Below are 55,664 nucleotides of genomic sequence, written 5' to 3'. Positions count from 1 at the left end.
GTTACCGCCTGCTGCAGCGCCTCGCCGAGGACGTCCAGGAGCTTGGCTTCATCGAGTCGAACCCGAAGCAGGACGGCCGGAACATGATCATGGTTCTGGGCCCGCACAAGAAGAAGACCGAGGCCATGGCCGAGGCGCGCGAGGCTCAGGCCGCGCGCAAGGCGGAGCGCCAGGGCATCGCGCCCGAGGCCGCTCCGGCGGCCGAGGAGGCTTCGGCCGACACGTCGGCCGAGAACGCCGAGGCGTGATCCGACGGGGCTGCCCCTGGGGCGGCCCCCCGGTCCCGTCCGGTACCACCCAACGAAGGATTGACGCTCCCGGTTCGCCGGTGCCCGCACCGGGGGAGCGCCACTGACGAGGAGATAACGGCGCTATGCCGAAGAACAAGACGCACTCCGGTGCCAAGAAGCGCTTCAAGGTCACCGGCTCCGGCAAGATCCTGCGCGAGCGCGCCGGCAAGCGCCACCTGCTCGAGCACAAGTCGTCCAAGCTGACGCGTCGCCTCACCGGCAACGCCGAGATGGCCCCGGGTGACGCCGCCAAGATCAAGAAGATGCTGGGCATCTGAGCTTGATCTCCCGCCCTCGGACGCCGAGGGCATCCGGCCGAGACCGGTACCCATCCGTTTTCCGGGTCGTGTGAAGACACCACGGCCCCGCTACAAGGAGTAAGAAGTGGCACGCGTCAAGCGGGCAGTCAACGCCCACAAGAAGCGCCGGGCGATCCTCGAGGCGGCCTCCGGCTACCGCGGTCAGCGTTCGCGCCTGTACCGCAAGGCCAAGGAGCAGGTCACCCACTCGCTGGTCTACAACTACAACGACCGCAAGAAGCGCAAGGGCGACTTCCGTCAGCTGTGGATCCAGCGCATCAACGCCGCTGCCCGCCAGAACGGCATGACGTACAACCGCCTCATCCAGGGTCTGAAGGCCGCCAACATCGAGGTGGACCGCAAGATCCTCGCCGAGCTGGCCGTCAACGACATCAACGCGTTCGCCGCGCTGGTCGAGGTCGCGCAGAAGGCCCTCCCGGCCGACGTCAACGCCCCGAAGGCCGCCGCCTGATCTTCCAGGCCGCAGTGCTTCCGACCGGACCCGCAGGCCCCGCGCCTGCGGGTCCGGCGCGTTGACCGCCCGCCGCGGAAACCCCCGACGAGACCGAGACAGAGAGCCCCAGGCACATGTCCACCCCCGAGCTGATCTCCCCGCGTTCCCCGCGCGTCGTCGCCGCCCGGCGGCTCGCCAAGCGCAACTTCCGGGGCAAGGACCGCCTCTTCCTCGCCGAGGGCCCGCAGGCCGTCCGCGAGGCCGTCGCGCACCGGGGCCCCGACGGCGCCCCCACCCTCGTCGAGCTCTTCACCACCGTCGAGGCCGCCGAGCGGTACGCGCCCATCGTCGAGGCCGCCCGCGCCGCCGGCGCCCGTGTCCACCACGCCTCCGACGCCGTCCTCGCCGAGGTCTCCCAGACCGTCACCCCGCAGGGCCTCGTCGGCGTCTGCCGCTTCCTCGACTCGCCGTTCGACGCGGTCCTCGCCGCCCGGCCCAAGCTGGTCGCCGTCCTCGCGCACGTCCGCGACCCCGGGAACGCCGGCACCGTGCTCCGCTGCGCCGACGCCGCCGGCGCCGACGCGGTGATCCTCACCGACGCCTCCGTCGACCTGTACAACCCGAAGTCGGTCCGCGCCTCCGTCGGCTCCCTCTTCCACCTCCCCGTCGCCGTCGGTGTCCCCGTCGAACAGGCCGTCGCCGGCCTCAAGGGCGCCGGGGTCCGGATCCTCGCCGCCGACGGCGCAGGGCAGGACGACCTCGACGACGAGCTCGACGCCGGCACCATGGGCGGCCCCACCGCCTGGATCTTCGGCAACGAGGCGTGGGGGCTGCCCGAGGAGACCAGGGCCCTCGCCGACGCCGTCGTCCGCGTCCCCATCCACGGCAAGGCCGAGAGCCTCAATCTGGCCACCGCCGCCGCCGTCTGCCTCTACGCCTCGGCCCGCGCCCAGCGCCCCCGCGGCACCGCCTGACGGCACCCCGCCGCCGTACCGCACCGTCGTCTTTCGGACACCCGGTGTGGTCTTCCGGCTGCCGCCGGTCACCCTCGCCCAGTAGAGTGACGCACTCGGGGAGCCCACTGCGGTACACGGAGGGGTGGGAGACGGGGATGACGGCCGGCACGGACAGTCCCGCGCGGACCGCGCAGCGACGCGGCGACGGGGCGCGCCCGCCCGAGCCGTGGCCCGGGATCGACCCCGACGACCTGCCCGACGGGCTCGTCGTCGCCGACGAGAGCGGCCGCGTCGTCTGCTTCAACGCCGCCGCCAGCCGCATCACCGCCGTCCCCGCCCCGGAGGCGCTCGGCCGCCCGCTCGACCAGGCCCTCCCCCTGGAGGACCTCAAAGGCCACCGCTGGTGGAGCCTCACCGACCCGTACGGCGGCCTCGCCACCCGGCGCGGCCAGCCCGAGCGGAACCTGCTGCTTCCCGGCGGCCGCGAGATCCTCGTCTCCGCCCGCTACGTCCGCGAGCACCCCAAGGGGCCAGTCCGCCGGGTCGTCGTCTCGCTGCGCGGCACCGAGGCCCGCCGCCGCTCCGAGCGCAGCCACGCCGAACTCATCGCCACCGTCGCCCACGAACTGCGCTCCCCGCTCACCTCCGTGAAGGGCTTCACCGCCACCCTCCTCAGCAAGTGGGAGCGGTTCACCGACGAGCAGAAGCGGCTCATGCTGGAGACCGTCGACGCCGACGCCGGCCGCATCAAGCGGCTCATCGCCGAACTCCTCGACATCTCCCGGATCGACTCCGGTCGCCTGGAGGTGCGCCGCCAGCCCGTCGACCTCGCCGCCGCCATCGGCCGGCACGTCCAGGTGCACACCACCGGCGGCCAGGCCCCCGACCGCTTCTTCGTCCGCATCAGGCCCGGACTGCCCGCCCTCTGGGCCGATCCCGACAAGATCGACCAGATCCTCGGCAACCTTCTGGAAAACGCGGTGCGCCACGGCGCCGGAACCGTCACCATCGAGGTGGCGCCCCGCACCGCGGGCGGCGACGGAACCGGCGAGGAGGGGACGGAGGTCACCGTGAGCGACGAAGGCCCCGGCATCCCCGAGGAGTCCATGAACCGCGTCTTCACCCGCTTCTGGCGCGGCAGCAAGCGCGGCGGCACCGGACTCGGCCTCTATATCGTCAAGGGTCTCGTCGAGGCCCACGGCGGCACCATCACCGTCGGACGCGGTCCGCGCGGCGGCGCCGAGTTCCGATTTATCCTGCCCGTCGGCGCCCCGGCCCATCTCGTCTGACGTCTCACCCACCGAGACCCGACGGGATCGAGAGCCACCGGGGCCCCCACGGGCTCATCAGCGTGTCCCCACCCCGTTAGACTCGACCTTTGGCACGTTTGCGCCCTTGTCGTCTGTCGTCGAACCGGGGTCGCCCCAGCCAAGCCCAACGGAAGCACGGGAAGAGATGTCGGCACCCAATAAGTCGTACGACCCGGTCGAGGTCGAAGCCTTGAAACCGGAAGAGATCGAGCGCATGCGGGACGAGGCGGTGGTCGCCTTCGCCGCCGCCGGCGACCTCGACGCGCTCGCGCACGCCAAGACGGCGCACACCGGCGGCACCTCGCCGCTCGCCCTCGCCAACCGCGAGATCGGCGCCCTGCCCCCGCAGGCCAAGGCCGCGGCCGGCAAGCTCGTGGGCCAGGCCCGCGGTGTCGTCTCCAAGGCGCTCGCCGCCCGCCAGGCCGAGCTGGAGGCCGAGCGCGACGCGCGCGTCCTCGTCGAGGAGGCCGTCGACGTCACCCTGCCGTACGACCGGATCCCGGCCGGCGCCCGCCACCCGCTGACCACCCTCATGGAGCGCGTCGCCGACGTCTTCGTGTCGATGGGGTACGAGGTCGCCGAAGGCCCCGAGGTCGAGGCCGAGTGGTTCAACTTCGACGCCCTGAACTTCGTGCCGGACCACCCGGCGCGGCAGATGCAGGACACCTTCTTCGTCCAGGGCCCGGAGGGCACGACCGGCGACGAGTCGGGCGTCGTGCTCCGCACCCACACCTCGCCGGTCCAGGCCCGCACCCTCATCGACCGGGAGCCCCCGGTCTACGTGGTGTGCCCCGGCCGCGTCTACCGCACCGACGAGCTCGACGCCACGCACACCCCGGTCTTCCACCAGATCGAGCTGCTCGCCGTCGACGAGGGCCTCACCATGGCCGACCTCAAGGGCACCCTCGACCACATGGTCCAGGCGCTCTTCGGCGCGGACATGAAGACCCGGCTCCGCCCGAACTTCTTCCCCTTCACCGAGCCGTCCGCCGAGATGGACATGCTCTGCTACGTCTGCCGCGGCGAGTCCGTCGGCGACCCCGACCGTCCCTGCCGCACCTGCGGCAGCGAGGGCTGGATCGAGCTCGGCGGCTGCGGCATGGTCAACCCGAAGGTGCTCATCGCCTGCGGCGTGGACCCGGAGAAGTACAGCGGCTTCGCCTTCGGCTTCGGCATCGAGCGGATGCTGATGTTCCGGCACAACGTGGAAGACATGCGAGACATGGTCGAGGGTGACGTCCGGTTCACCCGGCCGTTCGGGATGGAGATCTGATGCGGGTCCCGCTTTCTTGGCTGCGGGAGTACGTCGACCTGCCGGCGACGGAGACCGGCCGCGACGTCCAGGCCAAGCTCATCACCGCCGGCCTCGAGGTCGAGACCGTCGAGCGGCTCGGCGCCGGCCTCACCGGCCCGCTGGTGGTCGGCAAGGTCCTCACCATCGAGGAACTGACGGAGTTCAAGAAGCCCATCCGCTTCTGCACCGTCGACGTCGGCCAGGCCAACGGCACCGGCGAGCCCCAGGAGATCATCTGCGGCGCCCGGAACTTCGCCGTCGGCGACAAGGTCGTCGTGGCCCTGCCCGGCGCCGTCCTCCCCGGTGACTTCCGCATCGCCGAGCGCAAGACCTACGGCAAGGTCTCGCGCGGCATGATCTGCTCCAGCGAGGAGCTGGGCATGGGCGAGGACCCGAACCACGGGATCATCATCCTGCCGCCGGAGCACGAGGTCGGCATCGACGCCACCGTCCTCCTGGAGCTGTACGACGAGGTCCTCGACATCGCCGTCACCCCGGACCGCGGATACTGCCTCTCGATGCGCGGTGTCGCCCGCGAGGCCGCCATCGCGTACGGGCTGCCGCTGCGCGACCCGGCGCTCCTCGACGTGCCCGCGCCGAACTCGTACGGCTACCCGGTCCAGATCACCGACCCGATCGGCTGCGACCGCTTCACGGCCCGCACGGTCGTCGGCCTGGACCCCGAGGCCCGCTCGCCGATCTGGCTCCAGCGCCGCCTCCAGAAGGCCGGCATGCGCCCGATCTCGCTGGCCGTCGACATCACCAACTACGTGATGCTGGAGCTCGGCCAGCCGCTGCACGCCTACGACCGCACCCGGCTCGACGGCCCCATCGGGGTCCGCCGCGCCGAGCCCGGCGAGAAGATCACCACCCTCGACGGCACCGCACGCGTCCTCGACGCCGCGGACCTGGTCATCACCGACAACCGCGGCCCGATCGGCATCGCGGGCGTCATGGGCGGCGCCCACACCGAGATCGCCGACCCGGTGACCGACCCCGAGACCGGCGCCGTCACCGGCTCCACCGAGGTCGTCATCGAGGCCGCGCACTTCGACGCCATCTCGATCGCCCGCACGGCCCGCCGCCACAAGCTGTCCTCCGAGGCGTCCAAGCGCTTCGAGCGCGGCGTGGACCCGCAGGCCGCCGCCGCTGCCGCGCAGCGCACCGTCGACCTGCTGGTGCTGCTCGCGGGCGGCACCGCCGAGGCCGGCGTCACCGAGATCGCCGCCCCGTCGGCGCCCCGCACGATCGCGATGCCGGCGAACCACCCCGACAAGGTCGCGGGCGTGGCGTACGGCCGCGAGACCGTCGTCCGCCGCCTCCAGGAGGTCGGCTGCGACGTCTACGGCCAGGACGAGCTCGTCGTCACCGTGCCCTCGTGGCGCCCCGACCTGAACGAGCCGAACGACCTCGCCGAGGAGGTCATCCGGTTGGAGGGCTACGAGAACCTGCCCTCCACCCTGCCGAAGCCCCCGGCCGGCCGCGGCCTCACCGAGCGCCAGCGCGTCCACCGCCGGGTCGGCCGCGCCCTCGCCGGCGCCGGCTACGTCGAGGCGCTGAACTACCCCTTCATCGGGCAGCAGGCGCTCGACCAGCTCGGCCTCGACGCGGACGACGCCCGCCGCGAGGTCGTCACCCTCGTCAACCCGCTCTCCGACGAGGAGCCCGCGCTCCGCACCACGCTGCTCCCCGGCCTGCTCGCCGCGCTGCGCCGGAACGACAGCCGCGGCAGCCACGACCTGGCCCTCTTCGAGACCGGCCTGGTCTTCCGTCCGCAGGGCGAGGCGAAGGTCGCGGTCCGCCTGCCGGTCGACCGCCGTCCCACCGACGAGGAGATCGCCGGCGTCGACGCCGCGCTGCCCGCGCAGCCGCGCCGCGCCGCCGTCGTCCTCGCCGGTGCCCGCGAGCAGTCCGGCTGGTGGGGCAAGGGCCGCCCGGCCGACTGGGCCGACGCGGTCGAGGCCGCCCGCCTCGTGGCCGCCGAGGCCGGCGCGGAGCTGCTGATCGACGCCGACCAGCACGCCCCGTGGCACCCGGGCCGCTGCGCCGCCTTCCACGTGGTGATCGACGGGGTCAAGACCCTCGCCGGCCACGGCGGCGAGCTCCACCCGCGCGTCGTCAAGGCGCTGGGCCTGCCGGCCCGCTCCTGCGCGATGGAGCTGGACCTGGACGTGCTGGAGAAGGCGGGCGAGGGTCCGGTCAAGGCCCCGCGCATCTCGGCCTTCCCGGTCGCCACCCAGGACGTCGCCCTGGTCGTCGACCAGGACGTGCCGTCCGCCGCGGTCGAGCACCACCTGGCCGTCGGCGCGGGTGAACTCCTGGAGTCCATCCGCCTGTTCGACGTCTACACCGGCGACCAGGTCGGCGAGGGCAAGAAGTCCCTGGCGTACGCGCTGAAGTTCCGCGCCGAGGACCGCACCCTCACCGTCGAGGAGGCCACCGCCGCCCGCGACGCCGCGGTCGCCCTGGCCGCCGAGCAGACCGGCGCGGTGCTGCGCGGCGCCTGACGCCGAAGCGGTACGCCACGGAGGGCCGTCCCGGGACCAGTTCCCGGGGCGGCCCTCCGCCGTGTCCGAGACCGGCCACCGCTCGCACACGGCGGCGGGCTTCGGCACTCCGTACGCGTGGGGTGGGGCAGGCCTGGGGCGGCACAGGAGGGTTGCTCACTCGTTCGGGTGAGATCGCCAGGGGGTGTTCCCCTCGGTCCGCACGGTCGGCAGAATCGACGCGGCCACAGGGGCGGGCTTGTGCGCCGCAGGACCTCAGGGCGCTGCCGGGGGCTCGGGAAGGGCCGTACATGATCCGTACCAGCCGTGCAGACCGCCTCCGTCCGAGCGCCGCCGGCTCCACCCTCGGCTCCCGTCTCCGCCGGTCGGCGCCGCTCGCGCTCCCCGTCGGCTGGGGCGCGATCGCCGTGGCGTGGAAGTTCGGGTGCCCGCTGGCCCGGCAGCCCGGGCTGCCGATGCGGATCGCCACGAGCATCGTCTTCCTCACCGTCGGCACGGGACTAGTCCTCGGGGTGCGCCGGCAGCTGCGGCGCGAGCTGGCGCGGGTGCGGGCCGTCGCCGACGCCACGCAGCGGGTGCTGCTGCGCCCGCCACCCGCCCGGCTCGACGGACTCGCCCTGGCCGCGGGGCAGTTGTCGGCCACCCGGGGCGCCTCGGTGGGGGGCGACCTGTACGAGGCGGTGGCGACGCCCCACGGGGTGCGGATCGTCGTCGGGGACGTGCGCGGCCACGGGCTCGCCGCCCTGGGCGCGGTCGTCGCGGTGCTGGGGAGCTTCCGGGAGGCCGCCCACGACGAGCCCGAGCTCGGCGGGGTGCTGCGGCGCCTGGAGCGGGCGCTCCAGCGGCATCTGCGGGAGCGAGCCAGGGACGAGCACCCGGCCCGCGGCGGGGGCGAACCGGAGCATCCGGTGGCCGAGGAGTTCGTGACGCTGATGCTCCTGGAGGTCCGCGCCGACGGGCGGCTCGCCGTCCTCGACTGCGGCCACCCCGCCCCGTACCGGCTCGGTGCCCGGGTGGAGCGGCTGCCGGTGGGCGAGCCGCTGCCGCCGCTCGGCGTGCTGCCGCTGCCGGCGGTGCTCGTCCCGTACACCGCCGCCCGGTTGCTCCCCGGCGAGACGCTGGTGCTGCACACCGACGGGGCGGAGGAGGCCCGGGACCGCCGGGGGCGCTTCTTCGGTCTGGAGGCGGCGCTCGCCCGGAGCGCCGGAGGGTCGCCCGGGACCGTCGTGCGGCAGACGCACGAAGCGCTGCTGCGGCACACCGGAGGGCGGCTCGACGACGACGTGGCCCTGCTCGTCGTCCGCAACGACCGGGTCCGGGTACCGGCGCAGCCCGCCGAACCCGGGCTGCGCCGTCCCCGGCCCGCTCCCTCCACCCACGCTTGAGCGGAGGGACCGGGGATACGGGCGCCGCCCGGCCCGCCACGGAGTGTCGGGCAGATCAGCGGGACGGGCGGCGCGGACCGGGCGGCCGCACTGTACGAGGGGGAGCCGGCGGCCCGGTCTCTCGCCTTGGCGGCGAGGAGCCCAGTCAAGCGGTACGGGTCCCCGCGCGGCAGCGCGCGCGGACCGGAAGAACGGGTACTTCATTCACACCCCGTGCGAAATCGCACCGGACGAATTCGGCCACCGCTACGCTGAGTTCACCGAGCGACCGGAGGGGCCATGCAGCCCAACACCCTGCTCGACGCCCTCCTGGACGAGGCGGGCGTCTCCCACGCAGGTCTCGCCGACCGTGTGAACCGGGCGGGACGGGCCAGGGGCCTCGCCCTGCGTTACGAACACACCGCCGTGGCCAGGTGGTTGAAGGGCCAGCGGCCGCGCGGCCAGGTGCCCGACCTGATCTGCGAGGTGCTCGCGGCCCGCCTCGCCAGGCCCGTCACCCTCGACGACATCGGGCTCGGCGTGCCCGGCGGCGGGCCGCCCGCCTCCCCCGGCACCCCGCTCTCCGGCTTCGTCGACCGGGCCACCGCGCTGTGGCGCTCGGACGAGCAGCAGCGCCCGTACGTCGTGGCCGCGCCGGCGGTGACCGGCACCCCGGCGGTGATCCCGGTGTGGGAGTGGGAGAACCCGCCGGAGGACACCGACGTCTCCCGGACCGGGCTGACCCGGGTGGAGCCGGCCGACATCGCCCTGCTCCGGGCCGCCCGCGCGCACTACGAGCAGATGTACCGCAAGGCCGGCGGCATCGCGACCCGCGCCCGGATCGTCGGCTTCCTCACCACCGAGGCCGCGCCCCGGCTGCGCGGGTCCTACAGCGACGCCCTCGGGCGCTCGCTGCACCGGGCCACCGGGGGACTGGTGGCGGTGGCCGGGATCTGCGCCTACGACGCCGACGCGCACGGGCTCGCGCAGCGCTACTTCCAGCAGGCCCTGCGGCTGGCGAAGGCGAGCGGGGACCGGGCGTTCGGGGCCTATGTGATCGCGCTGATGGTCAACCAGTCGCTGCTGCTGGGGGAGTTCCGGCAGGCGGTGGCGTTCGCCGAGGCGGCGCTGCGGGCCTCCGACGGGACCATCACCCCGGCACTGGCGGCCGACCTGACGGCGATGCAGGCGAAGGCGTACGCCCGGCTCGGGGACGGGGCGGCGGCGCTCGACTGCATCCGGCGGGCCGAGACGGCGGCGGACCGGATCGCGCCGGCGGCGGAGCCGGCCGAGACGGGCTACGTGCAACCGGGCCTCGTCAACGTACAGGTGGCGGAGGCCCTCCTCAGTCTGGGTGATCTCGCGGGGGCGTACGAGCACGCGGCGCGCGCGGTGGGGACGCCCTCGCACGACCGGGGCCGGGTGCACCGCCTCGCGCTGCTCTGCCAGGTCGAACTGCGGCAGGGCGAGGCGGACTCGGCGGCGCGGACGGCCGTCGAGATGACCGAGCGGGCGCGCGGGATGGAGTCGCGGCGGCTGCGGGACCGGCTGCTGGAGGCCCGGAAGCACCTGCTGGCCAGTGACGCGGGGGACGCCCGGGAGGCGGCGGAGTTGATCGACGGGGCGTTGCGCGTTCCGCTCTGACCCTCGAACTGATGCGATATTGCCACCGAACACGCGCCTACCAGTCGGAAGGTGGCAAGAAAGTGCAGTGGACGAAACTGAGTGAACACTCCGTCTATGAAAACCGTTGGTTCCGAGTGAACCTCGCGGACGTCGAACTCCCGGACGGCCGCCACCTCGACCACTATCTGATCCGACTCCGCCCCGTCGCCGTCGCGACCGTCGTCAACGACGCCGACGAGGTCCTGATGCTCTGGCGCCACCGCTTCATCACCGACAGCTGGGGCTGGGAGCTGGCCGCCGGCGTCGTCGAGGACGGCGAGAGCCCCGAGGCCGCCGCCGCCCGCGAGATGGAGGAGGAGACCGGCTGGCGTCCCGGGCCGCTGCGCCACCTCCTCACCGTCGAGCCCTCGAACGGGCTCAGCGACGCCCGGCACCACCTCTACTGGGCCGACCGGGCCACCTGGACCGGACCGCCGGTGGACGGCTTCGAGTCCTCGCGGCGCGCCTGGGTTCCGCTGAAGGAGGTCCCCGAGCTGATCGCCCGGGGCGAGGTCCCGGCCGCGAACATGGCGGCCGGCCTGCTGATGCTGCACCACCTGCGGCTCGGCTGACGCCCCCGGGGGCGTCCACCCGGGAAAGGTGAACGGCCCGTACCTGTGCGGGGGTACGGGCCGTTCGGGTCGCGGAGAGCGACAATCGTGGGACGCCGGGGCGTCGGGGGAGCGAAGGGTCAGGGGTAGACGTAGAAGCCGGATCCGCTCTTGCGGCCGAGCCGGCCCGCGTCGACCATCCGCTGGAGCAGCGGGGGAGCGGCGTACAGCGGCTCCTTGAACTCGGAGTACATGGAGTCGGCGATCGAGACGATCGTGTCGAGGCCGATGAGGTCCGAGAGCTTCAGCGGGCCCATCGGGTGGGCGCAGCCGTACTCCATGCCGTTGTCGATGTCCTCGCGGCTCGCGATGCCGGACTCGAACATCCGGATCGCCGAGAGCAGGTACGGGACGAGCAGCGCGTTGACGACGAAGCCGGAGCGGTCCTGGGCGCGGATCGCGTGCTTGCCGAGCAGCTTCTCGGCGAAGGCCTGCGCCCGGCTGATGGTGCCCTCGGAGGTGGTGAGGGCGGGGATCAGTTCGACCAGCTTCTGGACCGGGGCCGGGTTGAAGAAGTGGATGCCGATGACGTGGTCCGGGCGGGAGGTCGCCACGGCCAGCTTCACCAGCGGGATGGAGGAGGTGTTCGAGGCCAGGATGGCGTCGGGCCGGGTCAGGACCTGGTCGAGGACCTGGAAGATCTCGGTCTTGACCTGCTCGTTCTCGACGACCGCCTCGATCACGAGGTCGCGGTCGGCGAACTCGCCCAGGTCGGTGGTGAAGGAGAGCTTCGCGAGCGCCGCGTCCCGCTCCTCCTCGCTGATCTTGCCGCGTTCGGCGGCCTTGGTCAGCGAGTTCAGCAGCCGGGTGCGGCCGATCTCCAGCGCCTCGCCGGTGGTCTCGGCGACCATCACCTCAAGACCGCTCCGGGCACACACCTCTGCGATGCCCGCGCCCATCTGGCCGCAGCCCACCACTCCGACGCGCTCAATGTCGGCCATGGAGTCCGTCACCTCGTGCCTTTCGCTCTTCTCTGGCGGCGGGCCCCCGTGTGATTCCGGTACGCACGCCTCGACCCCATGACGTTACTCCGATTCGCACGATGATCGATCGGTCGGGGCGGGCATGCTGTCCGCGAGCGTGTGACGTATCCGACAGCGGAGAGGTACAAGTGCGGCCTATCGGGAGAAGAGGGTTTGTGACGACCGCCACGGGAGCGGTATTCGCCGTCCTGGGGGCGGGTGATTCCGGAGCCGCCTCCGGAGCCGCTTCCGGCGCCCGGCCGATACGGGAACCGGAGCGGGGGCGGGCGGCGAGTCCGTACGCCTTCCGGGGCATGTGGGTCGCGACCGTCTTCAACCGGGACTGGCCCTCGCGCACCGGCCTCTCCGCCGCCGCGCAGCGGTCCGAACTGCTGCGGCACCTGGACCGGGCGGTGGAGCGCCGGCTCAACGCGGTCGTGCTCCAGGTACGCCCCACCGCCGACGCGCTGTGGCCCTCGCCGCACGAGCCCTGGGCGGAGTGCCTCACCGGCACCCAGGGCAAGGACCCCGGCTGGGACCCGCTCGGCACGGCCGTCGCGGAGGCCCACGAGCGGGGCCTGGAGCTGCACGCCTGGTTCAACCCGTACCGAGTGGCGAATCACACGGACCCGGGGCGCCTCGTCGCCTCCCATCCGGCCCGGACCCACCCCGGCTGGACCGTGCCCTACGGCGGGAAGCTGTACTACGACCCCGGCCTGCCCGAGGTCCGGCGCTTCGTCCAGGACGCGATGCTCGACGCGGTGCGCCGCTACGACATCGACGCCGTCCACTGGGACGACTACTTCTACCCGTACCCGGTGGCGGGGGAGCGCTTCGACGACGACGCCTCGTACGCCCGGCACGGCGCGGGCTTCGCCACCCGCGCGGACTGGCGGCGGCACAACACCGACCTGCTGGTCTCGGAGATGTCCGCCCGCATCGAGGAGGTCAACCCCCAGGTGCGCTTCGGGGTCAGCCCCTTCGGGGTGTGGCGGGACGCCGCCGACGACCCCGAGGGGTCGGACACCGGTGCGGGTCTGGCCACCTACGACGACCTGTACGCGGACACCCGCAAGTGGGTCAAGGAGGGCTGGATCGACCACGTGGTGCCGCAGCTGTACTGGCACATCGGCCACCCCTCCACCGACTACGCCCGGCTCCTGGCCTGGTGGGACGCGACGGTACGGGGGACGGGCGTCCGGCTGCGCATCGGCGAGGCGCTGTACAAGGCGGGCGACGCGGCCCAGCCCCAGGCGTGGCAGGACCCGGAGGAACTGTCACGGCACCTGGCGCTCGCCGCCGGGCGGCCGGGCGTCGACGGGCACTGCTTCTTCGCGGCGAAGGAGGTCGCGGAGGACCGCATCGGAGCCCTCGCCGCGGCCGTGGCCGACCACTACCCGCCGCCGGCCCGGTCGGCCCGGCGGCCCGGTCGCCCGGAGAGCGGCTAGCGGGGCTGTCCGGGGTGGCGGACGACGGTGTCGGGGCCCGGCGACATCAGGGCCTCGTGTCCGTCGTCCTCGTACTTCACGCGGTACGGGGGAGTGCCGTTCTCCCCCAGTACCTGGATGACCTCGGCCGTGCGGTCGTGTCGACCCACGGTCCGGCCGTGCACCAGCAGTTTGTCGCCCACACTCGCCTGCATCGCGGGACCTCCTCGCGCGCGTAGGGCCTCTGCCTGCCATTGTGACGCAGGTCATGGCCGCGCGTCGCGTCAGCTCTTCGGGTCCGCTCCCGGGCTCGGCCTTCCGCGTCAGCTCTTCGCGCGCTGGGTCACCGCGACGCAGACGAGCACGCCGACGGCGGCGAGCGGCGCGGCCGGCGGCAGGGACTCGCCGAGCAGGAGGACCGACCAGACCAGGGTGAGCAGTGGCTGGGCGAGCTGGAGCTGGCTGGCGCGCGGGATGCCGATCGAGGCCATGCCCCGGTACCAGACGTACAGGCCGAAGAAGGTGGAGCCGGCCGCGACCCAGGCCAGGCCGATCACGCCGTGGGCGGTGAGGTGCACCGGTTCGAGGGCGAGCGCCACCACCGAGGCCGGGACCATCAGCGGCAGGCAGAACACCAGCGCCCAGCCGATGACCTGCCAGCCCGGCATCAGCCGGGCGAGCCGGCCGCCCTCGGTGTAGCCGGCGGCGCAGACCAGCAGCGCGCCGAAGAGGTAGAGGTCGCCCGTCGAGAGCGCGCCGCCGCTCTGCTGGACGGTGAAGGCGATGACGACGGCGGCGCCGGCGAGGGCCGCGACCCAGAAGGTGCGGGACGGGCGGCGGCCGGTCCGCACCGCGGCGAACGCGGCCGTGGTGAGCGGCAGCAGGCCCACGACGACGGCGGCGTGCGAGGTCGTCGAGGTCTGGAGGGCGAGCGTGGTCAGCAGCGGGAAGCCGATCACCACACCGCCGGCGACCACCGCGAGCCCGGCCAGGTGGCGCCGCTCCGGCAGCGGCACGCGGCCCCCGAGCAGGAAGGCGCCGGCGATCAGCGCGGCGAGGGTGGAGCGGACGGCCACCAGCGACCAGGGGCCGAAGCTCTCCAGGCCCCACACCGTGGACGGGAAGGTCAGCGAGAAGGCGACCACGCCGAGGAGGGCGAGCAGCGTGCCCTGGGCGTCGGGGGACGCGGCGGACGCGGTGGCGGACCCGGCGGCGCTTCCGGCCGGGGTGCCGACCGTTATCGTCCTCGGGGCGGTAGCGCTATTCTGTGCTCTCATGCATGAGCGTAGCAGTGTGGCCGAACTGGCGAAATCCTTGAAGGCGGAGCTCGACCGCTACTCTCCGGGTGGAAAGCTGCCGTCGAGCCGGGTACTGGTCGAGCGCTACCGGGTCTCCCCGGTGACCGTCACCCGGGCCCTCGCCCAGCTCGCCGCCGAAGGACTCGTCGTCACCCGCCCCGGCGCCGGCGCCTTCAAGGCCGAGGCCCGCGCCGCCGCCACGGCGGGCGACACCTCCTGGCAGCAGCTGTCCCTCAGCGCCGACGCCGCCGCCGAACTCGTCCCCCGCGCCGTCGACGCCTCCGGCGTCCTCGTCACCCTCGCCGCGCCCCCTCCCGGCGTCGTCGAGTTCAACGGCGGCTACCTGCACCCGTCCCTCCAGCCGGAGCGGGCCCTCTCCGCCGCCCTCGCCCGGGCCGGCCGCCGCCCCGGCGCCTGGGGACGCCCGCCCACCGACGGCCTCACCGAGCTCCGCGAATGGTTCGCCCGCGAGATCGGCGGCGGCGTCACCGGCGCCGAGATCCTCATCACCGCCGGCGGCCAGTCCGCCCTCACCACCGCCCTGCGCGCCCTCGCCGCGCCCGGCACGCCCGTGCTCGTCGAGTCCCCCACGTACCCCGGCATGCTCGCCGTCGCCCGCGCCGCGGGACTGCGCCCGGTACCGGTCCCGGCCGACGCCGACGGGATCCGTCCCGACCTCCTCGAAGCGGCGTTCCGCGCGACCGGCGCCCGCGTCCTGGTCTGCCAGCCGCTCTTCCAGAACCCCACCGGAGCCCTCCTCCCGCCCGCCCGCCGCCGCGAGGTCGTCCGCATCGCCCGCGCCGCCGGGGCCTTCGTCGTCGAGGACGACTTCGCCCGCCGGCTCGTCCACGAGGACGCGGCGCCGCTCCCGCCGCCGCTCGCCGCCGACGACCCCGACGGCGTCGTCGTCCACGTCTGCTCCCTCACCAAGATCACCTCGGCCAGCCTCCGCGTCGGCGCCCTCGCCGCCCGCGGCCCGGTCCTCGAACGCCTCCGCGCCATCCAGGTCGTCGACAGCTTCTTCGTCCCCCGCCCCCTCCAGGAGGCCGCCCTCGAACTCGTCGGCTCCCCGGCCTGGTCCCGCCACCTGCGGACCGTCTCCCAGGAGCTGAAGGCCCGCCGCGACACCCTCACCGCCGCCGTCGCCCTCCGTCTGCCCGAACTCGCGCTGCCCCACGTGCCCTCCGGCGGCTACCACCTCTGGCTCCGCCTCCCCGACACCCTCCCCGAGGCCGCCCTCGTCGCCGCCGCCCTCCGCGCGGGCGTCGCCGCCGCACCCGGCCGGCCCTACTTCTGCGCCGAGCCCCCGGCAGGCCACATCCGGCTGAGTTTCGCGGGTGTCGCCGGGCCCACGGAGATCGCCGAGGGCGTCCGCAGGCTCAGGGCCGCCATGGACGAACTCCTGCCCTGACACCGGACGGGCCGCCGCCTCCTCCCCGACCGGCCGCGGCGGCCCGGAAAACCCGCCTGACACATGCCGGACCCCCTGGCATCCTGCGCCCATGAGCGAGACCACCGCCTCCGTACCCGCCGCCGGACCCGCCGTCCTCCACGGGGCGTACGAGATATCCGCCGACCCCGCCCGCCTCGACCCCGCCCGCGTCCACCACTGGCTCTCCACCGACGCGTACTGGGCCCTCGGCCGACCTCGGGAGACGCAGGACAGCGCCATCGCCGCCTCGCTCAACTTCGGCGCCTACCACCGCGACACCGGCGAGATCGCCGCCTACGCGCGCGTGGTCACCGACTACGCCACCTTCGCCTGGCTCTGCGACGTCTACGTCGACCGGCCGGCCCGCGGCACCGGCCTCGGCACCGCCCTCGTCACCGCCGTCCGCGACCACCTGGAGCCGTACGGGCTCCGCCGCGTCGTGCTCTCCACCGCCGACGCCCACGCCGTCTACGAGAAGGTCGGATTCACGCCACTGCGGAATCCGGACAAGTGGATGGCTCTCGGACAGCAGTGAACCGGGGCCTCCCGGTCCCCCGTACCCGCCCCTTGACCCGGCGCCCCACCGGCCTCACGATCGCGGCCATGGGTCTTCGGGTCACGCTGGTCGCGGCGGCGCGCAGTTCCTCCCTGCTCGCCGAACGCTTCGACGACGACCGGCCGCTCGACGAGGCCGGCTGGTACGAGGTGCAGCAGGCCGCGCCCGCGCTCCTCGCCCTCGGCGCGGCCGAACTCCGCTACTGCTCCCCGACCCCGCGCAGCCGCGCCACCGGCATCGCCCTCGGCTACGCCCCGCTCGCCCAGCCCGCCCTCCGCGACTGCGACATGGGCCGCTGGCGCGGACTGACCCTCGCCGAGGTCGCCGCCCTCGAACCGGCCGCCGTCGACGCCTGGCTCTCCGACGCCCGCTCCGCCCCGCACGGCGGCGAACCCCTCCTCTCCTTCATCTCCCGCGTCGGCGGCTGGCTCGACACCCGGCCCGCCGACGACTTCACCACCGCCGACGTCACGGTCGTCGCCGTCGCCGAACCCTCCGTCGTCCGCGCGGCCCTCGTCTACGCCCTCCGGGCCGCCCCCGCCACGTACTGGAGCGTCGACGTCCGCCCCCTCTCCACCGTCACCCTCGTCGGCCGCCCCGGCGCCTGGCACCTCCACCTGGACGCCCCGGCCCTCCGCCGAGCGGGCACGTCGTCCCGGCCGGGGCCGAGCGGCTAGCCTGGGGGCACGATGAACCGTCTGACCACGTCATGGGGCGACGTCACGCTCACCCGCCACCCCGAGGACCCCCGCGATCCGCTGCGCGCCTGGGACGCGGCCGACGAGTACCTGCTCCACCACCTGGCCGAGACCGGCACCGACCTCTCCGGCACCGTCGCCGTCCTCGGCGACCGCTGGGGCGCCCTCGTCACCGCGCTGCACGCCACGGGGACCGCGGAACTCGTCCAGATCTCCGACTCGTACCTCGGCCGCGAGGCCACCCGTGCCAACCTCGCGCGCGCCGGCGCCGCCCCCGGCGCGGTCCGGCTCCTCACCACCCAGGACCCGCCGCCCGCGCGGATCGACGTCCTCCTCGTCCGCGTCCCCAAGAGCCTCGCGCTCCTGGAGGACCAGCTGCACCGGCTCGCCCCCGCCGTCCACGAGGGCACGGTGATCGTCGGCACCGGCATGGTCAAGGAGATCCACACCTCCACCCTGACCCTCTTCGAGCGGATCCTCGGCCCCACCCGCACCTCGCTCGCGGTGAAGAAGGCCCGGCTCATCCACACCACCCCCGACCCGGCCGCGGCACCCGGGCCGAACCCTTGGCCCCTCCGGTACGCCCTCCCGGCCGACACCCCCGCTCCCGGCCTCGCGGGCCGCACGGTCGCCAACCACGCGGGCGTCTTCTGCGCCGACCGCCTCGACATCGGCACCCGCTTCCTCCTCGGCCACCTGCCGACCGGCCTCGGCCACGCCCGAGTCGCGGACCTCGGCTGCGGCAACGGCGTCGTCGGCCTCGCGGTGGCGCTCGCCGAACCCGACGCCGAACTGCTCTTCACCGACGAGTCCTACCAGGCCGTCGCCTCCGCCGAGGAGAACTTCCGCACCCACGCGGGCGACGACCGCAAGGCCGTGTTCACGGTCGGCGACGGGCTCGCGGACGCCCCCGTGGGCTCCCTCGACCTCGTCCTCAACAACCCGCCCTTCCACAGCCACCAGGCCACCACCGACCGCACCGCCCGCCGGATGTTCTCCGAGGCCCGGCGCGCGCTGCGCCCCGGCGGCGAACTGTGGGTCGTGGGCAACCGCCACCTCGGCTACCACGTCACCCTCCGCCGCATCTTCGGCAACAGCGAACTGGTCGCGAGCGACCCGAAGTTCGTGGTGCTGCGGGCGGTCAGGCGCTGACGGCCCGCAGCCGCTCCGGGCGATCCGTCAGTCGTCCGGGAAGATCAGGTCCAGGGCGCGCAGGCGCTCCGGGGCCGTCGTCATGTCGAGGGTGACGATCCGGTCCTCGCGGAACCCGAACGCCACCGCCCCGACGGGGCGACCGCCCGTGAACGCGACGAGCCCGGCGGCGCCCTCGACCAGAGCGGGCCGGACCGTGCGGCCCGGCCGGGCCGCCAGAGCCGCCGCGGCGGCCAGGGCCACGGCCGCGGCCCCGTGCACCGGCCCCCCTTCCGCGTACGCCACGGCCTCCGGGTCGAGCAGGGCGGCGAGCGCGACGGCGTCACGCGCGCGTGCGGCGGCCAGGAAGGCGTCCACGAGTGCCCGCCGCCGTCTCGCACCGCCACCGCCGCTCGCCGCGTCGCCGCCCTTTGCCGCGCCACCGCCCCGGAGCCGCTCCCGCGCCCGCCGGGCCTCCCCGGCGGCCTCGGCGGCGGAGCCGCCCATCACCCGGGCGGTCTCCCCGGGGGCGAGACCGAAGACGTCGTGGAGGAGGTACGCGAGCCGCTGCCGGGCCCCGAGCCGGTCCAGTACACCGAGGAATCCCAGGAGCACGGTCTCGTCCAGGCCCTCCGGGACCGGCTCCGGCCGGCCTTCCTCCGGGGCGCGGGCCTGGGGCCCGCGAACCTCGGCCGCCACGCGCGCGTGCCCCGCGGCGTCGAGGCAGGCGCGCGCGACCAGCGCCGTCAGGCAGAGCCGCGCCATCTCCGTCGCTCCCGAAGCCAGTTCGGCCCGCACCCGGCGGAGCGCCGCCTCCGCCTCCCGCTCCGCCCCCGCGCCGAGCAGCCGCAGGGCGACGCCCCGCAGCCGTTCCTCCTCGGCGTCGAACCGCGCGCCCAGCGCGGTCACCACAGCGTCGTCGTGCATGCGTCCCACTTCCCGTCAGGTGCCGTCACCGGACTGACGCGCCGGCCGCGGCCGTTGTGACGCGGGCCGGGAGCGGCGCTGTCGGTGCCGGGTGACACGATCGAGAGCGAGGACGGACACGGCACGGACGTGGGGGAGAGCGCGGTGCGGACGGAGCGGGAGCGGACGGTCGAGGACCTCGTCGAGGAGTTCCTCCGAGGGGCCCCGGAGGACTGGACGGAGGCGCGGCTGAGCTGGACGGAGGACGACCACGGCCTCACGTCCAGCAGCGGGTTCAGGGTGCCGGACGGCTCCTGGCAGGTGCCCCGGGGGCGGGGGAAGTACCGCTTCCTCCTGGCGCCGGCCCGGGCGCTGCGGGTGCCGGGCGGACCTCCGGGCGGCACGGGCGAGCTGGTGTGCGAGCCGGGAGGGGCGTACCGCCTGGTCGTCGCCCCCGGCACGACCGTCCGGCGCGACCCCGGATCGGGCGGCTGTCTGATCGTGCTGGACCCGGACGCCCGGCTGCCCGAGCCGGGACGGGAGGAGGAGGTCGGCACAGCTCCGCCGGCCGGGGATCCGGCGGAGGCGGTCGCGCTCTTCCGGGCGATCATGGCGCGGCGGGCCGCGCTCCTGGGCGGGCCCGAGCGGCTGCCCGCGCCCGCCGCCGAGAGCGCGATCGCGGAGGCGGAGCGACGGCTCGGCGTCCGGCTGCCCGCCGATCTCCGCGCCCTGTACGCCCTCGCCGACGGAGACACGGTCGACGGTTGGCACCGCTGGCTTCTCGTCGAGGGCGGCTGGCTGAGCCTCGACCGGCTGGTCGCCGTCCACGAGCAGCAGCGCGGGCCGGACTGGACGGGCTGGAGCCTGGCGTGGCGGGCGGTGATCCTCGACGCCGATCCGCCGGGCCGGGTGCGGCGCTGCACCGGGGACCCGACCAGGATCCCCTTCCTCACGGGCGAGGACGGCAACTACGTGGCGGTGGACCTGGCTCCGGCCCGGCGGGGCCGCCCGGGGCAGGTCATCGGCATCGGCCGTGACCACGCGTACGGCGCGGCACACCTCGCGGAGTCGGTGACGGCGCTGCTGCGGCGCGTGCTCGGCGAGCTGGAGCGGGGCGCGTACGAAGTCGACGACGGGAACGTGTGGCTCGACAGCAGCCTCCGCGGCGCCGCCCGCCCACCGAGCCCCGGATCGGTGGAGGAGCGCCCCGGACCGCGGACCCAGGAAGTCCTGCACCACGCCGAGGGCGGCGGTCCTGTCGACCTCGCCGCGCTCGCCGGGGCCTCCGCGCTGCGCCGGGTGGGACTCCACGGCGGCGCGGCGGCCCGGGATCTCGGGCCGCTGCGGGAGACCCCGGTCGAATCGCTGACGACCGCCGTCACGGGCACCGCCCTGGCTCCGCTGGCCGGCCATCCCCGGCTCCGCGCCCTGCGCCTGACGGGCGCCGACGCCCCGGTGGACCTGGCCCCGCTCCGTACGGTCCCCGGACTGTGCGGCCTCGACCTGAGAGCGGTCCCGCTCGCCGACCCCGCGGTCCTGGCCGAGCTGACCGGATTGCGGTACCTGGCGCTGGACCGGGACCAGTGGGCGGCGCTGCTGCGCGCGGGCGGCCCGACGGCGGATCTCGCCGCGGCCCTGCTGGCCGGACCGAACGCTTCGCTCGACGAGGCGCTGGCGCTGGCCGCGCGGCTGGGCCGGCCCCTGGAGGCGTACCGGGCCGAGCGCGCCGGCCCCGCCTCCGCGAGAGGCGGCGAGCAGTCCGCGACCCCGAGGAGCCCCGGCACGCCCGCGCCCACGTAGCCGCGTCCGTCGTCGGTCGCGCAGCCCTCAGCTCGCCCCCGTACCGGGGCGGCAGGTGCGCGACCCGGCGGCCCTCCGCGTCGGCCGCAGTTCGGGGGCCGCCCGGCCGCGCGCATCGGGCGGGCCGCCGTACGGCCATGACAGAGCCGGTGGTTCCGGTACGGGGCCGGGTGGTGGGTCAGCTCTCGGGTGACGGGCTCTGCGCGGCCGCGTTCTCCGGCGCCGCGTTCTCCAGCGCGGCGAGCTCCCGGTCGGCGCGTGCGGTGACGAGGGCGAGGACGCGGCCGGCGGCGGCCAGGTCCTCGGCCGGGATGTCGTCCCAGACGCGGGCGGAGACGGGTGCGGTCTCGGCGCCGACGGTGGCCAGCAGCGAGCGGCCCGTGTCCGTGGGCAGCAGGTGGGGGCCGTCCGCGGCGAGCAGGTCCTTGGCGAGCAGGGCGTCGAGGGCCGCGCGGGCGTCGGCGGGGTCGCCCTTGACGGCGGCACGGATCCGGGCGACCAGGCCGTCCGGGGTCTGCGGTGCCTCGGCGGTGACGGCCGTGCGCAGCGCGATCTGTTCCAGGAAGGTGGCGCCGTGCCGGGCCAGGACGTGCTCCAGCAGGCCCCGGGCGGCGTGATGGGCCAGGCCGAGCATGCGGGAGTCGGCGACGGGCGAGGCGGTGGTGGTCATGGTGTTGCCCCCTGAGCGGTCGGATCGGTGGTCCCGGGCGAGCCGGGAGCGGGTGGAGCGGGCGGAACGGGCGGAACGAGTGGGACGTCGAGCAGGGTCCGCAGCTCCTCGATGAACGCGCCGGTCCGCGCCCCGTCGCGGCCCCCCAGCGGTTCGAGGAGCTGTTCCAGCAGGTCCTGCACCACGCCGATGGCCCGCTGTGCGACGGTCCGCCCCTCCTCGGTGAGGGAGAGCTGGACGGCGCGCGGGTCGCGCGGGTCGCGGGTGCGCTCGATCAGGCCGGCCGACTCCAGGGAGCGGGCCAGCTTGGAGACGTACAGCGCCTCCATGCCGGTGTGGTCGGCGAGCCGCCGCTGGCTGGGCCGCTCGCCGGTGCGCTGCATGCCGTACAACGACGCGACCAGCGAGTACTGCGCGTGGGTGAGGCCCACTGGGCCCAGCGCGCGGTCGACCGCGACCCGCCACTTGTTGGCGAGCCGCCACACCAGAAATCCGGCCGAGGGGCCGGGGGAACCCTTGCTCATGAGAAATAGAGTACATGGCTACTATGTCCATGGCTACCGAATGGGCCGACCGCGGCGCATGCGCCCCTCCGTCCCGCCCGGCACCCTGAAAGGGGGGCCTTGGCGGGCGTGCAGGCAGGGTCGTTGCATAAAACTACGACGCCACGTATAGTCATGCCATCTATAGGAGGGTTTCGATGACGGTACGAGCAGCAGTCGCAGGCGCGAGCGGATACGCGGGCGGGGAGCTCCTGCGCCTTCTCCTCGCCCACCCCCACGTCGAGATCGGCACTCTGACCGGCCACTCCAACGCCGGGCAGAAGCTCGGCGGCCTCCAGCCCCACCTGCTGCCGCTCGCCGACCGCGTCCTCGCGCCCACCACCGCCGAGGAGCTCGCCGGTCACGACGTCGTCTTCCTCGCGCTCCCGCACGGCCAGTCCGCCGCCGTCGCCGAGCAGCTCGGCCCGGACGTCCTCGTCGTCGACATGGGCGCCGACTTCCGGCTGAAGGACCCGGCCGACTGGGAGACGTACTACGGCTCCCCGCACGCCGGCACCTGGCCCTACGGCCTCCCCGAACTGCCGGGTGCCCGCGCCGCGCTGGAGGGGTCCAAGCGCATCGCGGTGCCCGGTTGCTACCCCACCGCCGTCTCGCTCGCCCTCTTCCCGGCGTACGCGCACGGGCTCGCCGAGCCCGAGGCCGTGATCGTCGCCGCCTCCGGCACCTCCGGCGCGGGCAAGGCGCTCAAGCCGCACCTGCTCGGCAGCGAGGTCATGGGCAACATGACCCCCTACGGCGTCGGCGGCGGTCACCGGCACACCCCCGAGATGATCCAGAACCTCTCCGGCCCGGCCGGCGAGCGGGTCACCGTCTCCTTCACCCCGACCCTGGCCCCGATGCCCCGCGGCATCCTCGCCACCTGCACCGCCGCCGCGAAGCCCGGCACGAGCGCCGAGGCCGTCCGCGCCGCCTACGAGAAGGCGTACGCGGACGAGCCGTTCGTCCACCTCCTCCCCGAGGGCCAGTGGCCCGCCACGGCGTCCGTCCACGGTTCCAACGCCGTTCACATCCAGGTCGCGTACGACGCGAACGCGCACCGGATCATCGCGATCAGCGCCATCGACAACCTCACCAAGGGCACCGCGGGCGGTGCGGTGCAGAGCATGAACATCGCCCTCGGCCTCCCCGAGGACACCGGACTCTCCACGATTGGAGTCGCTCCATGAGCGTCACCGCAGCGCAGGGATTCACGGCGGCGGGCATCGCCGCCGGGATCAAGTCGAACGGCAATCCGGACCTGGCCCTCGTGGTCAACACCGGTCCCCGCCGTGCCGCCGCGGGAGTCTTCACGTCCAACCGCGTCAAGGCCGCCCCCGTCGTCTGGTCCCAGCAGGTCCTCGCCGACGGCGAGCTGACCGCCGTGGTCCTCAACTCCGGCGGCGCCAACGCCTGCACCGGCCCCCAGGGCTTCCAGGACACCCACGCCACCGCCGAGAAGGTCGCCGAGGTCCTCAGCGGGCAGGGCGCGGAGGTCGGCGCCGGCGAGGTCGCCGTCGCCTCCACCGGCCTCATCGGTGTCCTCCTCCCCATGGACAAGCTCCTCCCGGGCGTCGAGAAGGCCGCCGCCGAACTCTCCGCGCACGGCGGCGAGAAGGCCGCCATCGCCATCAAGACCACCGACACCGTCCACAAGACCGCCGTGGCGGACAAGGAAGGCTGGACGGTCGGCGGCATGGCCAAGGGCGCGGGCATGCTCGCCCCCGGCCTCGCCACCATGCTCGTCGTCCTCACCACCGACGCCGACGCCGACGCCAAGGCCCTCGACGCCGCCCTCCGCGACGCCACCCGGCTCACCTTCGACCGGGTCGACTCCGACGGCTGCATGTCGACCAACGACACCGTCCTGCTGCTCGCCTCCGGCGCCTCCGGCGTCACCCCCGCCCAGGCCGACCTCGCCGAGGCCGTCCGGGAGGTCTGCGCCGACCTCGCCCGCCAGCTCATCGGCGACGCCGAGGGCGCCAGCAAGGACATCCGCATCGAGGTGATCAACGCGGCCACCGAGGACGACGCCGTCGAGGTGGGCCGCTCCATCGCCCGCAACAACCTCCTCAAGTGCGCCATCCACGGCGAGGACCCCAACTGGGGCCGGGTGCTCTCCGCCATCGGCACCACCGCCGCCGCCTTCGAGCCCGACGCGCTGAACGTCGCCATCAACGGCGTCTGGGTGTGCAGGAACGGCTCCGTCGGCGAGGACCGCGACCTCGTCGACATGCGCTACCGGGAGGTCGTCATCACCGCCGACCTCGCCGCCGGCACCGAGTCCGCGGTCATCTGGGCCAACGACCTCACCGCCGACTACGTCCACGAGAACAGCGCGTACTCGTCATGACCAACGCCACGCGGAAGCACACCGCCCTCCCCAAGGCCCAGACGCTGATCGAGGCCCTGCCCTGGCTCACCCGCCACCACGGCAAGACCGTCGTCATCAAGTTCGGCGGCAACGCCATGATCGACGACGACCTCAAGGCCGCCTTCGCCCAGGACGTCGTCTTCCTGCGCCACGCCGGCCTCAAGCCGGTCGTCGTGCACGGCGGCGGCCCCCAGATCAGCGCCGCCCTCGACCGGCACGGCATCGTCAGCGAGTTCAAGGCCGGCCTCCGGGTCACCACCGAGGAGGCCATGGACGTCGTCCGGATGGTGCTCGCCGGCCAGGTCCAGCGCGAGCTCGTCGGGCTGCTCAACCAGCACGGTCCGCTCGCCGTCGGGCTCACCGGCGAGGACGCCCACACCATCACCGCCACCAAGCACCTGCCGGAGATCGCCGGCGAACGCGTCGACATCGGCCGCGTCGGCGAGATCACCGCCCTCGACACCGGCGCCATCCAGGCGCTCCTGGACGACGGCCGCATCCCGGTCGTCTCCTCCATCGCCCGCTCCGAGGACGACGGACATGTCTACAACGTCAATGCTGATACGGCGGCTGCGGCACTCGCTGCGGCGCTGGGTGCCGAGACGCTGATGGTCCTCACCGACGTCGAGGGCCTCTACGAGGACTGGCCGCACAGCGACGAGGTCATCAGCCGCCTCACCGCCACCCAGCTGGAGAAGCTGCTGCCCGACCTCTCCAGCGGCATGGTCCCCAAGATGGAGGGCTGCCTGCACGCCGTCCGCAACGGCGTCACCACCGCGCGCGTCATCGACGGGCGCGTCCAGCACTCCATCCTGCTGGAGATCTTCACCGACGAGGGCATCGGCACGATGGTCGTGCCGGACGGACAGGGGGAATCATGACCAACGGACAGCTGACCCAGCGGTGGCAGGGCTCGCTCATGAGCAACTACGGCACCCCGCGCCTGCCCCTGGTCCGCGGCGAGGGCGCCAAGGTGTGGGACGCCGACGGCAAGGAGTACCTCGACTTCGTCGGCGGCATCGCCGTCAACGCCCTCGGCCACGCCCACCCGGCGGTCGTCGAGGCCGTCACCCGGCAGATCCAGAGCCTGGGCCACGTCTCCAACCTCTTCGTCGCCGAACCGCCCGTCGCCCTCGCCGAGCGGCTCCTGTCGCTCTTCGGCCGCCCGGGCAAGGTCTTCTTCTGCAACTCCGGCGCCGAGGCGAACGAGGCCGTGTTCAAGATCGGCCGGCTCACCGGCCGGACCCACATGGTCGCCACCGACGGCGGCTTCCACGGCCGGACCATGGGCTCCCTCGCCCTCACGGGCCAGCCCGGCAAGCAGGGCCCCTTCCTGCCGCTGCCCGGTGACGTCACCCACGTCCCTTACGGCGACGTGGAGGCGCTGCGCGCCGCCGTCACCGAGGAGACGGCCTTCGTCATCATCGAGCCGATCCAGGGCGAGAACGGCGTCGTCGTCCCGCCCGCCGGCTACCTCACGGCCGCCCGGGAGATCACCCGCGCCACCGGCACCCTCCTCGTCCTCGACGAGGTGCAGACCGGCATCGGGCGGTGCGGCCAGTGGTTCGAGCACCAGGCGCACGAGGGCGTGGAGCCCGACGTCGTCACCCTCGCCAAGGGCCTCGGCGGCGGCCTCCCGCTCGGCGCCACCGTCGCCTTCGGCGCGACCGCCGAACTCTTCGCCCCCGGCCACCACGGCACCACCTTCGGCGGCAACCCGGTCGCCTGCGCCGCCGGTCTCGCCGTCCTCGACACCCTCGGCGCCGACGCGGCCCTCGACCACGTCAAGTCGGTCGGCGAGCGGCTGCGCTCCGGAATCGAGGGTCTCGGGCACCCGCTGGTCTCCCATGTCCGTGGCGCGGGCCTCCTGCTGGGTATCGTGCTCACCGAGCCCCTCGCGCCGCAGGTGCAGCAGGCGGCTCAGGACGCCGGCCTCCTGGTGAACGCGCCCGCCCCCGACGTCGTGCGGATCATGCCCTCGCTGGTCCTCACCGACGCCGAGGCGGACAGCTTCGTCCGGGCCCTGCCGGCCGTTCTCGACGAGGTGAACGGGCAAGGACGAACCGGAGAATGAGGCGACGATGACCGACGCGCAGGGGAACGAGCCCGGAGGGCCGTCGGTCCCGCAGACCCGCACCGCACGCCACCGCAGGATCGTCGACATCCTCAACCGGCAGCCGGTGCGGTCGCAGAGCCAGCTCGCCAAGCTCCTCGCGGACGACGGGCTGAGCGTCACCCAGGCGACGCTCTCCCGCGACCTCGACGAGCTCGGCGCGGTGAAGATCCGCAACACCGGCGGCGAGCTGATCTACGCGGTCCCCAGCGAGGGCGGCTTCCGCACCCCGCAGGCCCCGCTCGGCGAGTCCGCCAAGGAGGAGCGCATGCGCCGCCTCTCCGGCGAACTCCTCATCTCCGCCGAGGCGTCCGCCAACCTCGTGGTGCTGCGGACCCCGCCGGGCGCCGCCCAGTTCCTCGCGTCGGCCATCGACCAGGCCGAGCTCCACGCCATCCTCGGCACCATCGCGGGCGACGACACCCTGCTGCTCATCTCCCGCGAGCCGACCGGCGGCCAGGCCCTCGCCGACCACCTGCTGCGCCTGGCGCAGAAGGGCAACTGAGTCCCGTTCAGTACCGCGTGATCGCCGTCGCGCCCCGCCGGGTGCCGACGGCGATGTGCGGGCGCCGGTCCGGCTCCGCCCAGGCGAGGATCGCGCGCATCGCGTCGGCCGGCACCGAGACGCAACCGGCGGTCGCCCCACGCCCGTTCACGTGCAGGAAGATCCCGGCGCCGCGCATCCGCACCGGGCGGGCGTAGTTGAAGCCGATGACGAGCGCGTGGGCGTACTGCGTCCCGTACGCGACGATGTGCTCGGCCTCCGCGGGACGGCAGTCCGCCGGCAGCCCCTCGACCCAGCGGTTGTACGCGCGCGAGTCGTTGTCCTGGCACCACCACGAGTCCCGGCCGGCCCGCACGTACCGGTACGCCGTGCCGGGCGGCGCGGGGCGGATGCCGAAGGCGTACGGCAGGTCGTAGAGGCCGGTCGGCGTGGTGTGCGTGCCCTGCCGGCGGGTGGCCCCCTCGGCCAGGCCCTTCGCGCCGAACCGGGCGGGCGCCGAACCCGCCCGCACCCACCGCCCGCCGCGCCGGTCCCACCAGGTGACCGTGCCGGTGGTGGCCCGCGTGTCCTCGGCGACGGCGGTGATCAGCTGCGAGCCGCCGCCCGTGTCGGCCATCCGCGCGGGCAGCGGAAGCACCGCGGGAGCCGCCGGGGAGACCGCGGGGAGAGCCGGGGCCGAGGCCAGGCAGAGCAGCGCGCCGCCGAGCGCGAGAAGGGTACGCATGGCGGCGAGGCTAGGCCCGCCCGAGCACCCCCTGCCACGCTATTGGCCCGAGTGGGGGAGCGGCGGCAGTGGCAGCGGCAGCGCGGGCAGCCCGTCGAGGCTGGTGGCGATGTGCTCCTTGCCCTCGCAGTACGTGTTGAACTCGTCCTCCGTCTTCCGGTTGAAGAACTCGGCGTGCAGCGTCCGCTCCTCCCGGTACTCCATCAGCGGGATCGCGAAGCCGCAGGAGTCGCTGACCCGCCGGGCGTGCACCAGGACGATCGCCCGCGCGCTGATCTGGTCCTTGACCGCCTCCTCGGGGAAACGGGCGAAGAGCTCGGGCCAGCGCGGGTCGTCGCGGAGGACCGCCTCGCCGGTGCCGTGCACCCGCACCACGGTCGGCGGTCCGGAGAAGGCCGTCCACATGAGGGTGATCCGGCCGTTGCCGGGCTCGCGGAGATGGGCGACGGTCTCGGCGCTGCTGCCGCCGAAGTCGATGTAGGCGAGGGTCAGTTCGTCGAGGACGACGAGGGTCCCCTTCCGCCCCTTGGGGGAGAGGTTGACGTGCCCGTCGCCCGACAGGGGCGCGGTGGCCGTGAAGTACACCGGCTGGTCCTCGATGAAGGCACGCAGCCGCCCGTCGATACGTTCGTACGTTTTTCCCATGGGGTCATTCTCCGTCGGGACGGGGCCGCGGTGACGGCCCGTCTCACCGCGGCCCGGTCCGGCCGTTCCACGGGCGCAGGGCGCGCGCCGCCTCCCGTACGACGGCGGGCTCGGGGTCGTCCAGGAGTTCCCTCGTCCGCCGGGGGTCCACGGCGTCGAGCAGCCGCAGCCGCAGCCGCAGCCGCAGCCCCGCCACCGCCGAGGCCCGCACCCTGCCGTTCGGGTGCCCCGTCAGTTCCCGCAGCAGGGCCGCGTCCACGGCCCGGGTCCCGCACTCGCCGAGCCCGAGCGGCGCCCGGTCCGGCACGTCCGCCCCCGCGCAGGCGGACCGGTACGCGCCGGCCGGATCGCCCCCGCCCTGCCGCACCACCCAGCGGGCGCAGGCCCGCGTCCGCCCCGACCGGTCGAAGAGGTACGGCTCCGCCTCCGCGTGCCGGCCGGCGCCGCGCAGCGCCGTCACCCCGGCCGCCCGCACCCGCCCGGAGCGGGCGCCCAGCAGGACCGGCACGGTCGCGTCGGGCGTGCCGGCCGCCACCGCCGCGGAGGCGGCCCGCTCCTGGACGACCGGGTCGTGGTCCCCGGCGGCCACCAGGGCCAGGCCGAGGCCGTCGTACAGCCCCCGGTCGAGGACGACGGCGAGCGCGGCCCGCCGGGTGGGCGCGTCGGGGCAGCCGAGGAGCAGCCGGGTGACGGCCGCGCCGGGCAGGGCCCGCAGCAGCCCCTCCAGCAGTGCGACGGCGTCCCCGCCGCGCAGCCGGGCGGCGAGCCGGAGGATCACGGGCGCCGTGACGGCGAGCGTCTCGTCCGGGGCGGAGGGCAGCTCCGACCGCAGCAGGTCCAGGGCACGCGCGCGTACCGGCCCCGCCCAGTCCGCGGCCCGGACCACGACCAGCGGCAGCAGCTCCGGCCGACCCGCCGCGTACGGCAGCGCGGCCTCCCGGATCCGTCCGTCGGGGTCGCACAGGGCGAGCGCGAGCCGCGCCTCCGCGGGTGCTTCCGGAGCGGGGGCGGGGGCGTCCGCCACAGCCGCCGCCACCCGGGGCCCGGCGCTCCGGTGAGCCACGCGTGCGACGGCCTCAGCTCGCCGTGGACGACCGCCCGGCGGACGTCCTCGTCCAGGTCGGCCCATGCCTTCGGCCGCGTCACGTCCAGCACCCGCTCCAGGGGCAGCCCCCGCCCCAGCCGCCGTACCGCCGCACGCCGCGACTCCGCCTCGTTCCTCATGCGCGGAGGCCAGACCTCGTGGTCCCGTACCCACCCGGGGATTTCCCGGGCGGGCCGGCCGACGGCGCTCCTACCGCTCGGCCCACCAGGCGGCGATCCGCTCGGCGTTCGCCTCGGCGAGGACCTGGATCTCCTCCGCGTGCGGTCCCCTGACGGCCCTGCCGCTCCACGCCGTCCGCAGGGCCTCGTCGCGCGCGATCGCGCGCACCCCCGGGTGGGGGTCGTCCAGCAGGCGCAGGGCGTTGAGCAGGGACTCGGGGGAGCGACGGCCTCTGAGGATCTCCATGGCGAGCACCCGCAGCGCGGGCGCCTCACCGGGGGCCGCGCAGGCGATCAGCCGCTCCGTGGAGGCGTCCCGGGCGGCGCTCCCGAGGGCCTCGCGTGCCGCCCGGACCATCTCGGGCGCGGGGTCGGCGAGGTGCGGCAGGGCCTCGTCCCAGCCGATGTCGTGGCGGCGCGAGAGCAGGACCAGGGCCCGCGCCCGCACGCGCGCGTGCCGGTGCGTCAGCAGCCCGCGCAGGGCTCCGGGGTCGTCCCGCAGGGCGCGCAGCACGACCGCGCCGACGCGGGGATCGGGATCGTCGGCGTACGGCGGCAGCTCCCCGTCCTCCACGGCGCCGAGCAGCCGCAGTCCGCCCAGCGCCCGGGCCCGTACGGCGCCGTCGGCATGCCGGGCGAGGGCGTGGAGCAGGGGTACGTCCTCCGGGTGGCGCTCCTGCGCGAGGGCGCTGACGGCCGGGGCCGTGAGGGTGGCGGGGTCGGCGCAGAGGGCGCGGAGCCGGGCGCGCGGATCGCCCCCGGCCTCCCGCAGGCCGTCGCGGGCGAGCCCGCGCACCCAGGGGGAGGGGTCCGCCAGCCAGGCCACGAGCCCGTCACCCCGGCGGCCCGCCCGCAGCCACGCCACGGCCATGCCCCGGACGACACCGTCGGAGGCGCCCGACAGGCGCGCCATGGCGGCCTCGACGTCCTCGGCAGCGGCGGCGGCCGCGGCGGCCTCCACGGCCGTGCCCGACGGCGGCACGAGCGCGCCCCCGGGTGCCGCGCCCGACCGCGGCGGCGCGAGCCCGGCCCCGGCGGCCGAGGCCACCGGCCGGTCCGGGGCGGCTCCGACGGTGGAGGGCGACGGACCGTCGAGCGCGGTCCCGGTGCACACGCACGGCGACGCGTCGACCCCGGTCCCGGCCGGCGTCCATGTCGACGCCGGCACCCGCACCGACGCCCCGGCCCCGGTCGGCACCGGCCCCCCGGGCGCCGCCGACGCGGCCCCCGGCACCGGCGCGTCGGCCGATATCGGCCCCCCGGCCGGCGGCGTGGGCGGGACCGGGGCCGGCGGGGCGCCCTCCTCGGCCCACCGCGCCAGCACGCGCGCGGCGTGGTGTCGGACGTGCCGGTCGCGGTGGCCGAGGGCGAGCCCGGCCAGGTCGTCGGCGGTGAGCAGGCCCGTGTCCACGGCGTACCGGAGCGCGAGGCCCCGCACCTCGGGGCCTTCTCCGACGGCGAGGAACGCGAGGAGCCGCCTTCGCGCGGCGTGGTCCCGGCGGTCGCCGAGCGCGGCGCGGAGCCCGTGGAGCCGCTCGCTCGGGTCGCGGGCCGTCAGGGCGATCTCGTACAGCGCGTCCTCGTCCAGTGCCCCGGACTCCGCGCCGGCCCGTATCCCGGCCTTCCGGTCCCGGCAGTCGTCCCAGCCCCCGCTCGCGCGCAGTTCCCGCACCGCGTCCGCCGGGACGCCGCCGATCCGGTCGATCACCGCGTCCCGCCCCCAGCGGCCGTGGTGCCGTACGCCGACGCGCAGGGCGAGCGCAGCGAGCGGCGGCACCATGTCGTCGTCCGTGAAGGCGAGGGCCCGGGCGAAGAGCGCTCGGGCGCGCTGCCGTACCGGCTCGTCGCCGTCGGCGCACCGCAGCAGGAGCAGCGGCAGCGGCGCCGCCGTGCCGGCCTCGTCCAGTGCCGCCGCCCGGACCCGCGGATCGGCGTGGCACAGGCACAGGGCGAGCTCGGAGGCGCGGAGCGGTCGCTGCCAGGACGGGCCGGCGCCCCCCTCGGCCTCCTCGTCCCAGTAGGGCGCGGTGTCCCAGTCCGCGACCTCGCGGTGGTCGAACCGGTGGCCGCCGAGCGGGAACGTAACGGAGGAGCGCCGGCCGGCCACGCGGTTGAGGGTCCCGTCGAAGACGTCGAAGTCGAGCCGCACCCAGTCCTCGGCGCGGCCCGCACCCACCGCGGAGGCCGTGTCCTTCCCGTGCAGGAGGCGTTCTCCCGCGCGAAGGTGGTGCGTGGGAGCCGGCAGCCGGTCGCTCGTCATGCGGCGGACTGTATCCCCTGGCCCTCACCCCGACCTGGGGTTATCGTCCGCCCCGGGCGCCGATTGACGAATCATGCAGAGTTCTGCATACTCATGCATCAGTAAGGGTTTCGGTCATCGAGGCGAGGAGCAACCAGAAGTGAGCAGCAACAACGGTGACGTCCGGCTCTGGGGCGGCCGCTTCGCCGACGGTCCTGCCGAGGCCCTCGCGAAGCTCTCCGCCTCGGTCCACTTCGACTGGCGTCTCGCGCCCTACGACATCGCCGGATCCCGGGCCCACGCGCGCGTGCTCCACAAGGCGGGGCTGCTCACCGAGGACGAGCTGACCCGGATGCTGGCCGGTCTCGACCTGCTGGAGGCCGACGTCGCCGACGGCTCCTTCGTCGGCACCGTCGCCGACGAGGACGTCCACACCGCCCTGGAGCGCGGCCTCCTGGAGCGCCTCGGCGCCGAGCTCGGCGGCAAGCTGCGGGCCGGCCGGTCCCGCAACGACCAGGTCGCCACCCTCTTCAGGATGTACCTCCGGGACCACGCCCGGATCATCGGCGGGCTCGTCGCCGACCTCCAGGACGCGCTCGTCGGCCTCGCCGAGGCGCACCCGGACGTCGCCATGCCCGGCCGGACCCACCTCCAGCACGCCCAGCCGGTGCTCTTCGCCCACCACGTGCTCGCCCACGCCCAGTCCCTCTCCCGGGACGCCGAGCGGCTGCGCCAGTGGGACACCCGCACGGCGGTCTCCCCGTACGGCTCCGGGGCCCTCGCCGGCTCCTCCCTCGGGCTCGACCCGGAGGCGGTCGCCAAGGACCTCGGCTTCGAGCGCGGCTCGGTCGGCAACTCGATCGACGGCACGGCCTCCCGCGACTTCGTCGCCGAGTTCGCCTTCATCACCGCGATGATCGGCGTCAACCTCTCCCGGATCGCCGAGGAGATCATCATCTGGAACACGAAGGAGTTCTCCTTCATCACCCTCCACGACGCCTTCTCCACGGGCTCGTCGATCATGCCGCAGAAGAAGAACCCGGACATCGCCGAGCTCGCCCGGGGCAAGTCCGGCCGCCTCATCGGCAACCTGTCCGGCCTGATGGCGACCCTCAAGGCGCTGCCGCTCGCCTACAACCGCGACCTCCAGGAGGACAAGGAGCCGGTCTTCGACTCCTGCGACCAGCTGGAGGTCCTGCTCCCCGCCTTCACCGGCATGATGGCCACGCTCACCGTCAACCGCGAGCGCATGGAGGAGCTGGCCCCGGCCGGCTTCTCCCTCGCCACCGACATCGCCGAGTGGCTGGTCAAGCAGGGCGTCCCCTTCCGTGTCGCCCACGAGGTCGCCGGCGAGTGCGTGAAGGTCGCCGAGTCCGAGGGCAAGGAACTGGACGAGCTGACGGACGAGCAGTTCGCCAAGATCTCCGAGCACCTCACCCCCGAGGTCCGCACGGTCCTCGACGTCGCCGGCGCCCTCGCCTCCCGCGACGGCCGCGGCGGCACCGCCCCCTCCGCCGTCGCCGTCCAGCTGATCGAGGTCAAGGCCGACCTGGTCGTCCAGCACGCCTGGGCCACCGCCAAGCAGAAGTGACCGCCCGGCGGACGTGACCGCCCGGCGGAAGCCGCCGCTGAGCGGAAGCCGTCACCGGGCGGGAGCACCGCCGAGCGGAAACACCCGTCGAGAGAACGCAGCCGTCGAGGTTCGTCCGGAGCAGTCCGGCCGGCCCTCGACGGCTGTCGCGTTTCCCCGGCTGACGCGTACCCCTCACCCCTACGTCCGGATGCCGGCGATCCCCGAGGCCGGCCACCGGACAAGCACCGCCCGGCAGCGGACCAAGGGCTGCCCGGCACCACCGCGGTGAGACGCCACCCCTTCGGGTGAGACAATCATGTCTCATGTGGTGTATGTTCGTCTCATGTCAGTCGACCGCACCCAGGTGCTCCGCACCGCCGCCGCCCTGCTCTCCCGCAAGGCGACCGCCACCATGGACGAGGTCGCCCGGGCCGCGGGTATCGGCCGGGCGACCCTGCACCGGCACTTCGCCGGGCGGGACGCGCTCGTGCGGGCGCTGGAGGAGATGTGCATCGAGGAGGCCGAGGCCGCCCTCGACGCGGCCCGGATCGAGGAGGGGCCCGCCGACGAGGCGGTCCGCCGCCTCGTCACCGCCTCGCAGCCCGCCGCCCCGCTGCTCGCCTTCCTCGTCACCGAGAACCAGCTCTTCGAGGGCGACGGGCAGAACGAGGGCTGGTCCCGGCTCGACGCCCGGCTCAACGACCTCTTCCGGCGCGGCCAGGAAGAAGGCACCTTCCGGATCGACCTGACCCCCGCCTGGCTGTGCGAGGCCTTCTACGGGCTGATCGGCTCGGGAGCCTGGGCCGTCGCCGACGGGCGGGTCGCCGCCAACGACTTTTCTTACATGATCGCCGAGCTGCTGCTCGGCGGAGCGCGCAGGAGCGTGGAGAAGTGACCACCGAAACCGTTCAGCACGAGAGCCATATCGAGGGCGTGCGCCGTCCCGGCCGGTGGCTCGCCCTCGCCGCGCTCGTCCTGGCCGTGCTGCTCGTGGCCGTGGACGCCACCGTGCTCGGCCTGGCGACGCCGTTCCTCTCCGAGGACCTGAAGCCCTCCGGCACCCAGTTGCTGTGGATCGGCGACGTCTACTCCTTCGTCATCGCCGGCCTGCTGGTCTCCATGGGCAGCCTCGGCGACCGCATCGGCCGCAAGAAGCTGCTCCTCGTCGGCGCCGTCGCCTTCGGTGCCGTCTCGGTCCTGAACGCCTACGCGACCAGCCCCGAGATGATGATCGCGGCCCGCGCCCTGCTCGGTGTCGCCGGCGCGACCCTGATGCCGTCCACCCTGGCCCTGATCCGGAACCTCTTCCACGACCCGCGCGAGCGGAGCCTCGCCATCGGCATCTGGGGTGCCATGGCCTCGGCCGGTGCCGCCGTCGGCCCGGTCGTCGGAGGTTTCCTCCTGGAGCACTTCTGGTGGGGCTCGGTCTTCCTCATCAACCTGCCCGTGATGGCCGTCCTGGTCGTCATCGGCGTCAAGCTCATCCCCGAGTCGAAGAACCCGAACCCGGGCCCGTGGGACCTGCCCAGCGTCGCCCTCTCGCTCGTCGGCATGATCGGCGTCGTCTACGCCGTCAAGGAACTGGCCTCGCACGGCCTCACCCTCGACGTGGCCGCCGCCACCCTCGTCGGCGCCGGTGGCCCCACCTGGTTCGTCCGCCGTCAGCTCACCCTGCCGGCCCCGCTCCTGGACATGCGCCTCTTCCGCAACCGCGGCTTCTCCGGCGCCGTCCTCGCCGACCTGCTGACCATCCTCGGCCTCGCCGGCCTGGTGTTCTTCCTGTCCCAGTTCTTCCAGCTGGTCCAGGGCCGCGCCCCGCTGGAGGCCGGACTCGCCGAACTGCCGGCCGCCATCGGATCGGTGACCGCCGGTCTGCTCGCCGGCCGGTTCGCCCGCCGGTTCTCGGTCCGCACGGCCGTCGCCGGCGGTCTCGCCGCCATCGGTCTCGCCCTCGCGGTCCTGACCGTCATCGGCCGGTCCACCGGCTACCCGCTGCTCGGCGCGAGCCTGCTCGTCGTCGGCGTCGGCGCCGGACTCGCCTTCACCGTCACCGCCGACGTGATCCTCTCCAGCGTGCCCAAGGAGCAGGCCGGATCCGCGTCCGCCGTCTCCGAGACGGCGTACGAGCTCGGCGCCGCGCTCGGCATCGCCGTACTCGGCTCCATCGTGACCGGCGTCTACCGGGGCTTCACCACCCCGGCCGGCGTCCCGTCCGACGTCGCCGCGGCCGCCCACGACTCGCTCGGCGGCGCCGTCGAGGCGTCCGGCGCCCTCGACCCCGCCCGCGCGCAGGCGCTGGTGACGGCGGCCCAGGACGCCTTCGTCGACGGCCTGCGGATCGCCGCGGGCGTCGGCGCGGCCGTCCTCCTCGCGACCGCCGTGGCCGCCTGGTTCCTCCTCAGGGACCAGAAGCTCGCCGACCACGTCGAGCACTGATCACCGACCCCACGCACGAGGGCGCCCCCGGAACGACTCCGGGGGCGCCCTCACGCGTACGACCGGGCGGGCCCTACGCGGCTTCCTTCGCCTTCGTGGCGTACATGTCCACGTACTCCTGGCCCGACAGCCGCATGACCTCCGCCATCACCGAGTCCGTCACCGCCCGCAGCACGTAGCGGTCGCGGTCCATGCCCTCGTACCGGGAGAACTCCAGCGGCTCGCCGAAGCGGACCGTCACCTGCGCCGGGCGCGGGAAGCCCGCCCCGCTCGGCTGTGCCTTGTCCGTGCCGATCACCGCGAACGGCACCACGGGCGCGCCGGTCATCAGCGTCAGCCGGGCCACGCCGGTACGGCCCCGGTAGAGCCGGCCGTCGGGGGAGCGGGTGCCCTCCGGGTAGATCGAGAAGATCCTCCCCTCCTCCAGCACCCGGCGGCCCGTCATCAGCGCCGCGACACCGCCCCGGCCGCCGTCCCGGTCCACCGGGATCATGCCGACGCTGGTGAAGAACCAGGCCATCAGCCGGCCCTTGAGCCCCTTGCCCTTCACGTACTCGTCCTTGCCGATGAAGTAGACCGGACGGTCCAGGCAGATCGGCATGATCATCGAGTCGATGAAGGTGAGGTGGTTGCCCGCGAGGATCACCGGCCCGGTCCCGGGGACGTTCTCGGCTCCCTCGACACGGGGGCGGAACATCAGGCGCAGGACCGGACCGAGAGTGGCCTTCACGATCGCGAGACGGGACAACGGTTCCTCCGGTGTCGGGCGGGCGGCTCCGGGGGAGCCGACGGTGCAGCACGCGACGATACTCGCGGGTCACGGCCGTGCGCACATCGGGTTCACCGAACGGATACACGGTGTTGACACGTGTTTCCGCCATGTTCGGCCCAGGTCTGCCGCCCGTAGGGGATCACTGCCTAGCGTCGGACCCACCCGTTGACAGGTGCGGGACATCACACAGGAGGACCTCCATGACCCAGGGCGCACCCCGGACCCCGGCCCGCCGCACGGTAATCGGAGCGGCCGGCGCCGCCGCGTTCGGCGCCACCGCCGGCCTCGCCTCCGGCGCGGGCACCGCCCGGGCCGCCGACACCGCGGGACCGCGGGACCGGGGCACCGGCCGGGGCCACGGGCGCGGCTACCGCTCGCTCCCCGTCCCGACCGTCATCGCCCACCGCGGCGCCAGCGGCTACCGCCCCGAGCACACCCTCGGCTCCTACGCCCATGCCCTGGACCTCGGCGCCCACGTCATCGAGCAGGACCTCGTCCCCACCAAGGACGGACACCTGGTCTGCCGCCACGAGAACGACATCACCGGCACCACCGATGTCGCCGACCACCCCGAGTTCGCCTCCCGCAGGACCACCAAGTCCGTCGACGGCGTCTCGTACACCGGCTGGTTCACCGAGGACTTCACCCTCGCCGAGCTGAAGACCCTCCGGGCGAAGGAGCGCATCCCCGGCACCCGCCAGGAGAACACCCTGTACGACGGCCGCTGGACCGTCCCCACCTTCGAGGAGGTCCTGCGCTGGGCCGACGAGGAGGGCCGCCGCCGGGGCCGCGAGATCTGGCTCCACGTCGAGACCAAGCACCCCTCGTACTTCCGCTCGATCGGTCTCGGCCTGGAGGAGCGCCTGGCGAAGCTGCTCCGCCGCTACGGCCGCCACCGCGCGCACTCCGCCGTCTTCCTCCAGTCCTTCGAGCCCAGCAGCGTCCAGCGCCTGTCGAAGCTGGTCGACTCCCCGCTCGTCGTCCTCCTCTCCGGCGCGGCCACCCGCCCCTGGGACTTCGTCGAGGCCGGCGACCCGCGCACCGTCGCCGACCTCGTCACCCCCGCCGGACTCCGCTGGATCGCCTCGTACGCCCAGGGCATCGGCCCCACCCTCGACCTGGTCATCCCCAAGGACGCCGGCGGCCGGCTCGGCACCCCGACCACCCTGGTGCGCGACGCCCACGCGCAGGGCCTGATCCTCCACCCGTACACCCAGCGCAACGAGAACACCTTCCTGCCCGCCGACTTCCGCAGGGGCACCGACCCGGCCGCCTACGGCGACGCCTTCGGCGCGCTGAAGCGGTACTTCGGGACCGGTATCGACGGCGTCTTCTCCGACAACCCCGACACCGCCCTGCTCGCCGCGGCGGACTTCCGCGACCGCTGACCCGGGCACCCGGACGACCGGGCCACCCGGCCGGCGCCGTACGCCGACCGGGTGGTTCACCGGCCGGAGCGCAACCGCGCCCCCGCGCCGCCGCATCGTGGCGGGCATGACCTCCCCGGAAACCCTCCTCGCCACCCTCACCCCGCTGCTCGCCGCCGAGTCCCGGGCCGAGGCCGCCGCCGCCGGGATCGACCCCGCCGACCTCGAACAGGCCGTCTGGCTGAGGCTCCTGGAACGGCTCCGCGCCGACGACGCCCCCGAACGGCCCGCCGACTGGCTCCGCCGGGCCGTCCGCGCCGAGGCCCGCCGCGCCCGCCGCACCAGCGGCCGCGAACGCCCGTACCACGAGGAGACCCCGCACGGCCCGGAGCCCGATCACGGCTCCCCGGAAGGCTCCGCCCTCACCGCCGAACGCCGCCGCACCCTCCGCGCCGCCGTCACCCGGACCCCCGGCCGCTGCCCCCGCCTCCTGAACGCGATGCTCGACCCCGCGGACCCCACCTACCGCGAAATCGCAGGAACGTTGGGTATCTCACAAGGCAGTCTGGGGCCGATGCGTTCCCGTTGCCTGGGATGCCTGCGCAGAATGCTCGCGGCAGAGGTTCCCGCGTCCGGCCGAAGGGGAAGGGTGCGGGGTACCGATCGGTGACCAGATGAGCGGGAGGCATGCGCACATGGGCCTGAGTGTGACCATCTCGGTGGCGGACGCGCGCGACGCGGAGCAGATCCTGAAGCTGCAGTACCTCTGCTACCAGAGCGAGGCCGAGCTCTACGGCGACTGGTCCATCGAGCCGCTCACCCAGTCGCTCGACGCCGTCCGCGCCGAACTCGCGGAGGGGTACGGCCTGGTGGCCCGGCTCGGCGACGAGGTCGTCGCCTCCGTCCGCGCCCGCACCGACGAGGACGGCACCGCGCACATCGCCAAGCTCATCGTCCACCCGCGCATGCGCCGCCACGGAATAGGCGGCCGGCTCCTCGACGCCATCGAGCGCCACCCGGCCGGGAAGGACGCGGCCCCCAAGCGCTTCCAGCTCTTCACCGGCCACCGCAGCGAGGGCAACCTCCGCCTCTACCGCGCCAAGGGCTACGCCCAGGTCGGCTCCCGGGAGGTCGGCCCCCGGCTCACCCTCGTCACCCTGGAGAAGGCCGCCTGACGGTCCTCAGGCGGTACGCGACCGCCGCAGCCACCAGATGCCGCTCAGCGGCAGCAGCACCGGGATGAAGACGTAGCCGTAGCCGAACTCCGACCACACCGTGGAGTCCGGGAAGGCCGACGGCTCGACGAGCGTCCACGTCCCCACCACCAGCACGCCCACGAGCTCGGCGGCGCAGCACACCAGCGCCGCCCTGCGGGCCGTCTCCCCGCCGCGCACCAGCGTGTACGTGATGAAGACGTAGACGACCGCCGCGACCGCCGAGAGCGTGTACGCCAACGGCGCCTCGTCGAACTTGGCGCTGATCTCGTACACCGAGCGCGAGGCCGCGCCCACCGACATCACGCCGTACAGCCACAGCAGCAGCATGCCCGGGCCCCTGACGAGCCGGGTCCTCGCACCCGTCCCCGTCCGCTCCGTCGTCCCCGCCATGATCAGCCCACCGTCCAGATGTCGAAGAGGCGCACTTCGAGCACGGCGAGCACGACCGCGCCCGCCGCCACCGTCGCCGAGCCCCAGCGGGTCCGCTCGGCCAGCGACATGAAGCCGGCGATCGGCACCGCGCACAGTGCGCCGAGCAGATAGGCGACGAAGATCGTCGTCCCCTCCTCGGCCTTCTCGCCGCGGACCAGCTGCACGATCCCGACGACCAGCTGGACCAGCACCAGGAAGGTCACCACGGCCATGCCGATGAAGTGCCAGTCCTTGGTCGGCTGGTCCCGGAAGGCGGCGAAGCCGCACCAGGCGGCGAGGGCGAGCGCGGCCACCGAAACCGCGATCGTGAGGGCGTCAAGCATGCGCCCGAGGGTATTACGGCCCGATAGGCCCGATGCGCTCGCCCCCACCGCGCCCCGCCCGCTCCCCCGCGTGACGCCGTGGCCTTGGCCACATTCACCCCCGCCCGACCCTCCTTCCGTGCCCCCTCCGCCACCCCCTCCGCCCCAGGCGGCACGGGGCGGAGGGGGGCTCCGCGCCGTCCGCCAGGCGTCTCAGCCGCGTCCGGAATGCGGACACCGGACTTCCGTTCGCTACTGCGCATGCTTTACTTGCAGCCATGACCACGACGAGCAGCCGCATCCTTGCGACCGAGGCGAACACGACGCCCGGTGCTCGTTGTATGTGTCGAATGTGCGCCTTCTGAGGGCCCCCGCCTGAGCCTCGCGCCCCGAAGCGAGACCCCGACGGCCGAGCCGTTCCGCCCGCCCACCGGCGCCGGACCGTGCCTGCCCCGCGCACACCGCCACCCCGGCCACCCGCCGGAGCGGCCTCCCGTGCGCCTGACTGTCCGAATGACGAATGCCCCGTGCACGGCGGACCCACGCGTCGCGCACTCGACAGTGACGGAAACCCCTGTGATCACCACTTCGGGCCTGACCAAGGTCTACGAGTCACGCGGCCGCCAGGTCACCGCCCTGGACGGCGTCGACCTCCACGTCCGCGAGGGCGAGGTCTTCGGCGTGATCGGCCAGAGCGGCGCCGGCAAGTCCTCGCTGATCCGCTGCGTCAACCTCCTGGAGCGCCCCACCTCCGGCACGGTGACCGTCGACGGCGTCGACCTCACCGCCCTCGCCGGCAAGGGCCGCCGCGCCGGCAAGGACCTGCGCAGGGCCCGCAGCCGCATCGGCATGGTCTTCCAGCACTTCAACCTGCTGTCCTCCCGCACGGTCAAGGACAACATCGAGCTCCCCCTGGAGATCCTGGGCGTCCCGGCCGCCGACCGCTCCCGCCGCGCCCTCGAACTCCTCGACCTCGTCGGCCTCGCCGACAAGGCCAGGAACTACCCCGGCCAGCTCTCCGGCGGCCAGAAGCAGCGCGTCGGCATCGCCCGCGCCCTCGCCGGCGAGCCCAAGGTCCTCCTCTCCGACGAGGCCACCAGCGCCCTCGACCCGGAGACCACCCGCTCCATCCTCCAGCTCCTGCGCGACCTCAACCGGCAGCTCGGCCTCACCGTCCTGCTCATCACGCACGAGATGGACGTCGTCAAGACCATCTGCGACTCCGCCGCCCTCATGCAGAAGGGCCGGATCGTCGAGTCCGGCACCGTGAGCGAACTCCTGGCCACCCCCGGCTCCCAGCTGGCCGCCGAGCTGTTCCCCGTCAGCGGACAGGCCGCCGGACCCGACCGCACGGTCGTCGACGTCACCTTCCACGGCGAGGCCGCCACCCAGCCCGTGATCTCGCAGCTCTCCCGCACGTACAACATCGACATCTCCATCCTCGGAGCCGCGATGGACACCGTCGGCGGGAAGCAGATCGGCCGCATGCGGATCGAACTGCCCGGACGGTACGAGGAGAACGTCGTCCCGGTCGGCTTCCTGCGCGAGCAGGGCCTCCAGGTCGAACGCGTCGAAGACCCGCGGGACGAGACCGCGCCCGCGGTGCCCGCCCAGCAGCACGTGCTCGTGAAGGAGAGTGCCAAGTGACCTGGGAAGAGATGCGCCCCCTGCTCGAACAGGGCACGGTCGACACCCTCTACATGGTCCTCTGGGCCACCGTCGTCACCATCGTCGGCGGCCTCCCGCTCGGCATCCTCCTCGTCCTCACCGACAAGGGCGGACTGCTCCAGAACCGGCCCCTGAACAAGGTCGTCGGTGCGATCGTGAACATCGGCCGCTCGCTGCCGTTCATCATCCTGCTGATCGCCCTGATCCCCTTCACGACCTTCGTCGTCGGCACCTTCATCGGCCCCACCGCCATGATCGTGCCGCTCGCCATCGGAGCCATCCCCTTCTTCGCGCGCCTCGTCGAGACCGCGATCCGCGAGGTCGACCACGGCCTCGTCGAAGCCGTCCAGTCCATGGGCGGCGGCATCCCGACCATCGTCCGCAAGGTGCTGCTCCCGCAGGCCCTGCCCTCGCTGGTCGCCGCCGTCACCACCACCGTCATCGTGCTCATCGGCTACTCCGCGATGGCCGGCGCGGTCGGCGGCGAGGGACTCGGATCCAAGGCCGTCACCTACGGATACCAGCGCTTCGACACCACCTTCATGCTCGTCACCGTCGTCGTCCTGGTCGCGATCGTCACGATCGTCCAGCTCGTCGGAGACGGCGTCGTACGGCTCCTCGCCCGCCGGGGCCGCACCGCCTGACGGCACCTCAGACCTTCACCCCAGAGCCCGGACTTGTTGTCCAGGCGTCCACCGCTCCACATGAAAGAGGCACTCTTCGTGCGTAAGAACATCAAGCTCGCCGCCGGCTTCGCGTCCGTCACCGCCCTCGCCCTCGGCCTGTCCGCCTGCGGCACCGCCTCGGACCCGGCCTCCGCCAAGGACGGCGCGGCCTCCGCCGACAAGCCGCTCGTCGTTGCCGCGTCCCCGACGCCGCACGCCGACATCCTCAACTTCGTCAAGGACAACCTGGCCGCCAAGGAGGGCCTGAAGCTGGAGGTGAAGGAGTTCACCGACTACGTCCTGCCGAACACCGCCACCCAGTCCGGCCAGGTCGACGCCAACTTCTTCCAGCACAAGCCGTACCTCGACGACTTCAACAAGAAGAACAAGACCACCATCGTCCCCGTGGTGAACGTCCACCTGGAGCCGCTCGGCCTCTACTCCAAGAGCCTGAAGTCGGTGAAGGACATCAAGGCCGGCCAGACCGTCGCCGTCCCCAACGACACCACCAACGAGGGCCGCGCGCTCCACCTCCTCGCCGAGAACGGCCTCATCACCCTCAAGGACGGCGTCGGCACCGACGCCAAGCTCTCCGACATCACCGACAAGAAGGGCCTGGAGTTCAAGGAGCTGGAGGCCGCCACCGTGCCCCGCGCCCTGAACGACGTCGACGCCGCCGTCATCAACGGCAACTACGCGATCGAGGCCGACCTCTCCCCGTCGAAGGACGCCCTGGTCCTGGAGAAGGCCGAGGGCAACCCGTACGCCAACTTCCTCGCCGTCAAGGAGGGCAACGAGAAGGACGCCCGCGTGGAGAAGCTCGCGAAGCTCCTCAACTCGCCCGAGGTGAAGAAGTACATCGAGGACACCTACAAGGGCTCCGTCATCCCCGCCTTCGGCGCCGCCAAGTAAGGCCACCGGTACAGTCCTTGAGCGGAAGGCCCCGCCCGCCCCGTCCGGCGCGCGGGGCCTTCCGCACGCCGGCCCCGCGTCCGACCCGGCCATGCGCGCCCGCCGCCCCATGCTGCATGCTGTGCGTTCACGGTCTCAACGGACGGTCTCGGTACGGAGCTGCGCATGACTACCACCTTTCCGGACATCTCCATCAGCACGGACCGGCTGGTGCTGCGCGCGCTCGAAGAGGCCGACGTCCCCGCCTTCGTCGAGATGATGAACGACGAACTCGTCACCGCCTGGACCACCGTCCCGCACCCCTACACCCGCGCCCACGCGGAGGACTGGATCCGCAGGGCCGCCCCGGCCGAGCGGACCGAGGGCCGAGGCATCGTCCTCGCCGTCACCGAGTTCCTCACCCAGCGGCTCGTCGGCACCGTCCACCTCCACGACACCGACTGGCGCGTCCGGTCCACCGACGTCGCCTACGTCACCGCTCCCTGGGCCCGCGGCGAGGGATACGCCACCGAGTCCGTCCTCGCCGCCGCCCAGTGGCTCTTCCGCGACCGCGGCTTCGAACGCCTCCAGCTGCGCACCGCCGCCGACAACACCGCCTCCCAGCAGGTCGCCCAGAAGATCGGCTGCATCAGCGAGGGCGTCCTGCGCAACGCCTGGATAGCGCGCAGCCTCACCGAGAGCGGCGAGTGGACCGACATCCGCACCGACCTCATCGTCTGGAGCCTCCTCCCCGAGGACCTCGACGGCGTCGCCGACCAGCTGGCCGACGCCGGATACTCCTCGTACACGGACTGGAGCTGAGCTCCGCGGCCACCCGCCCGGGGTACGCTCGGCACGCCCCCGACCTGCGACGACACAACAGGAGACAGAAGCGATGGCCGACCGGGTCACGGTGATCGGCTGGGACGGCTCGCCCCTCACCGAGGCGGCCCGGTCCGCGCTCTCGGCCGCCACCCTGGTGGCCGGCGCCGCCCACCACCTGGCGCTCCCCGAAGTGCCCCCCGGGGCCGAGCGCGTCCGGCTCGGCAGCGTCGGCCTCGCCGCCCGCCGCATCGCCGGCCACCGCGGCACCGCCGTCGTCCTCGCCGACGGCGACCCCGGCTTCTTCGGCGTCGTCCGTACCCTGCGCGCCCCCGAGCACGGCCTGGAGGTCGAGGTCGTCCCCGCCGTCTCCTCGGTCGCCGCCGCCTTCGCCCGGGCCGGCATGCCCTGGGACGACGCCCACGTCGTCGTCGCCCACCAGCGCACCCTCCGCCGCGCCGTCAACGTCTGCCGCGCCCACTCCAAGGTCGCCGTCCTCACCTCCCCGGGCGCGGGCCCCGCCGAGCTCGCCCTCCTCCTCGACGGCGTCCACCGCACCTTCGTCGTGTGCGAGGAGCTCGGCACCACCCGCGAACAGGTCTCCGTCCTCACCTCCGACAAGGCCGCCGACCACACCTGGCGGGACCCCAATGTCGTCCTCGTCATCGGAGGCGCCGGCGGCACCGGCGCCTCCGCCGCCCCCTGGCTGATGGGCCACGACCCGGCCGCCGGATCCGTCCGGGGCTGGGCGGAGCAGAGCGGTGAGTACGACTCCGACGGGCATCCCGACATCGCCCAGGACCCCACGCTGCGCGCCGTCCAGCTCGCCCGCCTCGGCCCCCGCACCGGCGACCTAGTCTGGGACGTCGGCAGCTCCGGCGGGGCCTTCGCCGTCGAGGCCGCCCGGTTCGGCGCCGCCGTGATCGCGATCGACGTGAACCCCGCCGCGCGCACCGTCACCGAGGCCGCCGCCCGCCGCCACGGAGTCCTCCTCCAGACCGTGACCGGCCGCGCTCCCCTCGTCCTGGAGAGCCTCCCCGAACCCGACGTCGTACGGATCGGCGCCGGCGGCGTCCCCGTCGTCACCGCCTGCGCCGACCGCCGCCCCGAACGGATCGCCGCCCACGCCACCACCCGCGACGAGGCCGAGGCGATCGGCTCCGCCCTCACCGCCGGCGGCTACGCCGTCGAGACCGTGCTCCTGCAGACCGTCGGCCTCGATCCCGCCGACTGGACCGAGCGCGAACGCTCCGTCGTCTTCCTGCTCACCGGCCGTAGGACCACCGGCGCCCCGTGACCCGTCTGTCCGCCCGGGCAGGTAGGCTGGCCGATTGTTGTACCGCACGGGGACGTTCGGCGTGTTGTTCGCCAATGTCCTGAAACGACGACCGTCTTGACCTGTTCTCGACGGTCACCGATGTGCGGGACATCGGGGGGACCGCGCGACGTGGCGCAGTCCACAGCGCACCGTGGCGGATCCGCCTGCCACGATGGCCGCGGGCCGCGACAATGCTTGGGTGTCGGCGCGCCTCCGTGCCGCGCGGCGCACGCGCTCGTTCTCGTTGACGGGCGCAGCTCTGAACGAACACAACGATGGGCGAGGGGTACGCATGACGGACACCGGCCAGGTCCCGGGCGAGGGACTGCCGGAGAACGCAGGCATGGTCGAGCAGCCGGGCATCCCCGCTCCGGGCGCGTACACCTTCCTGGACCCCTCCGGCCCGCTCCCCGGCCAGCTTCCCGAGGACGACGACATGCTCCTGATGCCAGGCGCCCAGGGCGCCTGGAGCGAGCAGGCCCCGGGCGCCGTGCCCGCGCCGCCGGTCGCCGTCCCCGCCCCGCCCGCCGCCTTGGGCCAGGGTGTCCCCGAAGGCATGGACCAGGGGGCCGTGCCGCAGGCCGCCCCGCTGGGCGACCCGCTCACCGACCCGCTGCCGGACCCCCTCACCGGCCCGCTCCCGGACGGTCTCGTCCTCGCCGACCAGCTGACCGCCCCGCCCGCGCCGCCGCAGGGCGTGCCGCTCGTCCCGCAGCCCCCGCTGGGCACCCCGGCGCACGGCGTTCCCGTCGCCCCGCAGGAGCCCGTCGCCACCGCCCACGGCTACGAGCCCGGCATCCTCGACACCGGCGCCCACGAGGCGGCCGGCCGCGACTCCGGCTCCGTCGACCTCGGCGGCGTCCGCGTGCCGCCGCCGGCCGCGCCGTCCCGCCGTCCGCTCCACATGGGCCCGCCGGTCCCGGACGCGGCCACCGGCGGCGTCGTCCGCTCGCTCGCCGACCGCGGCCCGGCCGCCCCGGCCGCGCAGCCGGTCCCGGCGCCCGCCCCCGAGCCCCTGGTCGCCACCGCCCCCGCGCCCGTGCCCGTGCGCAACCCCGGGCCGCCCACCACCGGCCCCGAGTACTTCGAGATCGCGCAGGACCAGCAGACGGCCCCGCAGGGTGCCGAGCCGTGGGCCGCGCAGCCGCAGGAGCCCCTGGCGCCCGCCGAGGTCCCCGCAGAAACGGTCGTCCCGCAGAGCGGCGGCTTCGTGCAGGTCGAGGGCTCGGTCCCGACCGCCGCCCAGCCGGCCCCGACGCCCACCCCGGCCGCGGGGACCCCGGTCGTCGAGCCGGAGCCCGTCGAGGCCGGTCCCGCCGCCACCCCGGCCCCCGAGGTCGTCGTCCCCGCCCCGCGCGAGGGCGAGCCCGCCGCCGAGGCGGCGCCGGCGCCCGAGCCCGTACCCGCCGAGGACCCGGCCCCGGAGACGGTCGTCCCCGCCGAGGTCCCGGAAGCCGTCGTCCCCGCCGAGGACCCGGCCCCGGTGGTGGCAGCGCCCGACGAGCCTTCCCCGCCCGTGGCCGAGCAGTCGGCCGAGCCCTCGCAGCCGGAGGCCCCGGTCGAGGCCGAGCCCCAGGCGGTGGCCGAGGCCCAGGAGCCGGTGGCCGAGGCCCCGGAGCCCGCCGCGCCCGCCGACGTACCGGCCGAGCCGGCTCCGGAACCGGAGACGGCCGCGCAGCCCGAGGCGGAGGCTCCGGCGGCCCAGTCCCCGGCGGCCGAGCCGGTCGTCGAGCCGCAGTCCGTCGAGCCGCAGTCCGTCGCCGAGCCCGAGGCCCCCGCCGCGGAGCAGCCCGCCGCGCCCGTCCCGGCCGAGGAGCCGCAGCCGCCCGCCGAGGAGCCGGTCGCGGTGGAGGAGCCGGTCGCTGTCGCCGTGACCGCCGAGGAGCAGGCCCCCGAGCAGCCCGTCGCGCCCACGGATGCCCCGGCCACGGATGCCCCGGCCACGGATGCCCCGGCCACGGATGCCCCGGCCGCCGAGACCCCGGCCGAGCCCGCCGCCGCGCCGGTAGCGGCCGAGGACGCAGCCGAGCCCGTCGCGACGGAGCCCGTAGCCGCGGAGCCCGTCCCCGCTGACGCCGACCCCGTCCCCGCCGATGCCGTCGCCGACCCCGTCCCCCTCCCCGCCGAGGCGTTCGCCGACGCCTCCGCCGAGGAGCCCGCCGAGGCCCCCGTCGTCGCCGTGGCGGAGGAGATCCCGGTCGTCGCCGAGGAGCCGGACGAGGAGACCGCGGACTCCGAGCCCCGCCCCGCCGCGGCCGGCTACGACGACGCCGAGCGCGAGGCCGTCCTCCGCGTGATGCGCGAGCGCCGTGACATCCGCAACGGCTTCCGCTCCGACCCCATCCCGCACGAGGTGCTGCTGCGCGTCCTGGAGGCCGCCCACACGGCCCCCAGCGTCGGCCACTCGCAGCCCTGGGACTTCGTCGTCATCCGCTCCGCCGAGACCCGGCAGACCATGCACGAACTGGCCCAGCGCCAGCGCGAGGCGTACGCCAAGTCGCTGCCGAAGGCCCGGGCGAAGCAGTTCAAGGAACTGAAGATCGAGGCCATCCTCGACACCCCGGTCAACATCGTGGTGACCGCCGACCCCACCCGGGGCGGACGCCACACCCTCGGCCGCTACACGCAGCCGCAGATGGCCCCGTACTCCTCGGCCCTCGCCGTCGAGAACCTCTGGCTCGCCGCCCGCGCCGAGGGCCTCGGCGTCGGCTGGGTCAGCTTCTTCGACGAGCGCGAGATGGTCCGCGCCCTCGGTCTCCCCGACCACCTGGAGGTCGTCGCGTACCTCTGCGTCGGGTACGTCGACGAGTTCCCGGACGAGCCCGAGCTGATGCAGGCCGGCTGGTCCCGGCGCCGCCCGCTCGCCTGGGTCGTCCACGAGGAGACGTACGGCCGCCGCGCCCTGCCCGGCGAGGAGCCGCACGACCTGCTCCAGGAGACCGTCGCCTCCATCCGCCCGCTGGACGCCAAGGCGCTCGGCGAGGCGTGGGAGCGGCAGAAGCGGATGACCAAGCCGGCCGGCGCGCTCGGCATGCTGGAGATCATCTCCGCGCAGCTCTGCGGCCTCTCCCGGGTCTGCCCGCCGCCGATCCCGGAGCCCGCCGCCGTCGCGATCTTCGCCGGCGACCACGGCGTCCACGCCCAGGGCGTCACCCCCTGGCCGCAGGAGGTGACCGGCCAGATGGTGGCCAACTTCCTCGGCGGGGGAGCGGTCTGCAACGCCTTCGCCAACCAGGTCGGCGCCGAGGTCTGCGTCATCGACGTGGGCGTCGCCACCGAGCTGCCCGCCACCCCGGGGCTGCTGCCCCGCAAGGTGCGCGCCGGCACCGGCGACTTCACCACCGGCCTCGCGATGACCCACGAGGAGACGATCGCCGCCATCGAGGTCGGCATCGAGACCGCCCGCGACCTGGTCGCGGCCGGGAACAAGGCGCTCCTCACCGGCGAGATGGGCATCGCGAACACCACCGCGTCCGCCGCCCTGATCTCCGTCTTCACCGGCGTCGACCCGGCCGAGGTCACCGGCCGCGGCACCGGCATCAACGACGAGACCCACGCCCGCAAGGTCGACGTGGTCCGCCGCGCCCTCGACCTGCACAAGCCGGACCCGAAGGACCCGATCGGCGTCCTGTCGCGGATCGGCGGCCTGGAGCACGCGGCCCTCGTCGGCTTCATCCTGGGCGCCGCCTCGCTGCGCACCCCGGTGATCCTCGACGGCGTCTCCACCGGCGCGGCCGCCCTGGTCGCCCGCGCCATCGCCCCCGAGTCGCTGGCCGCCTGCATCGCGGGCCACCGCAGCGCCGAGCCCGGCCACGTGGCCGCGCTCAACAAGCTGGGCCTGCGCCCGCTGGTCGACCTCGACCTCCGCCTCGGCGAGGGCACCGGCGCCCTGCTGGCCCTCCCGCTGGTGCAGAGCGCGGCCCGCGCCATGCACGAGGTCGCGACCTTCGACTCCGCGGGCGTCACCGAGAAGTAGTCCGTACGGCCCCGGCGCCGCCTCCCCACGACGGGGGCGGCGGCACCGGGGCCGCGCCGTGCTTGCCCCCCGTCCCGGCACCGCGTCCGGCTCCCCCACCCCGCCCCGGGGGAACCCCTCAGGGACGAGGGTCACAGGGTGCCCCTGTCGTGTCACCGATATCGTGGTGACCGGGCCGTACGCCCGCCCACCAGCCGCTTCACCGCCGCAGCGGCCCTGGAGGGCCTGCCCGATCGTTCCCGTCGGGTCCGGCCCGCCCGGCACGCACGCCCGGTGCACGGCCGGGACGCCCCGGTAGCTCCGCTACGAAGGCGTCCCCGCCGCACCCCGGTCGCACGCGCCGAACAGCCCGGCCTGATCCGACGCGAACGGTCGGACAGGCCCCAGCACCGTCCGAGGAGCCGCCCGCACATGGCCCAGCACGTCGAGCCCGCCGCGCACCCCGCCTATCCCGTCGGCCTCCGCCTCGCCGGCCGGCGCGTCGTCGTCCTCGGCGGCGGCACGGTCGCCCAGCGCCGCCTGCCCGCCCTCATCGCCGCCGGCGCCGACATCACCCTGATCTCCCCGTCCGCGACCCCCTCCGTGGAGGCCATGGCCGAGACCGGCGAGATCACCTGGGTCCGCCGCCGGTACGAGGACGGCGACCTGACCGACGCCTGGTACGCGCTCGTCGCCACCACCGACCCGGCCGCCAACGCCGCCGCCTCCGCCGAGGCCGAGCGCGCCCGCGTCTGGTGCGTCCGCTCCGACGACGCCGAGGCCGCCACCGCCTGGACCCCGGCCACCGGCCGCGGCGACGGCGTCACCGTCGCCGTCCTCACCGGCCACGACCCGCGCCGCTCGGCCGCCGTCCGGGACGCGATCCTGGAGGGCCTGCGCGACGGCTCCCTCGCCGCCCCCGCCCGGCGCGCCCGCACCCCCTTCGTCGCCCTCGTCGGCGGCGGCCCCGGCGACCCGGACCTCATCACCGTCCGAGGCCGCCGGCTGCTCGCCGAGGCCGACGTCGTCATCGCCGACCGGCTCGGCCCCCGCGACCTCCTGGACGAGCTCCCGCCGCACGTCGAGGTGATCGACGCGGCGAAGATCCCGTACGGCCGCTTCATGGCCCAGGAGGCCATCAACAACGCGCTGATCGAGCACGCCAAGGCCGGGAAGTCGGTGGTCCGCCTCAAGGGCGGCGACCCGTTCGTCTTCGGCCGGGGCATGGAGGAGGCCCAGGCGCTCGCCGCCGAGGGCATCGCCTGCACCGTCGTGCCCGGCATCTCCAGCTCCATCTCGGTCCCCGGCGCCGCCGGCATCCCCGTCACCCACCGCGGCGTCGCCCACGAGTTCACCGTGGTCAGCGGCCACGTCGGCCCCGACGACCCGCGCTCGCTCGTCGACTGGGCCTCGCTGGCCAAGCTGACCGGCACCCTGGTGATCCTCATGGGCGTCGACAAGATAGGGAAGATCGCCGAGGCGCTCGTCGCCCACGGGAAGGCTCCCGACACCCCGCTCGCCCTCGTCCAGGAGGGCACCACCGCGGCCCAGCGCCGGGTGGACGCCACCCTCGCCACCGTCGCCGAGATCGTGAAGGCCGAGGAGGTCCGCCCGCCGGCCGTCATCGTCATCGGCCCCGTGGTGGCGGAGGGACCCGGCAAGCTCACCCACTGACACCCACCGAAGGAGCGCGGTGACGGGCGGCGGCGACCGCCGCCCGTCCCACGCATTGGCACCACACCCCGGACAAGGCAGTATCACCCCGTGGCCGAACTCATCACGATCACCGACCCCGACGACCCCCGCCTGAGCGACTACACCGGCCTGACCGACGTGGAGCTGCGCCGCCGCCGCGAACCCGCCGAGGGCCTCTTCATCGCCGAGGGCGAGAAGGTCATCCGCCGCGCCAAGCAGGCCGGTTACGAGATGCGGTCGATGCTGCTCTCCGCCAAGTGGGTCGACGTCATGCGCGACGTCATCGACGAGGTGCCCGCCCCGGTGTACGCGATCCAGCCCGACCTCGCCGAACGCGTCACCGGCTACCACGTGCACCGCGGCGCCCTCGCCTCCATGCAGCGCAAGCCGCTCCCGGAGGCCGCCGAACTCCTCGCCGGCGCCCGCCGGGTCGCAGTCATGGAGTCGGTCAACGACCACACCAACATCGGCGCGATCTTCCGCAGCGCCGCCGCCCTCGGCATGGACGCCGTGCTGCTCTCCCCGGACTGCGCCGACCCCCTCTACCGCCGCTCGGTGAAGGTCTCCATGGGCGCCGTCTTCTCCGTCCCGTACGCCCGCCTGGACACCTGGCCGCGCGGTCTCGAGGCGGTACGGGAGGCGGGCTTCAAGCTCCTCGCCCTCACTCCCGCGGAGAAGGCCACCTCCATGGACGAGGCCGCCCCGCACAAGCTCGACCGGGTCGCCCTGATGCTCGGCGCGGAGGGCGAGGGACTCTCCACCCAGGCGCTGCGCGCGGCCGACGAGTGGGTCCGCATCCCGATGGCCCACGGCGTCGACTCGCTCAACGTCGGCGCGGCGGCGGCCGTCGCCTTCTACGCGGTGACGGCGGGCCGCCCGGAGGCGTAGGGGTCAGCCCTGGAGCGCCTGGGCGGCGGCGATGCCCAGGGCCACCACCAGCGTCACCACCACGAAGACGACGAGCCGCTGGCGCAGCAGTCGCGGATTGGCCGGGCGACGGCCGGTGGACGTCGTCCGGTTCCCGGGGCGGGTGCCCGGCCGCGACTGCGGGTTGCGGGAGCCGCCGCCGGTACGGGCGGGCGCCGAGGGCCGCGAGGACGGCCCGGATCCGCGGCCCCGGGAGGCGGGGCGCTCGGGCTCCCGGCCCGGCGCGTCCCGCTCCGTGTACCGCTCGGTCGGCCGCAGCGTGCCGCGCTCCTCCATCCGCTCGCGCGGGGCCGGTGGCCGGGCGGCCGGGAGCCCCTGCGCCTCGCGGGCGGCGATCTCCTTCAGCCGCATCGACAGCTGGAGCGTGCTGGGCCGGTCCTCCGGGTCCTTCGCCAGACAGGCCCGGATCAGCGGCGCGAGCGCGTCCGGCACGCCCTGGAGCTGCGCCTCCTCGTGCACCACGCGGTAGAGCATCACCTCGGAACTCCCGTGCCCGAAGGGGGAGTCGCCCATCGAGGCGTACGCGAGGGTGGCGCCGAGCGAGAAGACGTCGGTCGCCGGGGTGACGGCGGCGCCCCGCACCTGCTCGGGCGCGAGGAAGCCCGGCGATCCCACGGCGGTCCCGACGTGGGTGAGGGTGCTCGCCCCGGTGGCCCAGGCGATCCCGAAGTCGATGATGCGGGGACCCTTGGGGGAGAGCAGGATGTTCGACGGCTTCAGGTCGCGGTGCACGACCCCGGCCTCGTGGACGGCGACCAGGCCCTCGGAGAGCGCGGCGCCGATCGACGCCACGTCGGCGGCCCGCAGCGGACCCTCCTCGGCGACCCGGTCGTGCAGCGAGGGGCCGGGCACGTACTGGGTGGCGAACCAGGGCCGCTCGGCGTCCAGATCGGCGGCGACCAGCCGGGCGGTGCAGCCGCCCCTGATCCGCCGGGCCGCCGACACCTCGCGGGCGAACCGCGACCGGAACTCCTGGTCCTCGGCCAGATCGGGCCGGATCACCTTCAGGGCCACCCGCTGACCGCGCCGGTCGGAGCCGAGGTACACGACCCCCATCCCTCCGGCGCCCAGCCTGCGGTGGAGCCGGAACGCCCCGACGATCCGCGGGTCCTCGCGCCGGAGCCGCATCATCGCCATGTCCGTCCCCTCGTCCGTTCGACGTGGCACAGCTTACGTAGTGCCGCCCCCGGGCGCTCATAGGCCGCGCCCTCCCGCCGGCATCGATTGTCAGTGCTGAGGGCTACGACGGCCCCACCCCGCACCGAACCTCCCCCTCAACGCCCTTCCCCTCCTGCTCACTTGACGATCCCGTCCGGCAACTCCCGCCGCCCCGCGCCCGCCACCGGCCCGCCCCCGCACCCTTCTTCCCGCCCCGCCCTCCACCGCACGTGACCCATGTCACGGGGGGCGCCCCCTCAGGGAGGTCCCCCACCCGCGCGCCCCCGTCTCCACCCAGGGGAGTACTCCGGGAGGGGCGGCGTCATCCTCCCGTAGGCCAGCAAGCCGGTACGCGGGCATGACGCCCCGGCCGCCCCGGCTCCCTAATGTTGAGGTCATGCGGTGGGCGCGACTCTCGTCCCCCGAGGAATACGCGCCCACCGCACCGAAATCCATCGCAGCGACAGAGATCGACAGGAGAGGACCATGGCCTTCACGGCACACCGGTCGACCCCCCGCCCCGCGGGACGCCGTCACCCCCTGGTGGCCACCGCCATGGTCCTTCCTCTCGCGGCCCTGCTCGTGGTCGTCTTCGGCGGCTGGGAAGCGGTGGTCACACAGGCGTCGTCCGTGGGCGTGATGCTGGGGCGCTGAGCGGCGCCCCGGACCCGGGAGAGCGGCCCGGGTCGGGGACATCGGCCGACAGCCCCGTGGGGACGGGGGTGCGGCGGACGACAGCGCAGGGGCCGGTCGGCCGGGGAGCCGACCGGCCCCTCCGCGTGCCCGGCCCCTCCCGCGTGCCGCGTACGCTCGCCGGATGGACGCAGAGATCCCGCATCAGGGTCCCCGGCCTTCGGACGCCGACGTGCCGGGGGAGCTCGCCCGGATCGCCGGCGCCGCCGTGCATTCCGGCGCGGCCTGCCGGTGCGACCCCGGGGAGATACGGGTCCTGGCGGACCGGGAGGACGGGACCGTCGTACGCCACGGCGGCGTCGTCGCCAAGGCGCACGCGCCCGGCATCGACGACGGCCCGCACACGGCCCGACTCGCCCTCGCCGCCGACCCGGACCTCGGCCGGATACTCCTCCCGCCGGTGCCGGGCCCCCGCCGGGAGCGCGTGGCCGGCCGGCCGGTGACGGTCTGGCCGTACGGCCCGCCGGTCGACCCGGCGGATCCCGACGCCGCGCCCTGGGAGGAGGCCGCCCGCCTCCTCGCCCTGCTCCACCGCACCCCGCCGCCGGCCGGGCCCGCGGGACCGCTGCCCGCGATGCGCGCCCCGGAGAAGGCCGCCCTGGCCGTCGGCCGGATGCTCCGCACCGCCGGGCACCATCCGGCCACGGCCACCGTCCTCGCGGCCTGGCGGACCGTCACCGCCACACCGGTCGCCCCCGGAACGGGGGCCACGCGCGCGTACCTGTGCCACGGCGACTTCCATCTCGGCCAGCTCGTCCGGGACTTCCGCGGCGACTGGCTCCTCATCGACGTCGACGACGCCGGACTCGGCGACCCCGCCTGGGACCTGGCGCGCCCCGCCGCCTGGTTCGCGGCCGGCCTGCTCCCGGCCGGGGTGTGGTCGCGGTTCCTCGGCGCGTACGAGGCGGCCGGCGGCCCGGCCTGCGGCGCGGACCCGTGGGCGCGGCTCGACCGGCCGGCCAGGGCCCTGACGGTGCAGACCGCCGCGCTGGCGCTCGCCAAGTCCACGGCGGAGGGCCGCGAACTCGACGAGGTCGAGGGCGTGATGATCGACACCTGCGCCAGGATCGCGGACACCCGAACCGCCCCCGCCCCGGCCGCGTCCCCATAAAGTGAGGTCATCATTCGAACGGCAACGGCAGGGAGTTGAGCCGAGCATGCAGTGTCCCAAGTGTCACGCGGCGATGCACACGTACAACCGCAACGGCGTCCAGATCGAGCAGTGCAGCGGCTGCCGCGGGATCTTCCTGGACTACGGCGAGCTGGAGGCCCTGACCCGCCTGGAGTCCCAGTGGCAGGCCCCGCCCGCCCCGCCGGCCGCGTACCCGGCCCAGGCCGCCCCGGCCACTCCCGCCTGGGGTGCCCCGCACGGCGGCCACCACGGTCATCACCGCCCGCGCGGCTTCGGCCGGATGCTCTTCTCCTCCTGAGCCCCGCCTCCGCCCCGGATCCGTCCCGTACGGCTCCGGGGCCGGCGCATGCCCACCCACCCTCGCGCACGACGAAGCCCCCGGCCGTGATGGCCGGGGGCTTCGTCTTCCTGTGCGCGATACTGGGATTGAACCAGTGACCTCTTCCGTGTCAGGGAAGCGCTCTCCCGCTGAGCTAATCGCGCGGGACGCACCCGGGGGTGCGAGAGGCGTGGTGCGCGATACTGGGATTGAACCAGTGACCTCTTCCGTGTCAGGGAAGCGCTCTCCCGCTGAGCTAATCGCGCGGGACGCACCCGGGGGTGCGAGAG

At 74.4% G+C, this 55,664-nt stretch carries 52 protein-coding genes and 2 tRNA genes (1 of these 54 cut by a window edge); 38 read left to right on the top strand and 16 right to left on the bottom strand.

What is annotated here, in order from left to right; translation table 11 throughout:
• The 10 genes from infC to ACFYT9_RS33295 all read left to right on the top strand — a co-directional run.
• Window positions 1-248, top strand: the 3' portion of a protein-coding gene (infC, locus tag ACFYT9_RS33340; RefSeq protein WP_387270640.1) for a translation initiation factor IF-3. It extends 448 nt beyond the left edge of the window; 248 of the gene's 696 nt are visible here — the last part of the coding sequence; the start codon falls outside the window, past its left edge; its stop codon occupies window positions 246-248.
• 125 nt (window positions 249-373) lie between these two features.
• Window positions 374-568, top strand: coding sequence for a 50S ribosomal protein L35 (gene rpmI / locus ACFYT9_RS33335; protein ID WP_015032399.1), 195 nt, complete (start codon window positions 374-376; stop codon window positions 566-568).
• A gap of 106 nt (window positions 569-674) precedes the next feature.
• Complete coding sequence (gene rplT, locus ACFYT9_RS33330; RefSeq protein WP_017241732.1) at window positions 675-1,061, top strand: 50S ribosomal protein L20; 387 nt, start codon at window positions 675-677, stop codon at window positions 1,059-1,061.
• Window positions 1,062-1,177: 116 nt separating this feature from the next.
• Complete coding sequence (locus ACFYT9_RS33325; RefSeq protein ID WP_376603115.1) at window positions 1,178-2,017, top strand: TrmH family RNA methyltransferase; 840 nt, start codon at window positions 1,178-1,180, stop codon at window positions 2,015-2,017.
• A 137-nt stretch (window positions 2,018-2,154) separates the two neighbouring features.
• A complete protein-coding gene (locus ACFYT9_RS33320) occupies window positions 2,155-3,288 on the top strand; it encodes an ATP-binding protein (RefSeq protein ID WP_389169627.1) in 1,134 nt (377 codons plus the stop codon).
• Window positions 3,289-3,454: 166 nt separating this feature from the next.
• Window positions 3,455-4,582: a phenylalanine--tRNA ligase subunit alpha gene (pheS, locus tag ACFYT9_RS33315; RefSeq protein WP_389169624.1), complete on the top strand. Its 1,128-nt coding sequence runs from the start codon at window positions 3,455-3,457 to the stop codon at window positions 4,580-4,582.
• Entirely contained in the window at window positions 4,582-7,110 is a 2,529-nt protein-coding gene (gene pheT, locus ACFYT9_RS33310; RefSeq protein WP_389169621.1) for a phenylalanine--tRNA ligase subunit beta, read from the top strand. The genes pheS and pheT overlap by 1 nt, the downstream gene beginning before the upstream one ends.
• Window positions 7,111-7,400: 290 nt before the next feature.
• Window positions 7,401-8,495: a PP2C family protein-serine/threonine phosphatase gene (locus ACFYT9_RS33305; protein ID WP_389169617.1), complete on the top strand. Its 1,095-nt coding sequence runs from the start codon at window positions 7,401-7,403 to the stop codon at window positions 8,493-8,495.
• 279 nt (window positions 8,496-8,774) lie between these two features.
• Window positions 8,775-10,118 carry a transcriptional regulator gene (locus tag ACFYT9_RS33300; protein WP_387270633.1) on the top strand — a complete coding sequence of 448 codons (1,344 nt, stop codon included), beginning with the start codon at window positions 8,775-8,777 and terminating at the stop codon, window positions 10,116-10,118.
• Between the two features lie 62 nt (window positions 10,119-10,180).
• On the top strand, window positions 10,181-10,711 hold the full coding sequence (locus ACFYT9_RS33295; RefSeq protein WP_376603090.1) for an NUDIX hydrolase: 531 nt from the start codon (window positions 10,181-10,183) through the stop codon (window positions 10,709-10,711).
• Window positions 10,712-10,830: 119 nt separating this feature from the next.
• Here the strand turns inward: ACFYT9_RS33295 and ACFYT9_RS33290 are convergent, their stop codons facing one another.
• A complete protein-coding gene (locus ACFYT9_RS33290; RefSeq protein WP_376603091.1) occupies window positions 10,831-11,691 on the bottom strand; it encodes a 3-hydroxybutyryl-CoA dehydrogenase in 861 nt (286 codons plus the stop codon).
• A 197-nt stretch (window positions 11,692-11,888) separates the two neighbouring features.
• Here ACFYT9_RS33290 and ACFYT9_RS33285 point away from each other — a divergent pair, with 197 nt between their 5' ends.
• Window positions 11,889-13,160, top strand: coding sequence for a glycoside hydrolase family 10 protein (locus ACFYT9_RS33285; RefSeq protein WP_389169612.1), 1,272 nt, complete (start codon window positions 11,889-11,891; stop codon window positions 13,158-13,160).
• Here the strand turns inward: ACFYT9_RS33285 and ACFYT9_RS33280 are convergent.
• Together ACFYT9_RS33280 and ACFYT9_RS33275 are read right to left on the bottom strand one after the other, a co-directional pair.
• On the bottom strand, window positions 13,157-13,354 hold the full coding sequence (locus ACFYT9_RS33280) for a DUF1918 domain-containing protein (protein WP_376603093.1): 198 nt from the start codon (window positions 13,352-13,354) through the stop codon (window positions 13,157-13,159). The genes ACFYT9_RS33285 and ACFYT9_RS33280 overlap by 4 nt on opposite strands.
• A gap of 108 nt (window positions 13,355-13,462) precedes the next feature.
• Window positions 13,463-14,416, bottom strand: a complete 954-nt coding sequence (locus tag ACFYT9_RS33275; RefSeq protein WP_389169609.1) for a DMT family transporter — start codon at window positions 14,414-14,416, stop codon at window positions 13,463-13,465.
• Between ACFYT9_RS33275 and ACFYT9_RS33270 the strand changes: the two genes are divergently transcribed.
• From ACFYT9_RS33270 to ACFYT9_RS33255, 4 genes are all read left to right on the top strand, one after another.
• The gene (locus ACFYT9_RS33270) at window positions 14,415-15,848 is read left to right on the top strand and encodes a PLP-dependent aminotransferase family protein (RefSeq protein ID WP_387270626.1); all 1,434 of its coding nucleotides are present in this window, start codon (window positions 14,415-14,417) and stop codon (window positions 15,846-15,848) included. The genes ACFYT9_RS33275 and ACFYT9_RS33270 overlap by 2 nt on opposite strands.
• Window positions 15,849-15,939: 91 nt before the next feature.
• Window positions 15,940-16,404, top strand: a complete 465-nt coding sequence (locus ACFYT9_RS33265; protein ID WP_387270624.1) for a GNAT family N-acetyltransferase — start codon at window positions 15,940-15,942, stop codon at window positions 16,402-16,404.
• 68 nt (window positions 16,405-16,472) lie between these two features.
• Window positions 16,473-17,102 carry a histidine phosphatase family protein gene (locus ACFYT9_RS33260; protein WP_387270622.1) on the top strand — a complete coding sequence of 210 codons (630 nt, stop codon included), beginning with the start codon at window positions 16,473-16,475 and terminating at the stop codon, window positions 17,100-17,102.
• Window positions 17,103-17,114: 12 nt separating this feature from the next.
• Window positions 17,115-18,275 carry a methyltransferase gene (locus ACFYT9_RS33255; RefSeq protein WP_389169605.1) on the top strand — a complete coding sequence of 387 codons (1,161 nt, stop codon included), beginning with the start codon at window positions 17,115-17,117 and terminating at the stop codon, window positions 18,273-18,275.
• A 27-nt stretch (window positions 18,276-18,302) separates the two neighbouring features.
• Here ACFYT9_RS33255 and ACFYT9_RS33250 read toward each other — a convergent pair whose 3' ends face one another.
• A complete protein-coding gene (locus ACFYT9_RS33250) occupies window positions 18,303-19,181 on the bottom strand; it encodes an RNA polymerase subunit sigma-70 (protein ID WP_389169602.1) in 879 nt (292 codons plus the stop codon).
• Between the two features lie 84 nt (window positions 19,182-19,265).
• Here ACFYT9_RS33250 and ACFYT9_RS33245 point away from each other — a divergent pair, with 84 nt between their 5' ends.
• Complete coding sequence (locus tag ACFYT9_RS33245; protein ID WP_389169599.1) at window positions 19,266-20,960, top strand: SMI1/KNR4 family protein; 1,695 nt, start codon at window positions 19,266-19,268, stop codon at window positions 20,958-20,960.
• Window positions 20,961-21,138: 178 nt separating this feature from the next.
• Here ACFYT9_RS33245 and ACFYT9_RS33240 read toward each other — a convergent pair whose 3' ends face one another.
• Together ACFYT9_RS33240 and ACFYT9_RS33235 are read right to left on the bottom strand one after the other, a co-directional pair.
• Window positions 21,139-21,630 (bottom strand): MarR family transcriptional regulator, encoded by a 492-nt coding sequence (locus ACFYT9_RS33240; protein ID WP_389169596.1) that lies wholly within the window; start codon window positions 21,628-21,630, stop codon window positions 21,139-21,141.
• Window positions 21,627-22,154 carry a MarR family winged helix-turn-helix transcriptional regulator gene (locus ACFYT9_RS33235; RefSeq protein WP_389169594.1) on the bottom strand — a complete coding sequence of 176 codons (528 nt, stop codon included), beginning with the start codon at window positions 22,152-22,154 and terminating at the stop codon, window positions 21,627-21,629. Before ACFYT9_RS33235 ends, ACFYT9_RS33240 begins: the two co-directional genes overlap by 4 nt.
• A gap of 176 nt (window positions 22,155-22,330) precedes the next feature.
• Here ACFYT9_RS33235 and argC point away from each other — a divergent pair, with 176 nt between their 5' ends.
• The 5 genes from argC to ACFYT9_RS33210 are packed head-to-tail and all read left to right on the top strand — an operon-like array spanning window position 22,331 to window position 27,161.
• Window positions 22,331-23,359, top strand: coding sequence for an N-acetyl-gamma-glutamyl-phosphate reductase (argC, locus tag ACFYT9_RS33230; protein ID WP_387279465.1), 1,029 nt, complete (start codon window positions 22,331-22,333; stop codon window positions 23,357-23,359).
• Window positions 23,356-24,522: a bifunctional glutamate N-acetyltransferase/amino-acid acetyltransferase ArgJ gene (gene argJ / locus ACFYT9_RS33225; protein ID WP_387279467.1), complete on the top strand. Its 1,167-nt coding sequence runs from the start codon at window positions 23,356-23,358 to the stop codon at window positions 24,520-24,522. Before argC ends, argJ begins: the two co-directional genes overlap by 4 nt.
• Window positions 24,519-25,424 (top strand): acetylglutamate kinase, encoded by a 906-nt coding sequence (gene argB / locus ACFYT9_RS33220; RefSeq protein ID WP_376602165.1) that lies wholly within the window; start codon window positions 24,519-24,521, stop codon window positions 25,422-25,424. The genes argJ and argB overlap by 4 nt, the downstream gene beginning before the upstream one ends.
• Complete coding sequence (locus ACFYT9_RS33215; protein ID WP_387279470.1) at window positions 25,421-26,617, top strand: acetylornithine transaminase; 1,197 nt, start codon at window positions 25,421-25,423, stop codon at window positions 26,615-26,617. The genes argB and ACFYT9_RS33215 overlap by 4 nt, the downstream gene beginning before the upstream one ends.
• 7 nt (window positions 26,618-26,624) lie before the next feature.
• Window positions 26,625-27,161 carry an arginine repressor gene (locus ACFYT9_RS33210; protein ID WP_360315468.1) on the top strand — a complete coding sequence of 179 codons (537 nt, stop codon included), beginning with the start codon at window positions 26,625-26,627 and terminating at the stop codon, window positions 27,159-27,161.
• Between the two features lie 7 nt (window positions 27,162-27,168).
• Here ACFYT9_RS33210 and ACFYT9_RS33205 read toward each other — a convergent pair whose 3' ends face one another.
• The 4 genes from ACFYT9_RS33205 to ACFYT9_RS33190 form a co-directional block, all read right to left on the bottom strand.
• Window positions 27,169-27,885 (bottom strand): L,D-transpeptidase, encoded by a 717-nt coding sequence (locus ACFYT9_RS33205; protein ID WP_389169589.1) that lies wholly within the window; start codon window positions 27,883-27,885, stop codon window positions 27,169-27,171.
• Between the two features lie 39 nt (window positions 27,886-27,924).
• A complete protein-coding gene (locus ACFYT9_RS33200; RefSeq protein ID WP_387279474.1) occupies window positions 27,925-28,530 on the bottom strand; it encodes a pyridoxamine 5'-phosphate oxidase family protein in 606 nt (201 codons plus the stop codon).
• Window positions 28,531-28,573: 43 nt separating this feature from the next.
• Window positions 28,574-29,554 (bottom strand): hypothetical protein, encoded by a 981-nt coding sequence (locus ACFYT9_RS33195; protein WP_389169586.1) that lies wholly within the window; start codon window positions 29,552-29,554, stop codon window positions 28,574-28,576.
• A gap of 270 nt (window positions 29,555-29,824) precedes the next feature.
• Window positions 29,825-32,053 (bottom strand): hypothetical protein, encoded by a 2,229-nt coding sequence (locus tag ACFYT9_RS33190; protein WP_389169584.1) that lies wholly within the window; start codon window positions 32,051-32,053, stop codon window positions 29,825-29,827.
• A gap of 139 nt (window positions 32,054-32,192) precedes the next feature.
• Between ACFYT9_RS33190 and argH the strand changes: the two genes are divergently transcribed.
• The 3 genes from argH (at window position 32,193) to ACFYT9_RS33175 (ending at window position 36,041) form a co-directional block, all read left to right on the top strand.
• Window positions 32,193-33,623 (top strand): argininosuccinate lyase, encoded by a 1,431-nt coding sequence (argH, locus tag ACFYT9_RS33185; protein ID WP_389169581.1) that lies wholly within the window; start codon window positions 32,193-32,195, stop codon window positions 33,621-33,623.
• Between the two features lie 325 nt (window positions 33,624-33,948).
• Window positions 33,949-34,500 (top strand): TetR/AcrR family transcriptional regulator, encoded by a 552-nt coding sequence (locus ACFYT9_RS33180; RefSeq protein ID WP_376605975.1) that lies wholly within the window; start codon window positions 33,949-33,951, stop codon window positions 34,498-34,500.
• Entirely contained in the window at window positions 34,497-36,041 is a 1,545-nt protein-coding gene (locus tag ACFYT9_RS33175) for an MFS transporter (RefSeq protein ID WP_389169578.1), read from the top strand. Before ACFYT9_RS33180 ends, ACFYT9_RS33175 begins: the two co-directional genes overlap by 4 nt.
• Before the next feature lie 73 nt (window positions 36,042-36,114).
• Here the strand turns inward: ACFYT9_RS33175 and ACFYT9_RS33170 are convergent, their stop codons facing one another.
• A complete protein-coding gene (locus ACFYT9_RS33170; protein WP_376603134.1) occupies window positions 36,115-36,789 on the bottom strand; it encodes a lysophospholipid acyltransferase family protein in 675 nt (224 codons plus the stop codon).
• A 224-nt stretch (window positions 36,790-37,013) separates the two neighbouring features.
• Here ACFYT9_RS33170 and ACFYT9_RS33165 point away from each other — a divergent pair, with 224 nt between their 5' ends.
• From ACFYT9_RS33165 to ACFYT9_RS33155, 3 genes are all read left to right on the top strand, one after another.
• The gene (locus tag ACFYT9_RS33165) at window positions 37,014-38,201 is read left to right on the top strand and encodes a glycerophosphodiester phosphodiesterase (protein WP_389169575.1); all 1,188 of its coding nucleotides are present in this window, start codon (window positions 37,014-37,016) and stop codon (window positions 38,199-38,201) included.
• Window positions 38,202-38,307: 106 nt separating this feature from the next.
• Window positions 38,308-38,850, top strand: coding sequence for a sigma-70 family RNA polymerase sigma factor (locus tag ACFYT9_RS33160; RefSeq protein ID WP_376603132.1), 543 nt, complete (start codon window positions 38,308-38,310; stop codon window positions 38,848-38,850).
• Between the two features lie 25 nt (window positions 38,851-38,875).
• Complete coding sequence (locus ACFYT9_RS33155) at window positions 38,876-39,355, top strand: GNAT family N-acetyltransferase (protein ID WP_389169572.1); 480 nt, start codon at window positions 38,876-38,878, stop codon at window positions 39,353-39,355.
• Window positions 39,356-39,361: 6 nt separating this feature from the next.
• Here ACFYT9_RS33155 and ACFYT9_RS33150 read toward each other — a convergent pair whose 3' ends face one another.
• Complete coding sequence (locus tag ACFYT9_RS33150) at window positions 39,362-39,787, bottom strand: hypothetical protein (RefSeq protein ID WP_376603130.1); 426 nt, start codon at window positions 39,785-39,787, stop codon at window positions 39,362-39,364.
• Between the two features lie 2 nt (window positions 39,788-39,789).
• Complete coding sequence (locus ACFYT9_RS33145) at window positions 39,790-40,152, bottom strand: hypothetical protein (RefSeq protein WP_389169568.1); 363 nt, start codon at window positions 40,150-40,152, stop codon at window positions 39,790-39,792.
• A gap of 555 nt (window positions 40,153-40,707) precedes the next feature.
• On the opposite strand from ACFYT9_RS33145, the gene ACFYT9_RS33140 reads away from it, so the two are divergent.
• The 8 genes from ACFYT9_RS33140 (at window position 40,708) to ACFYT9_RS33105 (ending at window position 52,033) form a co-directional block, all read left to right on the top strand.
• Entirely contained in the window at window positions 40,708-41,778 is a 1,071-nt protein-coding gene (locus ACFYT9_RS33140; RefSeq protein WP_387280367.1) for a methionine ABC transporter ATP-binding protein, read from the top strand.
• Complete coding sequence (locus ACFYT9_RS33135; protein ID WP_376603127.1) at window positions 41,775-42,443, top strand: methionine ABC transporter permease; 669 nt, start codon at window positions 41,775-41,777, stop codon at window positions 42,441-42,443. Before ACFYT9_RS33140 ends, ACFYT9_RS33135 begins: the two co-directional genes overlap by 4 nt.
• A 78-nt stretch (window positions 42,444-42,521) precedes the next feature.
• On the top strand, window positions 42,522-43,376 hold the full coding sequence (locus ACFYT9_RS33130) for a MetQ/NlpA family ABC transporter substrate-binding protein (RefSeq protein WP_376603126.1): 855 nt from the start codon (window positions 42,522-42,524) through the stop codon (window positions 43,374-43,376).
• Between the two features lie 165 nt (window positions 43,377-43,541).
• Window positions 43,542-44,177: a GNAT family N-acetyltransferase gene (locus ACFYT9_RS33125; RefSeq protein ID WP_376606136.1), complete on the top strand. Its 636-nt coding sequence runs from the start codon at window positions 43,542-43,544 to the stop codon at window positions 44,175-44,177.
• 73 nt (window positions 44,178-44,250) lie between these two features.
• Window positions 44,251-45,474 (top strand): precorrin-6y C5,15-methyltransferase (decarboxylating) subunit CbiE, encoded by a 1,224-nt coding sequence (gene cbiE / locus ACFYT9_RS33120; protein WP_389169563.1) that lies wholly within the window; start codon window positions 44,251-44,253, stop codon window positions 45,472-45,474.
• A 313-nt stretch (window positions 45,475-45,787) separates the two neighbouring features.
• On the top strand, window positions 45,788-49,471 hold the full coding sequence (gene cobT, locus ACFYT9_RS33115) for a nicotinate-nucleotide--dimethylbenzimidazole phosphoribosyltransferase (RefSeq protein WP_389169559.1): 3,684 nt from the start codon (window positions 45,788-45,790) through the stop codon (window positions 49,469-49,471).
• A gap of 411 nt (window positions 49,472-49,882) precedes the next feature.
• A complete protein-coding gene (cobA, locus tag ACFYT9_RS33110) occupies window positions 49,883-51,124 on the top strand; it encodes a uroporphyrinogen-III C-methyltransferase (protein WP_389169556.1) in 1,242 nt (413 codons plus the stop codon).
• Window positions 51,125-51,214: 90 nt separating this feature from the next.
• Window positions 51,215-52,033 (top strand): TrmH family RNA methyltransferase, encoded by an 819-nt coding sequence (locus ACFYT9_RS33105; RefSeq protein WP_389169553.1) that lies wholly within the window; start codon window positions 51,215-51,217, stop codon window positions 52,031-52,033.
• Window positions 52,034-52,036: 3 nt separating this feature from the next.
• Here the strand turns inward: ACFYT9_RS33105 and ACFYT9_RS33100 are convergent, their stop codons facing one another.
• Window positions 52,037-53,209 carry a serine/threonine-protein kinase gene (locus ACFYT9_RS33100; RefSeq protein ID WP_376604834.1) on the bottom strand — a complete coding sequence of 391 codons (1,173 nt, stop codon included), beginning with the start codon at window positions 53,207-53,209 and terminating at the stop codon, window positions 52,037-52,039.
• A 507-nt stretch (window positions 53,210-53,716) separates the two neighbouring features.
• On the opposite strand from ACFYT9_RS33100, the gene ACFYT9_RS33095 reads away from it, so the two are divergent.
• The 3 genes from ACFYT9_RS33095 to ACFYT9_RS33085 all read left to right on the top strand — a co-directional run bounded on the left by ACFYT9_RS33095 (window position 53,717) and on the right by ACFYT9_RS33085 (window position 55,353).
• A complete protein-coding gene (locus ACFYT9_RS33095) occupies window positions 53,717-53,884 on the top strand; it encodes a hypothetical protein (RefSeq protein ID WP_031005464.1) in 168 nt (55 codons plus the stop codon).
• Between the two features lie 163 nt (window positions 53,885-54,047).
• Window positions 54,048-55,034: a phosphotransferase gene (locus ACFYT9_RS33090; RefSeq protein WP_389169549.1), complete on the top strand. Its 987-nt coding sequence runs from the start codon at window positions 54,048-54,050 to the stop codon at window positions 55,032-55,034.
• 46 nt (window positions 55,035-55,080) lie between these two features.
• Window positions 55,081-55,353 carry a zf-TFIIB domain-containing protein gene (locus tag ACFYT9_RS33085; protein WP_389169546.1) on the top strand — a complete coding sequence of 91 codons (273 nt, stop codon included), beginning with the start codon at window positions 55,081-55,083 and terminating at the stop codon, window positions 55,351-55,353.
• Window positions 55,354-55,466: 113 nt separating this feature from the next.
• Here ACFYT9_RS33085 and ACFYT9_RS33080 read toward each other — a convergent pair.
• Window positions 55,467-55,538: transfer RNA gene (locus ACFYT9_RS33080), tRNA-Val, on the bottom strand.
• Window positions 55,539-55,565: 27 nt separating this feature from the next.
• Window positions 55,566-55,640 (bottom strand) — tRNA-Val (locus ACFYT9_RS33075).
• Window positions 55,641-55,664 lie beyond the last annotated feature (24 nt).

The sequence above is a fragment of the Streptomyces sp. NPDC004435 genome, assembly GCF_042873895.1.
Taxonomy (GTDB): Bacteria; Actinomycetota; Actinomycetes; order Streptomycetales; family Streptomycetaceae; genus Streptomyces.
Note: the sequence above shows the minus strand (reverse complement) of the source record. Positions and strands in the feature narration are given on the sequence as shown.

Excerpts from the sequence above, each read along its gene's own strand:
- rpmI (WP_015032399.1), top strand. The coding sequence starts at position 374 with ATGCCGAAGAACAAGACGCACTCCGGTGCCAAGAAGCGCTTCAAGGTC.
- ACFYT9_RS33325 (WP_376603115.1), top strand. The coding sequence starts at position 1,178 with ATGTCCACCCCCGAGCTGATCTCCCCGCGTTCCCCGCGCGTCGTCGCC.
- ACFYT9_RS33320 (WP_389169627.1), top strand. The coding sequence starts at position 2,155 with ATGACGGCCGGCACGGACAGTCCCGCGCGGACCGCGCAGCGACGCGGC.
- pheS (WP_389169624.1), top strand. The coding sequence starts at position 3,455 with ATGTCGGCACCCAATAAGTCGTACGACCCGGTCGAGGTCGAAGCCTTG.
- pheT (WP_389169621.1), top strand. The coding sequence starts at position 4,582 with ATGCGGGTCCCGCTTTCTTGGCTGCGGGAGTACGTCGACCTGCCGGCG.
- ACFYT9_RS33305 (WP_389169617.1), top strand. The coding sequence starts at position 7,401 with ATGATCCGTACCAGCCGTGCAGACCGCCTCCGTCCGAGCGCCGCCGGC.
- ACFYT9_RS33300 (WP_387270633.1), top strand. The coding sequence starts at position 8,775 with ATGCAGCCCAACACCCTGCTCGACGCCCTCCTGGACGAGGCGGGCGTC.
- ACFYT9_RS33290 (WP_376603091.1), bottom strand. The coding sequence starts at position 11,691 with ATGGCCGACATTGAGCGCGTCGGAGTGGTGGGCTGCGGCCAGATGGGC.
- ACFYT9_RS33280 (WP_376603093.1), bottom strand. The coding sequence starts at position 13,354 with ATGCAGGCGAGTGTGGGCGACAAACTGCTGGTGCACGGCCGGACCGTG.
- ACFYT9_RS33270 (WP_387270626.1), top strand. The coding sequence starts at position 14,415 with ATGCATGAGCGTAGCAGTGTGGCCGAACTGGCGAAATCCTTGAAGGCG.
- ACFYT9_RS33275 (WP_389169609.1), bottom strand. The coding sequence starts at position 14,416 with ATGAGAGCACAGAATAGCGCTACCGCCCCGAGGACGATAACGGTCGGC.
- ACFYT9_RS33265 (WP_387270624.1), top strand. The coding sequence starts at position 15,940 with ATGAGCGAGACCACCGCCTCCGTACCCGCCGCCGGACCCGCCGTCCTC.
- ACFYT9_RS33260 (WP_387270622.1), top strand. The coding sequence starts at position 16,473 with ATGGGTCTTCGGGTCACGCTGGTCGCGGCGGCGCGCAGTTCCTCCCTG.
- ACFYT9_RS33255 (WP_389169605.1), top strand. The coding sequence starts at position 17,115 with ATGAACCGTCTGACCACGTCATGGGGCGACGTCACGCTCACCCGCCAC.
- ACFYT9_RS33250 (WP_389169602.1), bottom strand. The coding sequence starts at position 19,181 with ATGCACGACGACGCTGTGGTGACCGCGCTGGGCGCGCGGTTCGACGCC.
- ACFYT9_RS33240 (WP_389169596.1), bottom strand. The coding sequence starts at position 21,630 with ATGACCACCACCGCCTCGCCCGTCGCCGACTCCCGCATGCTCGGCCTG.
- ACFYT9_RS33235 (WP_389169594.1), bottom strand. The coding sequence starts at position 22,154 with ATGAGCAAGGGTTCCCCCGGCCCCTCGGCCGGATTTCTGGTGTGGCGG.
- argC (WP_387279465.1), top strand. The coding sequence starts at position 22,331 with ATGACGGTACGAGCAGCAGTCGCAGGCGCGAGCGGATACGCGGGCGGG.
- argJ (WP_387279467.1), top strand. The coding sequence starts at position 23,356 with ATGAGCGTCACCGCAGCGCAGGGATTCACGGCGGCGGGCATCGCCGCC.
- argB (WP_376602165.1), top strand. The coding sequence starts at position 24,519 with ATGACCAACGCCACGCGGAAGCACACCGCCCTCCCCAAGGCCCAGACG.
- ACFYT9_RS33215 (WP_387279470.1), top strand. The coding sequence starts at position 25,421 with ATGACCAACGGACAGCTGACCCAGCGGTGGCAGGGCTCGCTCATGAGC.
- ACFYT9_RS33210 (WP_360315468.1), top strand. The coding sequence starts at position 26,625 with ATGACCGACGCGCAGGGGAACGAGCCCGGAGGGCCGTCGGTCCCGCAG.
- ACFYT9_RS33205 (WP_389169589.1), bottom strand. The coding sequence starts at position 27,885 with ATGCGTACCCTTCTCGCGCTCGGCGGCGCGCTGCTCTGCCTGGCCTCG.
- ACFYT9_RS33200 (WP_387279474.1), bottom strand. The coding sequence starts at position 28,530 with ATGGGAAAAACGTACGAACGTATCGACGGGCGGCTGCGTGCCTTCATC.
- ACFYT9_RS33190 (WP_389169584.1), bottom strand. The coding sequence starts at position 32,053 with ATGACGAGCGACCGGCTGCCGGCTCCCACGCACCACCTTCGCGCGGGA.
- ACFYT9_RS33180 (WP_376605975.1), top strand. The coding sequence starts at position 33,949 with ATGTCAGTCGACCGCACCCAGGTGCTCCGCACCGCCGCCGCCCTGCTC.
- ACFYT9_RS33165 (WP_389169575.1), top strand. The coding sequence starts at position 37,014 with ATGACCCAGGGCGCACCCCGGACCCCGGCCCGCCGCACGGTAATCGGA.
- ACFYT9_RS33160 (WP_376603132.1), top strand. The coding sequence starts at position 38,308 with ATGACCTCCCCGGAAACCCTCCTCGCCACCCTCACCCCGCTGCTCGCC.
- ACFYT9_RS33155 (WP_389169572.1), top strand. The coding sequence starts at position 38,876 with ATGGGCCTGAGTGTGACCATCTCGGTGGCGGACGCGCGCGACGCGGAG.
- ACFYT9_RS33150 (WP_376603130.1), bottom strand. The coding sequence starts at position 39,787 with ATGGCGGGGACGACGGAGCGGACGGGGACGGGTGCGAGGACCCGGCTC.
- ACFYT9_RS33145 (WP_389169568.1), bottom strand. The coding sequence starts at position 40,152 with ATGCTTGACGCCCTCACGATCGCGGTTTCGGTGGCCGCGCTCGCCCTC.
- ACFYT9_RS33125 (WP_376606136.1), top strand. The coding sequence starts at position 43,542 with ATGACTACCACCTTTCCGGACATCTCCATCAGCACGGACCGGCTGGTG.
- cbiE (WP_389169563.1), top strand. The coding sequence starts at position 44,251 with ATGGCCGACCGGGTCACGGTGATCGGCTGGGACGGCTCGCCCCTCACC.
- cobT (WP_389169559.1), top strand. The coding sequence starts at position 45,788 with ATGACGGACACCGGCCAGGTCCCGGGCGAGGGACTGCCGGAGAACGCA.
- cobA (WP_389169556.1), top strand. The coding sequence starts at position 49,883 with ATGGCCCAGCACGTCGAGCCCGCCGCGCACCCCGCCTATCCCGTCGGC.
- ACFYT9_RS33100 (WP_376604834.1), bottom strand. The coding sequence starts at position 53,209 with ATGGCGATGATGCGGCTCCGGCGCGAGGACCCGCGGATCGTCGGGGCG.
- ACFYT9_RS33095 (WP_031005464.1), top strand. The coding sequence starts at position 53,717 with ATGGCCTTCACGGCACACCGGTCGACCCCCCGCCCCGCGGGACGCCGT.
- ACFYT9_RS33090 (WP_389169549.1), top strand. The coding sequence starts at position 54,048 with ATGGACGCAGAGATCCCGCATCAGGGTCCCCGGCCTTCGGACGCCGAC.
- ACFYT9_RS33085 (WP_389169546.1), top strand. The coding sequence starts at position 55,081 with ATGCAGTGTCCCAAGTGTCACGCGGCGATGCACACGTACAACCGCAAC.